General features: G+C 64.6%; 53 protein-coding genes (2 of these 53 cut by a window edge). 23 read left to right on the top strand and 30 right to left on the bottom strand.

Annotation, left to right across the window (positions count from 1 at the left end; genetic code table 11):
• The 5 genes in view from CH281_RS02470 to CH281_RS02450 are tightly spaced (at most 7 nt apart) and all read right to left on the bottom strand, a layout consistent with a single transcriptional unit that may run on beyond the window.
• On the bottom strand, positions 1-1,398 hold the 5' portion of the coding sequence (locus CH281_RS02470) for an acetyl/propionyl/methylcrotonyl-CoA carboxylase subunit alpha (RefSeq protein ID WP_094692762.1). The gene continues 579 nt to the left of window position 1, outside the view; 1,398 of the gene's 1,977 nt are visible here — the first part of the coding sequence; its start codon is at positions 1,396-1,398; the stop codon falls past the left edge of the window.
• 7 nt (positions 1,399-1,405) lie between these two features.
• On the bottom strand, positions 1,406-3,004 hold the full coding sequence (locus CH281_RS02465) for an acyl-CoA carboxylase subunit beta (RefSeq protein ID WP_032390363.1): 1,599 nt from the start codon (positions 3,002-3,004) through the stop codon (positions 1,406-1,408).
• A complete protein-coding gene (locus tag CH281_RS02460) occupies positions 3,001-4,149 on the bottom strand; it encodes an acyl-CoA dehydrogenase family protein (RefSeq protein ID WP_032381318.1) in 1,149 nt (382 codons plus the stop codon). Before CH281_RS02460 ends, CH281_RS02465 begins: the two co-directional genes overlap by 4 nt.
• A complete protein-coding gene (locus tag CH281_RS02455) occupies positions 4,146-5,873 on the bottom strand; it encodes an acyclic terpene utilization AtuA family protein (RefSeq protein ID WP_032399412.1) in 1,728 nt (575 codons plus the stop codon). Before CH281_RS02455 ends, CH281_RS02460 begins: the two co-directional genes overlap by 4 nt.
• Positions 5,870-6,682, bottom strand: a complete 813-nt coding sequence (locus tag CH281_RS02450; RefSeq protein WP_094692760.1) for a TIGR03084 family metal-binding protein — start codon at positions 6,680-6,682, stop codon at positions 5,870-5,872. Before CH281_RS02450 ends, CH281_RS02455 begins: the two co-directional genes overlap by 4 nt.
• A gap of 94 nt (positions 6,683-6,776) precedes the next feature.
• Between CH281_RS02450 and CH281_RS02445 the strand changes: the two genes are divergently transcribed.
• Entirely contained in the window at positions 6,777-7,850 is a 1,074-nt protein-coding gene (locus tag CH281_RS02445) for an endonuclease/exonuclease/phosphatase family protein (protein WP_094692758.1), read from the top strand.
• A 7-nt stretch (positions 7,851-7,857) separates the two neighbouring features.
• Positions 7,858-8,256, top strand: coding sequence for an ASCH domain-containing protein (locus CH281_RS02440; RefSeq protein ID WP_032386257.1), 399 nt, complete (start codon positions 7,858-7,860; stop codon positions 8,254-8,256).
• A 244-nt stretch (positions 8,257-8,500) separates the two neighbouring features.
• Here the strand turns inward: CH281_RS02440 and CH281_RS02435 are convergent, their stop codons facing one another.
• Both CH281_RS02435 and CH281_RS27470 read right to left on the bottom strand, forming a co-directional pair.
• Positions 8,501-9,172, bottom strand: coding sequence for a class F sortase (locus CH281_RS02435; RefSeq protein WP_256983318.1), 672 nt, complete (start codon positions 9,170-9,172; stop codon positions 8,501-8,503).
• Between the two features lie 7 nt (positions 9,173-9,179).
• The gene (locus CH281_RS27470) at positions 9,180-10,586 is read right to left on the bottom strand and encodes an ice-binding family protein (RefSeq protein ID WP_094692756.1); all 1,407 of its coding nucleotides are present in this window, start codon (positions 10,584-10,586) and stop codon (positions 9,180-9,182) included.
• 405 nt (positions 10,587-10,991) lie between these two features.
• On the opposite strand from CH281_RS27470, the gene CH281_RS02425 reads away from it, so the two are divergent.
• Positions 10,992-11,669 (top strand): TetR/AcrR family transcriptional regulator C-terminal domain-containing protein, encoded by a 678-nt coding sequence (locus CH281_RS02425; RefSeq protein ID WP_094692754.1) that lies wholly within the window; start codon positions 10,992-10,994, stop codon positions 11,667-11,669.
• Positions 11,670-11,676: 7 nt separating this feature from the next.
• On the opposite strand, the gene CH281_RS02420 is transcribed toward CH281_RS02425, so the two are convergent.
• The 3 genes from CH281_RS02420 to CH281_RS02410 form a co-directional block, all read right to left on the bottom strand.
• Complete coding sequence (locus tag CH281_RS02420) at positions 11,677-12,402, bottom strand: alpha/beta fold hydrolase (RefSeq protein WP_081701660.1); 726 nt, start codon at positions 12,400-12,402, stop codon at positions 11,677-11,679.
• A gap of 4 nt (positions 12,403-12,406) precedes the next feature.
• Positions 12,407-14,119 (bottom strand): MDR family MFS transporter, encoded by a 1,713-nt coding sequence (locus CH281_RS02415; RefSeq protein ID WP_052060710.1) that lies wholly within the window; start codon positions 14,117-14,119, stop codon positions 12,407-12,409.
• A 92-nt stretch (positions 14,120-14,211) separates the two neighbouring features.
• Entirely contained in the window at positions 14,212-15,519 is a 1,308-nt protein-coding gene (locus CH281_RS02410; RefSeq protein ID WP_373453873.1) for an MFS transporter, read from the bottom strand.
• A gap of 73 nt (positions 15,520-15,592) precedes the next feature.
• On the opposite strand from CH281_RS02410, the gene aroQ reads away from it, so the two are divergent.
• From aroQ to CH281_RS02385, 5 genes are all read left to right on the top strand, one after another.
• The gene (aroQ, locus tag CH281_RS02405; RefSeq protein ID WP_032365301.1) at positions 15,593-16,027 is read left to right on the top strand and encodes a type II 3-dehydroquinate dehydratase; all 435 of its coding nucleotides are present in this window, start codon (positions 15,593-15,595) and stop codon (positions 16,025-16,027) included.
• 79 nt (positions 16,028-16,106) lie between these two features.
• On the top strand, positions 16,107-16,877 hold the full coding sequence (locus CH281_RS02400; RefSeq protein ID WP_027498181.1) for a DsbA family protein: 771 nt from the start codon (positions 16,107-16,109) through the stop codon (positions 16,875-16,877).
• Positions 16,878-16,897: 20 nt separating this feature from the next.
• Complete coding sequence (locus CH281_RS02395; protein WP_045840695.1) at positions 16,898-17,482, top strand: vitamin K epoxide reductase family protein; 585 nt, start codon at positions 16,898-16,900, stop codon at positions 17,480-17,482.
• Between the two features lie 134 nt (positions 17,483-17,616).
• The gene (locus CH281_RS02390; RefSeq protein ID WP_094692752.1) at positions 17,617-19,140 is read left to right on the top strand and encodes a C40 family peptidase; all 1,524 of its coding nucleotides are present in this window, start codon (positions 17,617-17,619) and stop codon (positions 19,138-19,140) included.
• A 37-nt stretch (positions 19,141-19,177) separates the two neighbouring features.
• Positions 19,178-19,969 (top strand): acyl-[acyl-carrier-protein] thioesterase, encoded by a 792-nt coding sequence (locus CH281_RS02385; RefSeq protein WP_256983317.1) that lies wholly within the window; start codon positions 19,178-19,180, stop codon positions 19,967-19,969.
• Here CH281_RS02385 and CH281_RS02380 read toward each other — a convergent pair.
• The 7 genes from CH281_RS02380 to CH281_RS02350 form a co-directional block, all read right to left on the bottom strand.
• Positions 19,873-21,387 carry an AMP-binding protein gene (locus CH281_RS02380; protein ID WP_256983316.1) on the bottom strand — a complete coding sequence of 505 codons (1,515 nt, stop codon included), beginning with the start codon at positions 21,385-21,387 and terminating at the stop codon, positions 19,873-19,875. The genes CH281_RS02385 and CH281_RS02380 overlap by 97 nt on opposite strands.
• Positions 21,311-21,943 (bottom strand): energy-coupling factor transporter transmembrane component T family protein, encoded by a 633-nt coding sequence (locus CH281_RS02375; protein ID WP_094692748.1) that lies wholly within the window; start codon positions 21,941-21,943, stop codon positions 21,311-21,313. The genes CH281_RS02380 and CH281_RS02375 overlap by 77 nt, the downstream gene beginning before the upstream one ends.
• Complete coding sequence (locus tag CH281_RS02370) at positions 21,940-22,620, bottom strand: energy-coupling factor ABC transporter ATP-binding protein (RefSeq protein ID WP_027498187.1); 681 nt, start codon at positions 22,618-22,620, stop codon at positions 21,940-21,942. Before CH281_RS02370 ends, CH281_RS02375 begins: the two co-directional genes overlap by 4 nt.
• On the bottom strand, positions 22,617-23,738 hold the full coding sequence (locus CH281_RS02365; RefSeq protein ID WP_094692746.1) for a thiolase family protein: 1,122 nt from the start codon (positions 23,736-23,738) through the stop codon (positions 22,617-22,619). The genes CH281_RS02370 and CH281_RS02365 overlap by 4 nt, the downstream gene beginning before the upstream one ends.
• Positions 23,735-24,883 carry an AMP-binding protein gene (locus CH281_RS02360; protein ID WP_179274084.1) on the bottom strand — a complete coding sequence of 383 codons (1,149 nt, stop codon included), beginning with the start codon at positions 24,881-24,883 and terminating at the stop codon, positions 23,735-23,737. Before CH281_RS02360 ends, CH281_RS02365 begins: the two co-directional genes overlap by 4 nt.
• Positions 24,880-25,431, bottom strand: coding sequence for a biotin transporter BioY (locus CH281_RS02355; RefSeq protein WP_239535631.1), 552 nt, complete (start codon positions 25,429-25,431; stop codon positions 24,880-24,882). The genes CH281_RS02360 and CH281_RS02355 overlap by 4 nt, the downstream gene beginning before the upstream one ends.
• A gap of 158 nt (positions 25,432-25,589) precedes the next feature.
• Positions 25,590-27,785: an HNH endonuclease signature motif containing protein gene (locus CH281_RS02350; RefSeq protein ID WP_094692744.1), complete on the bottom strand. Its 2,196-nt coding sequence runs from the start codon at positions 27,783-27,785 to the stop codon at positions 25,590-25,592.
• Positions 27,786-27,860: 75 nt separating this feature from the next.
• On the opposite strand from CH281_RS02350, the gene CH281_RS02345 reads away from it, so the two are divergent.
• On the top strand, positions 27,861-28,373 hold the full coding sequence (locus CH281_RS02345; RefSeq protein ID WP_027498192.1) for a GNAT family N-acetyltransferase: 513 nt from the start codon (positions 27,861-27,863) through the stop codon (positions 28,371-28,373).
• On the opposite strand, the gene CH281_RS02340 is transcribed toward CH281_RS02345, so the two are convergent.
• From CH281_RS02340 to CH281_RS02330, 3 genes are all read right to left on the bottom strand, one after another.
• Positions 28,363-29,310: a CPBP family intramembrane glutamic endopeptidase gene (locus tag CH281_RS02340; RefSeq protein ID WP_051365264.1), complete on the bottom strand. Its 948-nt coding sequence runs from the start codon at positions 29,308-29,310 to the stop codon at positions 28,363-28,365. The genes CH281_RS02345 and CH281_RS02340 overlap by 11 nt on opposite strands.
• Before the next feature lie 104 nt (positions 29,311-29,414).
• The gene (locus CH281_RS02335) at positions 29,415-29,666 is read right to left on the bottom strand and encodes a hypothetical protein (RefSeq protein WP_027498194.1); all 252 of its coding nucleotides are present in this window, start codon (positions 29,664-29,666) and stop codon (positions 29,415-29,417) included.
• Positions 29,667-29,700: 34 nt separating this feature from the next.
• Complete coding sequence (locus CH281_RS02330) at positions 29,701-30,342, bottom strand: GAP family protein (RefSeq protein WP_161631823.1); 642 nt, start codon at positions 30,340-30,342, stop codon at positions 29,701-29,703.
• A gap of 66 nt (positions 30,343-30,408) precedes the next feature.
• On the opposite strand from CH281_RS02330, the gene CH281_RS02325 reads away from it, so the two are divergent.
• Positions 30,409-31,014 carry a TetR/AcrR family transcriptional regulator gene (locus tag CH281_RS02325; RefSeq protein ID WP_027498196.1) on the top strand — a complete coding sequence of 202 codons (606 nt, stop codon included), beginning with the start codon at positions 30,409-30,411 and terminating at the stop codon, positions 31,012-31,014.
• Here CH281_RS02325 and CH281_RS02320 read toward each other — a convergent pair.
• Entirely contained in the window at positions 30,993-32,171 is a 1,179-nt protein-coding gene (locus CH281_RS02320) for an MFS transporter (protein WP_179274083.1), read from the bottom strand. The genes CH281_RS02325 and CH281_RS02320 overlap by 22 nt on opposite strands.
• Before the next feature lie 89 nt (positions 32,172-32,260).
• On the opposite strand from CH281_RS02320, the gene CH281_RS02315 reads away from it, so the two are divergent.
• Entirely contained in the window at positions 32,261-32,803 is a 543-nt protein-coding gene (locus CH281_RS02315) for a GtrA family protein (RefSeq protein WP_027498197.1), read from the top strand.
• On the top strand, positions 32,790-33,323 hold the full coding sequence (locus CH281_RS02310; protein ID WP_027498198.1) for a SixA phosphatase family protein: 534 nt from the start codon (positions 32,790-32,792) through the stop codon (positions 33,321-33,323). The genes CH281_RS02315 and CH281_RS02310 overlap by 14 nt, the downstream gene beginning before the upstream one ends.
• A 6-nt stretch (positions 33,324-33,329) precedes the next feature.
• On the opposite strand, the gene CH281_RS02305 is transcribed toward CH281_RS02310, so the two are convergent.
• On the bottom strand, positions 33,330-33,530 hold the full coding sequence (locus tag CH281_RS02305; RefSeq protein WP_027498199.1) for a membrane protein: 201 nt from the start codon (positions 33,528-33,530) through the stop codon (positions 33,330-33,332).
• A 157-nt stretch (positions 33,531-33,687) separates the two neighbouring features.
• Here CH281_RS02305 and CH281_RS02300 point away from each other — a divergent pair, with 157 nt between their 5' ends.
• From CH281_RS02300 to CH281_RS02290, 3 genes are read left to right on the top strand one after another with little or no spacing between them, the layout of a single operon-like run.
• Positions 33,688-34,266, top strand: coding sequence for a hypothetical protein (locus CH281_RS02300; RefSeq protein WP_094643967.1), 579 nt, complete (start codon positions 33,688-33,690; stop codon positions 34,264-34,266).
• Positions 34,266-35,552 (top strand): sensor histidine kinase, encoded by a 1,287-nt coding sequence (locus tag CH281_RS02295; protein ID WP_080729144.1) that lies wholly within the window; start codon positions 34,266-34,268, stop codon positions 35,550-35,552. Before CH281_RS02300 ends, CH281_RS02295 begins: the two co-directional genes overlap by 1 nt.
• Positions 35,549-36,205 carry a response regulator transcription factor gene (locus CH281_RS02290; protein WP_027498200.1) on the top strand — a complete coding sequence of 219 codons (657 nt, stop codon included), beginning with the start codon at positions 35,549-35,551 and terminating at the stop codon, positions 36,203-36,205. The genes CH281_RS02295 and CH281_RS02290 overlap by 4 nt, the downstream gene beginning before the upstream one ends.
• A gap of 13 nt (positions 36,206-36,218) precedes the next feature.
• On the opposite strand, the gene CH281_RS02285 is transcribed toward CH281_RS02290, so the two are convergent.
• Positions 36,219-37,556, bottom strand: a complete 1,338-nt coding sequence (locus CH281_RS02285) for an NAD(P)/FAD-dependent oxidoreductase (RefSeq protein WP_032369892.1) — start codon at positions 37,554-37,556, stop codon at positions 36,219-36,221.
• Between the two features lie 131 nt (positions 37,557-37,687).
• On the opposite strand from CH281_RS02285, the gene CH281_RS02280 reads away from it, so the two are divergent.
• The gene (locus CH281_RS02280; protein WP_032399467.1) at positions 37,688-38,605 is read left to right on the top strand and encodes a LysR substrate-binding domain-containing protein; all 918 of its coding nucleotides are present in this window, start codon (positions 37,688-37,690) and stop codon (positions 38,603-38,605) included.
• Here CH281_RS02280 and CH281_RS02275 read toward each other — a convergent pair.
• Entirely contained in the window at positions 38,581-39,579 is a 999-nt protein-coding gene (locus tag CH281_RS02275) for an MsnO8 family LLM class oxidoreductase (protein WP_094692740.1), read from the bottom strand. The two genes, CH281_RS02280 and CH281_RS02275, sit on opposite strands and share 25 nt — an antisense overlap.
• A 64-nt stretch (positions 39,580-39,643) precedes the next feature.
• Here CH281_RS02275 and CH281_RS02270 point away from each other — a divergent pair, with 64 nt between their 5' ends.
• Complete coding sequence (locus CH281_RS02270; protein ID WP_032375389.1) at positions 39,644-40,018, top strand: VOC family protein; 375 nt, start codon at positions 39,644-39,646, stop codon at positions 40,016-40,018.
• On the opposite strand, the gene CH281_RS02265 is transcribed toward CH281_RS02270, so the two are convergent.
• On the bottom strand, positions 40,015-40,965 hold the full coding sequence (locus tag CH281_RS02265) for an endonuclease/exonuclease/phosphatase family protein (RefSeq protein ID WP_094692738.1): 951 nt from the start codon (positions 40,963-40,965) through the stop codon (positions 40,015-40,017). The genes CH281_RS02270 and CH281_RS02265 overlap by 4 nt on opposite strands.
• A gap of 136 nt (positions 40,966-41,101) precedes the next feature.
• On the opposite strand from CH281_RS02265, the gene CH281_RS02260 reads away from it, so the two are divergent.
• Positions 41,102-42,742 (top strand): GMC oxidoreductase, encoded by a 1,641-nt coding sequence (locus CH281_RS02260; protein ID WP_094692736.1) that lies wholly within the window; start codon positions 41,102-41,104, stop codon positions 42,740-42,742.
• A gap of 23 nt (positions 42,743-42,765) precedes the next feature.
• Positions 42,766-43,332 (top strand): GNAT family N-acetyltransferase, encoded by a 567-nt coding sequence (locus tag CH281_RS02255; RefSeq protein ID WP_094692734.1) that lies wholly within the window; start codon positions 42,766-42,768, stop codon positions 43,330-43,332.
• 17 nt (positions 43,333-43,349) lie between these two features.
• Here CH281_RS02255 and CH281_RS02250 read toward each other — a convergent pair whose 3' ends face one another.
• Positions 43,350-44,969 carry an alkaline phosphatase D family protein gene (locus CH281_RS02250; RefSeq protein WP_094692732.1) on the bottom strand — a complete coding sequence of 540 codons (1,620 nt, stop codon included), beginning with the start codon at positions 44,967-44,969 and terminating at the stop codon, positions 43,350-43,352.
• Between the two features lie 119 nt (positions 44,970-45,088).
• Here CH281_RS02250 and CH281_RS02245 point away from each other — a divergent pair, with 119 nt between their 5' ends.
• Complete coding sequence (locus tag CH281_RS02245; protein WP_032369714.1) at positions 45,089-45,511, top strand: VOC family protein; 423 nt, start codon at positions 45,089-45,091, stop codon at positions 45,509-45,511.
• 26 nt (positions 45,512-45,537) lie between these two features.
• On the top strand, positions 45,538-45,750 hold the full coding sequence (locus CH281_RS02240; RefSeq protein WP_143544751.1) for a hypothetical protein: 213 nt from the start codon (positions 45,538-45,540) through the stop codon (positions 45,748-45,750).
• A gap of 52 nt (positions 45,751-45,802) precedes the next feature.
• Here CH281_RS02240 and soxR read toward each other — a convergent pair whose 3' ends face one another.
• Entirely contained in the window at positions 45,803-46,240 is a 438-nt protein-coding gene (gene soxR, locus CH281_RS02235) for a redox-sensitive transcriptional activator SoxR (RefSeq protein WP_174557295.1), read from the bottom strand.
• Positions 46,241-46,307: 67 nt separating this feature from the next.
• On the opposite strand from soxR, the gene CH281_RS02230 reads away from it, so the two are divergent.
• On the top strand, positions 46,308-47,693 hold the full coding sequence (locus CH281_RS02230) for an MFS transporter (RefSeq protein WP_094692728.1): 1,386 nt from the start codon (positions 46,308-46,310) through the stop codon (positions 47,691-47,693).
• A gap of 17 nt (positions 47,694-47,710) precedes the next feature.
• On the opposite strand, the gene CH281_RS02225 is transcribed toward CH281_RS02230, so the two are convergent.
• The 3 genes from CH281_RS02225 to rpoB all read right to left on the bottom strand — a co-directional run bounded on the left by CH281_RS02225 (position 47,711) and on the right by rpoB (position 55,827).
• Positions 47,711-48,100 carry a VOC family protein gene (locus CH281_RS02225; protein ID WP_045840689.1) on the bottom strand — a complete coding sequence of 130 codons (390 nt, stop codon included), beginning with the start codon at positions 48,098-48,100 and terminating at the stop codon, positions 47,711-47,713.
• Positions 48,101-48,267: 167 nt separating this feature from the next.
• Positions 48,268-52,224 (bottom strand): DNA-directed RNA polymerase subunit beta', encoded by a 3,957-nt coding sequence (locus tag CH281_RS02220; protein WP_027498213.1) that lies wholly within the window; start codon positions 52,222-52,224, stop codon positions 48,268-48,270.
• 96 nt (positions 52,225-52,320) lie between these two features.
• Positions 52,321-55,827 carry a DNA-directed RNA polymerase subunit beta gene (gene rpoB, locus CH281_RS02215; RefSeq protein ID WP_094692902.1) on the bottom strand — a complete coding sequence of 1,169 codons (3,507 nt, stop codon included), beginning with the start codon at positions 55,825-55,827 and terminating at the stop codon, positions 52,321-52,323.
• Positions 55,828-56,727: 900 nt separating this feature from the next.
• On the opposite strand from rpoB, the gene CH281_RS02205 reads away from it, so the two are divergent.
• On the top strand, positions 56,728-57,671 hold the beginning of the coding sequence (locus tag CH281_RS02205; protein ID WP_094692724.1) for a type I polyketide synthase. It continues 5,479 nt past the right edge of the window; only the first 944 of its 6,423 coding nucleotides appear in the window; its start codon is at positions 56,728-56,730; the stop codon falls past the right edge of the window.

Genomic DNA, 57,671 nt, shown 5'->3' with positions numbered 1-57,671 from the left:
GGCAGCCGCGAGCGCCGACAGTTCCTCGGCCCGGCCCTGCGCAAACGGCTGAGCCAGGACATCGAGGCCGTGCGTGTCGAAGAAGGCTGTATCGGTGTCGCCCGCCAGGAACGCCGGATGGCGCAGAATGTTGACCAGCAGATCGCGATTGGTCTTCAGGCCGTGAATGGTGGCGTTCTGCAGTGCTTTCGCCAACAGAGTCGCCGCTCGGTCCCGCGTCGGGGCGAAGGAGATCACCTTGGCGAGCATGGGGTCGTACTGCGTTCCCACCACGCTGCCCGTATCGACGCCGGAATCGACTCTGATGTATCCAGCTTTGTCCGACACCTCGAACTGCGCACCGGGGATGTCGAATCGGTGCACGGCACCGCTCTGCGGCTGCCAGTCCTGAGCCGGATCCTCGGCGTACAGCCGAACCTCGATCGAGTGTCCCCGTGTCGTGGGCTGTTCGGCCGGTAGCCGCTCCCCCGCCGCAACCTGGATCTGCAGGGCAACGAGATCGAGACCCGTCGTGCATTCGGTGACCGGATGCTCCACCTGCAGGCGGGTGTTCATCTCGAGGAAGAAGAAGTTTCCCTTTTCGTCGGCGAGGAATTCGACGGTGCCTGCACCCTCGTAGCCGATGGCCTCGGATGCCAGTGTGGCTGCTTCGAACAGCTTCTCGCGCATGCCGTCGATGCGTTCGACGAGCGGCGACGGAGCTTCCTCGACGACCTTCTGGTGCCTGCGTTGGATCGAGCATTCACGCTCGCCCACCGTCCACACCGTGCCGAATCGATCGGCCATGACCTGAACTTCGATGTGCCGCCCGGTTTCGATGTACCGCTCGATGAACACCGTTCCATCGCCGAAGGCCGAGAGGGCTTCTCGTCCGGCTGCCTCGAGCTCCGACTGCAGTGCATCGAGACTGCGGACGATGCGCATCCCCCGACCGCCGCCGCCCGCGGAGGCCTTGATCAGTACCGGTAGCTCGTTCTCGGTGACCGACTCGGGATCGAGTCGAGTCAACACCGGCACTCCGGCGTCGGCCATCATCTTCTTGGACTCGACCTTCGAGCCCATCGATTCGATGGCCTTGACGGGCGGTCCGATCCAGGTCAACCCGGCGTCGAGAACTTGCCGGGCGAATTCGGCGTTCTCGGAGAGGAATCCGTATCCCGGATGGACCGCGTCGGCTCCGGCCTGCACCGCGGCGGCGATGATCAATTCTCCACGCAAGTAGGTCTCGGACGGGCTCTGCCCAGGCAGGCGCACAGCGGAGTCAGCCTCCCGCACATGGGGAGATGCCGCGTCGGCGTCGGAGAAGACCGCGACGGTATCGATGCCCTCCGCGCGGCAGGTGGTGAAGACGCGTCGGGCGATTTCGCCGCGGTTGGCCACGAGGACTTTGTTCAGCATGCGGGCATCACATCCGGAAGACACCGAAGTTCGCGGTGCCTTCGATCGGGGCAGAGGCGATGGCCGACAGGCACATTCCCACTACCGTGCGGGTGTCACGGGGATCGATGACGCCGTCGTCGTAGAGGCGCCCGGACAGGAACATCGGCAACGATTCGGCTTCGATCTGATTCTCGATCATCGCGCGCAGTCCGGCATCTGCCTCCGCGTCGAACGCTTGACCGCGAGCTTCTGCGGCGGCGCGTCCGACGATGGAGATGACGCCGGCCAGCTGTGCGCCACCCATGACGGCGGATTTGCTGGACGGCCAGGCGAAGAGGAAGCGAGGATCGAAGGCGCGGCCGCACATGCCGTAATGGCCGGCTCCGTAGGACGCCCCGAGCAGGATCGAGATGTGCGGCACCTTCGAGTTGGAGACGGCGTTGATCATCATCGATCCGTGCTTGATCATGCCGCCTTCCTCGTATTCCTTGCCGACCATGTAGCCGGTGGTGTTGTGCAGGAACAGCAGTGGCGTGTTCGACCGGTTGGCGAGCTGGATGAACTGCGTCGCCTTCTGCGATTCCTCGCTGAACAGCACGCCGCGTGCGTTGGCGAGGATGCCGATCGGGTAGCCGTGCAACTCTGCCCAACCGGTGACGAGCGAGCCGCCGTACAACGGCTTGAACTCGTCGAAGTCGGAACCGTCGACGATGCGGGCGATGACCTCGCGGGGATCGAATGGGATCTTCAGGTCGGTGGGGACGATGCCGAGCAGATCCTCGGGATCGGCGAGTGGCTCGATGACCTCGGTGCGTGGCTCGGGCCCCTTCTTCTTCCAGTTCAACCGGGAGACGATGCTGCGTCCGATGCGGATGGCGTCCTGCTCGTCGACGGCGAAGTAGTCTGCGAGACCGGACTTCCGAGCGTGCATCTCGGCTCCGCCGAGCGACTCGTCGTCCGAATCCTCACCGGTGGCCATCTTCACCAGGGGCGGCCCGGCCAGGAACACCTTGGATCGTTCCTTGATCATGACGACGTGATCGGACATGCCGGGAACGTAGGCACCGCCCGCAGTCGAGTTGCCGAACACCAGGGCGATGGTCGGAATACCGGCCGCCGAGAGCTGCGTCAGATCGCGGAACATGCGTCCGCCGGGGATGAACACCTCTTTCTGCGTGGGCAGGTCGGCACCGCCCGACTCGACGAGAGAGATCACCGGCAGTCGGTTCTGGGTGGCGATGTCGTTGCCGCGGAACCCCTTCTTCAGGGTCCACGGGTTGCTGGACCCGCCGCGGACCGTGGGATCGTTGGCCACGATGAGACATTCGACCCCGCACACGACACCGATTCCCATGACGGTGCTGGCACCGACGGGAAAGTCGCTGCCCCACGCCGCAAGTGGGCACAGTTCGAGGAACGCGGAATCCTCGTCGATCAACAATTCGATGCGCTCACGGGCGAGCAGCTTGCCACGCTTCTTGTGGCGATCGACGTACTTCTGACCGCCACCGAGCAGCGCCTTGTCGTGTTCGGCGTCGATCTCGGCCAGTTTGGTGTGCATGGCTTCGGTGGCACCGGTGTACTGCTCCGATGCGGTGTCGAGAGTGGACTTCAGCACGCTCATGCCTGGTACCCCAATCGTTTTGCGGCAAGGCCGGTGAGAATTTCGGTGGTTCCGCCGCCGATACCGAGGATGCGCATGTCGCGGTATTGCCGTTCGACCTCGCTCTCGCGCATGTACCCGAGTCCGCCGAAGAGTTGGACGGCTTGATTGGCCACCCACTCCCCGGACTCGACGGCGGTGTTCTTGGCGAAGCAGACCTCGGCGATGAAGTCACCGTCCTCCTGCATGGACCGCTCGACGAGGGAGCGGGTGTACACGCGAGCGATGTCGATCTTGCGCGCCATCTCGGTGACGGTGTTCTGTACGGATTGCCGTGCGATGAGCGGCTTTCCGAAGGTCTCCCGGTCTCGAACCCACTGCAGCGTCAGATCGAGGCACCGCTGCGCGCTGGCGTAGGCCTGAGCGGCGAGAGCGATACGCTCGGTGAGAAATGCCTGTGCGATCTGGACGAAGCCACTGTTCTCGGCACCGACCAGGTTGGCCACCGGAACCCGGGCGTCGACGAAGGAGAGTTCGGCGGTATCGGAGGCGCGCCACCCCATCTTGTCGAGCTTGCTGGTGACCTCGAAGCCCGGTGTGCCCCTTTCGACGACGAGGAGCGACACTCCGGCTGCACCCTCGCCTCCCGTCCGGACCGCGGTGACGACGAAGTCCGCACGGCACCCCGAGGTGATGTAGGTCTTCGACCCGTTGACGACGTAATGGTCGCCGTCTCTGACCGCCTTGGTCCGCAGATGACCCACGTCGGAGCCGCCACCCGGCTCGGTGATCGCGAGCGAGCCGATCTTCTCCCCCGCCAGCGTCGGCCGTACCCACTTGTCGATTTGCTCAGGATCTCTCGCGGCAACCAAGTGCGGCAACGCAATTCCACAGGTGAACAGAGAAGCGAACAGTCCGCCCGACGCGCCGGCCTGGTGCATCTCCTCACAGATCAGCACCGCGTCCGCGAGATCACCGCCGTCGCCGCCGACGTCCTCGGGAAACCCTGCGCCGAGCAAACCGAGAGCGGCCGCTTTCTTGTGCAGCTCGCGCGGGATCTCGCCCTCGGTCTCCCACTGATTCATGTGCGGCGCGATGTCCTGTTCGACGAAACTGCGAACGGTCTTGCGAAGCTGCTGACGCTCCGGGGTAGTCCAGATGCTCATATGAGTGCTGCTTTCTTGTCGGGTCGTTCCGCAGGCTCCACTCCTGTGAACACGAGTGTTTCGGGGATGTCGATGTGCCGCGACCGCAGCCATTCACCGAGCCCCTTGGCCTGTGGATCGAATCTGGCCTGCGATGCAACGCCCTGGCCGAGAATGCCGTCGATGACGAAGTTCACCGCCCGCAGGTTGGGAAGTACATGCCGAGTGACAGTGAGTTTTTCGGCCTCGGGCAACATCTTCTTCAGGGTCTCGACCGTCAATGCGTGGACGAGCCAGGCGAATTCGTCGTCGGTGCGCACCCACACTCCGACGTTGGCGCTCCCACCTTTGTCTCCGCTGCGGGCGGCGGCGATGGTACCGAGTGGTAGTCGGATGGTGTCCTCGGCGGCTCGCGGTGCCGGCAGCTTCGGTTCGACCAGCGATTCCAGGACTCGCGTCTGCGCCGAGGGTGCAATCCTGCGTTCGGTGCCGTCGGCCAGGTGGGCCGTATGCGGTACGTCGTGTGCGTCGACGAAACCTGCGGTGAACACCCCGTACGGGGCTCCGTTTCCGGGCGGTGCGGTGACCGAGAAGCCCGGGTAGCTGGCAAGTGCGAGTTCGACCGCCACAGCCGAGAACTGGCGTCCCACCGCGTCGGGGTTACTGTCGCGGGCGACGCAGCGCAGCAACGCGCTTGCGGTTTCCTCGGTCTCGGCGTCGGGCTTGTCGGTACGCACCAGAGTCCAGTCCAACTCGGTCGGTCGGGCGGGCAACCACGACTCGAACTGCCGTTGCGCCAGTTCGGCTTTGGCCTCGATGTCCAGGCCGGTCAAGACCATCGTGAATTCGTTGCGGAAGCCGCCGAGTGCGTTGAGCGAGACCTTGTAGGTGGGCGGCGGCGCTTCTCCGGTGACCCCGCTGATCGATACTCGGTTACTGGACTCCTGCGCCAGGACCGCCGTGTCGATGCGCGCGGTGACGTCGGGGTTCGCGTATCGGCCCCCGGTGATCTCGTACAGCAGTTGCGCGGTGACGGTACCGACGCTGACGGCACCGCCGGTGCCCTCGTGCTTGGTGATGACGGAGGATCCGTCGGCTTCGATCTCGGCGATGGGGAACCCGGGACGGGACATGTCGGCGATCTCGGTGAAGAACGAGTAGTTACCGCCGGTCGCTTGAGTACCGCACTCGATGACGTGGCCCGCGATGACCGCGCCGGCCAATGCGTCGTAATCGGTTGTCGACCAGCCGAAGTGAGCGGCAGCCGGGCCGACGATGACACTGGCGTCGGTGACGCGACCGGTCACCACGACGTCGGCACCGGAGTTCAGGCATTCCACGATTCCCCATGCACCGAGGTATGCGTTTGCCGTCAGCGGGCTGCCGAGGCCGAGTTCGCCTGCCCTGCCGAGGAGGTCGTCGCCGTCCACGTAGGCGATCTTCGCGCCGGAATCGAGCTTCTCCAACGCCTCGACCAGTCCGCGCGGATTGAGTCCGCCGGCATTGGCGACGATCTTCACGCCCTTGTCGAGTGCCAGTCCGAGGCAGTCCTCGGCCTGCCGCAGAAAGGTTTTGGCGTAGCCACGGGTCGCGTCCTTCATTCGGTCGCGTCCGAGGATGAGCATGGTCAGCTCGGCGAGGTAGTCACCGGTGAGGTAGTCGAGGTCTCCTCCTTCGAGCATCTCCCGCATCGCGGACAGTCGATCTCCGTAGAAACCGGAGCAGTTGCCTATACGTACGGTCATGCTTTCTCGCGTCCTGCCTTGTCTCGTCCCTGTCCGGGAGGGCCTGCGAAGGCTTGGGCGATGGTGAGCCAGTGTGCGGCATCGGCCCCGTCGGCTCGAACGTCCAGGTCGTCGCGGTGTGCGCGCTGAGTGACGAGAAGGCAGAAGTCGAGTGCAGATCCGGTGACACGCTGTTCTGCGTCGTCGGGACCCCACGTCCACACTTCGCCCGAGGGTGCGGTGAGCTCGAATCCGAACGGTTCCGCCGGCGGAGTCTGCTCGTTGACGGCGTAAGCGAAATCTCGTGTCCGGACGCCGATGTGTGCGACTCCGCGGATTCGGTCGGTCGGCACGCGAGTGACGCCCAGCGCATCGGCGACATCCTGTCCGTGGGCCCACGTCTCCATGAGACGGGCGGTGGCCATGGACGCGGCACTCATGGGCGGCCCGAACCACTGGATCTTGACCCCCGACGGGACCTGCTTCAGCGCGTCCGTCATGGCGTGGCGGCGGGTTCGCCAGCTGCTCAACAGTTCCGGATTGCCCGCTTCCTCCTCGGCGGCGTCGTCGACGAACCCGGTGGGGTTCTCCCAGGCCTTTTTCAGCGTGCGGGCGAACTCCTCCTCGGCCGCGGTATCACCGGACGCTGCGGATGTGGTTCGCTCCGCGACGTGATCCGTCCACGACAGGTGCGCGATCTGATGTGCGATCGTCCAGCCCGCCGCCGGAGTAGGTGCCGCCCAGCGTTCGGGTGCCAACTCGGCCACCAGCGCGTCGAGGTCGTCACCCTCGGCACGGAGATCGCCGACGAGTGAGTCGAGGTCTGCCATGGGACCAGCTTCACAAAGGCACGAGAAAAAAGCAAGCACGCTTGCTTGTTAATTCGTAACCTTACGTTCGCTTGCCGTCTCTACGGTCGGAAACGTGAAAACGTCGAGACTTGTGGCCGTCGCCGTTACCCTCGCCTTCATGACTGCCGGCTGCTCCACCACGGACCCGTCTACTGCAGACCCAACCCCCGACGAACCGTCGAGCATCCGGGTGGCGACGTTCAACGCCAGTCTCAATCGGTCCGCGGCCGGACAGTTGGTCACCGACCTGAGCGCGGAGAACGCCCAGGCTCGCGCAGTGGCCGACGTGATCTCCGCGAACTCTCCGGATGTGTTGCTGGTCAACGAGTTCGACTATTCGGGATCGGATGGCCCGACCCTCTTCAATGAGAACTACCTCGACGGGCAGTACCCGTTCTTCTTCACTGCTCGGGTGAACACCGGCGTCGACTCGGGACTCGACCTGGACGGGGACGGCGCACTCGGTGGCCCCGGTGACGCCTGGGGATTCGGACAGTTTCCCGGTCAGTACGGCATGGTGGTGTACTCGAAGTTCCCGATCGACACCGGTTCGGTACGCACGTTCCAGAACTTTCTGTGGAAGGACATGCCGAACTCGCTGTTACCGCGCGACTATTACGGAGAGAACGCGGACGCGCTTCGACTGTCCAGCAAGTCTCATTGGGACGTGCCCGTCGACGTGAACGGGAAGACGCTGCACGTGTTGGCCTCGCATCCCACTCCCCCATCCTTCGACGGACCCGAGGACCGTAACGGTAAGCGCAATCACGACGAGATCCGGTTGAGCGCCGATTACATTTCCGGTGCCGACTACCTCTACGACGACAACGGCGTGCGAGGCGGACTCGACGAGGGAGCGTCGTTCGTGATGATGGGCGACCAGAACAGCGATCCGGTCGACGGCGACTCCGTGGCCGGTGCCATCGCACAGGTTCTGGATCTTCCGCGGGTTCGAGATCCGGCACCCACGTCCGATGGACATGGAACGGACACAGCCGATTTCGCTGATCCGACGCCGGGTGACCTTCGGGTGGACTACGTGCTGCCGTCGGACGATCTGACCGTGCGCGACTCGCAGGTGTATTGGCCCGATCAGGCCGAGCACCCGTCGGACCACAGACTGGTGTGGGTAGACCTCGAAATATGATGCGTGAGTGACCGATCTGCCGATTGTCGAGTTCGCCTACCCGGGCCCACTACGGGACACGCTGGTTGCGGCCGTGCTGTCCGGCGCGAAGACCAGCACGGCAAGCCTGTTGGCTCAGTACACCGACGAGGAGCTGCCGAGGGTCGGTGAACGCGGTGCGGTGGTGAATTCGACGGGTGCCGTGGTCGGGGTCATCGAGACCACGGCTGTGGATGTCGTTGCGCTGAGCGATGTTCCGCTGCAGCATGCGCTCGACGAGGGTGAGGGTTACACCGATGTGGCGCAGTGGCGTGCCGGACACGAACGATTCTGGCAGTCCGTCGAAGTCCGCGAGGAGCTGGGCAATCCGAATTTCACGGTGAACGACGACACTCAGGTGGTGCTGGAGCGATTCGAGCTGGCATGAAGGTCTGCCTGTGCCGCTATCACCACAGCCTGAAGACCGCGGGCCTGTGGACTCCGGTCATCCTTGCTGATGGCGTCGAATTCTGGGTCTCCAATGCCGGCACCACTGCCGTCACCGTGCCTGCAACAACGCAGCTCGCAAATCGCGGGCACCTTCCGACCGTCTACCGCAGACCCCAAGGCGCGGAACGACAGGCAGATTTATCGACCTCGAACTCGAGCAGCCGGGCTAAGAAGGTAGAGCGTCAGACCCGATCCGCGTAGACGACGATGTTGTCCTCGTAACTGGCGACATCCGAATCGAATTGGCCACCGCATGTGATCAGACGCAACCCTGGGTGGTCGAGATCGCCGTACACCTTCTGGGTGGGGAAAGCATCCTTCGGATACTGCTCCACAGCGCTGACGACGAACCGGACCGTACTTCCATCCTCGGCAGTGACGGACACATCGTCTCCCTGCTCCAGTTCGCGGAGTCGGTAGAAGACACCCGGGCTACCGGCCCAATCCACGTGGCCGGCAACAATCGACGGTCCCAGCTGACCCGGGATCGGCGATCCGGTGTACCAGCCTGCGGGAAAACCGCCCGGCGGAACGTCCATTGCTCCATCGGGAAGTAACCCGAGGTCCATCACATCGGAATCGACACCGATCGCGTCGATCTCGATACGTTCGGGCGGAGATGCAACATCCTCGGCCGAACCACCGCTCTGGGCAGGGACCGAATTGGGTTGAGCGACAACTTCAGCCGATGTCGTTGCTGGGGTTCGAGTCGGAGCGGGTTCATCGGCCGGTGTCGCACACCCCGACACGAGGGCCACCGCCATCAGGCAGGCTGCTGCCGCAGCCCGCACTGCAACCCGGCGGCGGGTCACAGTGCGGGATGCTTCTGCAGCAGTATCGATCTCAGTGTTCACGTGTTACTCAGCGTCGACGACGGCTGAGCGCCAAGGCCGAAATCCCGCCTGCAGCAAGGACCGCGAGCACACTCAGCATCGATGTCATCGACGACGCACTCGGCCGCACGCTGGTGCTGCCATCGCCCGTTTCGACTCCACCGTTGGGAATCTGTGTGATCTGGCCACCGGGGTTGTATGTACCCGGCTGATCGGGAGTGCGCGGCTGATCCGGAGTGCGCGGCTGGTCCGGAGTGCGCGGCTGGTCCGGAGTGCGCGGCTGGTCCGGGGTGTTCGGCTGGTCCGGAGTCCGAGGCTGGTCCGGGGTGTTCGGCTGATCGGGAGTGCGCGGCTGGTCCGGAGTGTTCGGCTGATCCGGCGTGTTCGGGTTGTCCGGCACGTTCGGGATACCCGGAATCGGCGGAAGCGTGATGCCGGGGATCGGCGGCAGACCCGGGATCGGGGGTACTTCGATGACGATCGGCGGCGTTCCGCCACCATCACCCGGCGTACCGCCGCCGCCACCCGGGGCGGTCGTCGTTGTCGTAGGTGCCGGTGTCGTTGTCGTAGGCGCCGGCGGTGTGGTCGTCGTGACCGGAGGCGTCGTGGTCGTGACCGGAGGGTTCGTGGTCGTGACCGGCGGTTCGGTGATCCCACACTCTGCGTTGCTGATCGTGTTCGAGTCGAGGGTGACTGCGCCGGTCAAAGCCAAGAGTCGTCCCCGCACATCGGCATCCGTCGTCGCGGTGATCGACGCCTGCGCCATGACCGTGCCGACGAAATCGGTGCCGGTGCCGAGAGTGGCCGAGCTTCCCACCTGCCAGAACACGTTGCACGGGCTGGCCCCGTTGATCAGCGAGACACTGCTGTTCGACCCCGTGATGAGAGTGGATCCAGCTTGGAAGATGAAGACCGCAGCGGAATTGCCTTGCGCATCGAGCGTCAGAGGCAGAGATCCGGTCAGTCCGAGTGTGTCGCCCTTGTACAAACCGGCGTACCGAGTGGTGCCGCCCAGCTCGACCGGGACCAGTTCAGGACCCGATCTGTTGGCAGCGTCGGTATATGCAACCTGCAGAGCAGCTTTCGCATTCAGTGCTCGTTCGTTCTTGTCATCTATGACGCCGTTGGTCACTTGGCCCTGCAGCAGTCCGCTGACGCTCGAAGGGTTCCCGTCACCTGGGCTCACACCCACGGAGCCGTTGATCACAGATCCACCCGCGTCGGTCACGGTGGAGCCGGCAAGAATTGCGTACGGATCTGCGGCACCGAGACCGACGGTGGGGACGGCGACAGCAGGTGATTGAGCGTCGGCCGAAGAGGCGTTGACCAGCATGAGTGCGCTGGTGGCCAGTGCGACGGTACCGACGAGGGGAATCAACGCCGAGCCCTTGCGTCGGGATCTGGACTGCGCAGGACGATGTTGCGGAGAGTACATGGTGTGTACCGATCTGTTCGAGGGGATGCGTGCGAGGCTTGTTGCCGCACAACGCTTTAGGGATATCGATTCCCCCGACGAGATTCGATGATGTCTGCAGAAGTACCACGACGATCGACGATGGTCACTGGAACGATCCAGGGGCGCCGAGGTCTCGCGGTATCCGTACTTCGATGGCGTCGCCGGCTGGCTGTTCAACTGCGCGACATGAGTAGAGGGGGCGGAGGCTCGTGGCCCACTCCGCAACAGCGAGTTTCCCCGTATCTCTACGGTGTAGGCCTACAGCACACCATGTGTAGGGTCGAGGGTCAAGCGAATGACGTTGGTGAACAATAAAATTGTTTGTCGACCGAAAGCCGTCGGCTTACCGCTTGTCTGAATAACCGAAAATGGTGGAGCAATGTGATGACCCCCTCGGATCGCAGCAGCCACAACTCTCGGGACAGAATCGACCACGAATTCGTCGTGTCGGCCGCCCTTGGCATCATCGACGACACCGGACTCGACAGCCTGACCATCCGCAGCCTGGCCGTCTCGATCGATCGCGACCCCATGACCGTGTATCGGTACGTCGCCACCAAGGAAGCACTACTCGACGCCGTTGCCGATTCGATTCTCGGCGACCTCGTGTCGGTGGACGGATCGGACACCGACTGGCGACGTCAGCTGACGATCTTCGGTCGGCACTATCGCGAACTCGCCCTGGCACATCCGCGCGCGGCCGTTTTGCTGGCGACTCGGCCGCGAGCAACTCCGCTGGGCCTGGGCACCACCAGGTCCCTGATGTCACTCGAAAGCATATTGGGCCTGTTTGCCACCGCGGGATTCACTGTCCCCGAGTCACTCTCGGCCTACCGATTGCTGATGTCGTTGCTCCGCGGTCACGTGCTCAGTGAAACGCAGGAGACGACGGACAACCCGGACGAGACAGTCGACAGACTCAGCCTCGCGTTACGCAGACTCCCTATCGAGGACTTCCCGATCATGTCCGTCCTGCCGCCCCTCATCACCACATACGACGGTGCCCACGAACTCGATCGCGGATTGGACGCACTGTTCGACGGCCTGCGTCACAACCCGTGACCACAGATCAGGCTCGGCGAATGGGCGCGAACGTCTGCACTGCATCCCGGGTGAAGAAGTCCAGCAATATTGCATTGCACAACGCGGGCTTCTCGACCAACACGCCATGCGAGGTACCCGGGACTATTGCCAGCTCGGCGACCGGCACACTGCGGTAGAACTCGGCAGCATGCTCGATGCTCACCTCGTCGTCGTCACCGATCATCACCAGAGTGCGCACCGACAACGCGGCGAGATCGCTAGCAGTCAGTGCGGGATCTGCACTGTGCATATCGTCGAGTCGCCATACGAAATCGCTGCGGTCGGCATCGGCGAGACCGGACAACCCGCCGCCCCAACCGTCGCGATGAAAGACGCTCGCGACGCAGGCGAGACGATCCACCAGATCCGGGCGTTGCAGCGCCACCAGTAGCGCTACGACACCGCCGTCGCTGCACCCGGCCAACCGCGTCCGTCGCCCGACGACCTGCTCGATGAACGCAATGGTGTCGTCGACCATGTCCGAGAACGTCAACTCGGAGGAGAGACCAGGCCCGGAAACATCAGGGGTGCGGCCATGCCCTCGACGTTCGGGGGTGAACACCCGAAACGCCGAGGACAACCCGGCAACAGTGACATCCAGTGCTCGCGCATCAGCGCCCCCAGGATGGAGAAGGACCAGCGGTTCCCCGTCGCCCACCTCGGCGTACCAGGTGTCCACCGAGCCGAGCCGAACCCAGTTCTCCGAATTCACGCCATCAATGTAGACCCGTGCCCACGTCGTTCGCTCGCTCTTCGTCGCGCTCCTGCTGAGCTGCCGCCAGACCCGACATCGTGCGCAACGGCACCTCCTTGAGGAAGAGCACCAGGACGAATCCGAGGAGCATCAGGATCGACACGGCCAGGAACACGTAGTCCATCGCGTCGGAGAAGCCGATGCGGAACGGCTCGGCGAGCGCGGGATCGAGCTTCTGGATGAACGAACTGTCCTGCAAGGCACTACCGGCAACGGATGCATCACCCGAGGCGATGGCCTTCGCGAACCCGGACTCCAACGGATCGGCACTGGTGGCCGCGCTCTGCACGGCCTGCTGGAACGCGGGCGTCGAACCGGCGGCGACCAACGCATCGCCGGTCTTGGGCGTCAGCTGCGTGAACAACATCGAGAGGAACACCGCCACGCCGACCGTCGCACCGATCTGACGGAAGAACGTTGCCGCCGAGGTGGAGACGCCCATGTCCTTGGGCGGCATCGCATTCTGGATGGCCAACGTGAGCGGCTGCATCATCGAACCGAGACCGAGACCGAACACACCCATCACGACCATCGTCTGCCACAACGGAGTGTCGGCGTGCACGTAGTGGAACGTGAACATGGCGATCGCCATCAGCGCAGTGCCGACGATCGGAAAGATCTTGTACCGCCCCGTCTTCGAGATGATCGAACCCGACACGATGGACGCGATCATCAAAGCGCCGACGAGCGGCAAGGTCTGATAACCGGCGAGAGTCGGCGAGGAACCCTTGACCACCTGCAGGTACTGCGGCAGCAACGAGATGCCGCCGAACATGGCTGCGCCTGCGATGACACTGACGGCAATACACAACGAGAACAACGGGTTTCGGAAGAACCGCATGGGGATCAAGGCGTCGTCGCCCATCTTGGTCTCGGCGAGAACGAACGCGATGACGCCCACGATGCCGATCCCGAAGCACAGCAGTGCCCGCGGCGAACTCCATCCCCAGACGCGGCCCTGCTCGGCGATGATCAGCAGCGGCACGAGCCCGACGCTGAGAAGCACTGCGCCCCACCAGTCGACGCGGGCCTCGCGGCGGTAGACCGGCAGGTTCAGCACCCGCCAGACGACGACGAGCGCGATGATGCCGAGCGGAACGTTGATGTAGAAGACCCAGCGCCAGCCGGTGATGCCGAGAATGGACGACTGCCCGGCCAGCAGACCGCCGATGACCGGCCCGAGCACACTGGACGTACCGAACACCGCCAGGAAGTAACCCTGATACTTGGCCCTCTCCCGCGGGGGCACGATGTCGCCGATGATCGCCAACGCCATCGACATCAGGCCACCTGCACCCAAACCCTGCACGGCCCGGAAAGCTGCGAGCTCGTACATCGATGTCGCGATGCCGCACAGCATGGACCCGACGACGAAGATCGAGATGGCCGTCATGAAGAACGGCTTGCGCCCGTAGAGATCGGAGAGCTTGCCGTACAGCGGGGTCGAGACAGTGGACGTGATCAGATATGCCGTTGTCACCCAGGCGAGAACGGAGAACCCGTTCAGGTCGTCGGCGATAGTACGTACCGACGTGGACACGATGGTCTGATCGAGAGCCGCCAGGAACATACCCATCATCAGGCCCGACAGAATGGTCATGATCTCGCGGTGCGAGTACTCGCCACTCACCGCACTCGCTTCACGCTCGGCGGTCGCTTCAGGCTCGCTTACCATCTCTTTGTTTCACCTTTACGTAACGTTTGCTTGTGTCCTACAACGATATTCGGACCACCAGCATGCTCGTAGAAAGCCGACTAAGCAAAGGTTTATTTGCGGCGCATCCGGTCTCGGACCTCGCGCATCGTGTGCGGGTGGATGCCGTCGGCCGCGAGCACCTTGCGCGTCTTGCGCCGCGTCGCCAGCACCCCGATGATCGCGATGATCCACACGGGAAACTGCACCAGCATCGCGACCCGGAAACTGTCGAAGTCGTAACCGCCCATGGCGTCGAGAATCCACCCGATCGCCGCGATGACCAACAGCGATGCCAGGAAGCCGCCGATGTTGACCATCCCCTGAGCCGTCCCCAGATTGGCACTCGGATTGAACGTGCGGGCGAGGTCGAATCCGATCACCGACCCGGGCCCACCCACGGAAATCACCACGACGAGCAGAACGAGCAGCCACAGCGGCGCAGGTCCGGGCAGCGACAGCACGATGGCCCACATCGTGGCGTTGCTGACCATGATCGCCAGCACCAGCCAGGACCGACGCATCGGGTAGCGCCCGGTGAGCAAACCGAGCACGATGCCCGACGCCACCGCCGACAGCACCGACAACGTCAGCAGCGCTCCGGCCGTCGACGCCGACAATCCCTGAGCGGTGGTCATGTACGGCACACCCCACAACAGGGCAAACGTGGTGATCGAGAACTGGGTCCCCATGTGCGAGAAGAATCCGAGCCGGGTTCCCGGTCGTCGCCACACCTCGCCGATGGAGTCCAGCGTCTGCCGCAACGACGTCGGCTCCGGTTCCGGAGCAGTGTTGTCGTCGGGACGATCTCGAATCAGAGCGAGCGAGAGGACGAGTGCGAGCAAACCCAGTGCCGCCGCGCTACCGAAAGCGAACGTCCACCCCGGCCCGTTCAACAGAATCAGAAACGGCACGGCCGAGAGCACCTGCCCGAGCTGACCCAGCAGCCCGGTCAACTGGGACACGATCGGCACCCGCCGCGGCGAGAACCAACGCGGCACCAGACGCAGGACCGAGATGAACGTCAGCGCGTCGCCGATGCCCACGAATGCACGTGCCGCCACCGCGACCAGCAGCGATTCGGTGAGCGCCAACGTGATCTGCGCCGACGCCATGATCAGCGCACCGGCGGCGATCATCTTGCGCGAACCGATCCGATCCAGCAGCACTCCGGCCGGAATCTGCATCGCCGCGTACACGACCACCTGCAGCACCACGAACGAGGACAACAGAGACGGGGAGATCGAGAACCGGTCCGCGGCGCTCAGCCCGGCGACCCCGAAGGCCGTCCGATGCAGCACCCCGATGACATACGCGAAGACGCCGATGCCCCACACCACCCATACGGTTCTCCCCGTACTCACCGTCTTCCCAATGCTCACGGGGCAATTGTGTCAACCACGCTGTGGAATGATCGGACCCGGTAGTTCGTAGAGCAGGAAAGCGAGTGACGTCATGGCCAAGCAAGTGCTGGTGCTCAACGGTCCGAACCTGAACATGCTCGGCACCCGCCAGCCCGAGGTGTACGGCCGTGCCACCCTCGCCGACGTCGTCGCCCTGTGCGAGAAGACCGCCGCCACACACGGACTCGACGTGAAAGCAGAGCAGTCCAACCACGAGGGACAGTTGATCGACTGGATCCACGAGGCACGCGGGGTGGCGTCGGGCATCGTCATCAACCCCGGCGGACTGACCCACACGTCGGTGGCACTGCGTGACGCACTCGTCATCCCCGAGGTCCCGATCATCGAGGTGCACATCTCCAACGTGCACGCCCGCGAGGAGTTCCGGCACCACTCCTACGTCTCGCCGATCGCCAGCGGAGTCATCGCCGGACTCGGCATCGACGGATACCGATTCGCAATCGAACGACTCGCTGCTCTTATTTGATACTGCTCTTATCTGATACTGCACTTATTCGACACTGCTCTCATCTGACACTCAGGTTGTCCTGCATAAACTGGTCGCCGTGAACACCAGCAACAAGGCATCGAGAGACGGCAGAGCGTCCAAGGACATCCGGGCAATGCAGAACGGCGACAAGAATCGTCGAACGCTGATCCAGATCGTCGTCGCGGTCGTTCTCATCGCACTCGTTGCAGCCATTGCTCTGTTCATCGTCAACAAGGATTCGACGTCGGGTGAGGCATCTCCCGACGCCAGTTCCACATCGGGCCCGCAGCTGACGCCCACGTCGCTCACCGCGAACGGTGCCATTCGTTTCGGCAACCCCGATGCCACCACTGTCGTCAGCGTCGTCGAGGACTTCCAGTGCCCGGCCTGCAAGGCATTCGAGTCGGTCAGCGGATCGACTCTGCAGCAGCTGGCCGACGCAGGCAACGTCGCCGTCGATTACCGTCCCATCTCCATTCTCGATCGCTTCTCGAACGGCACGATGTATTCCACTCGTGCTGCGAGCGCGTCGATCTGCGTCGCCGAGAACGATCGGGACAGTTGGATGAACTGGCACAACTCGATGTTCGCCGAGCAGCCCGCCGAGAACGGCAACGGTCTGCCCGACGACAAGCTCGTCGAGATCGCCGCCGCAGCCGGTGCCGACTCCCCCGCCACCGCGTCGTGCATCACCGACGGCAGTTACACGGACTGGGTCACCACCCAGACGCAGACCGTCATCGGCGAGGGCATCAACGGAACGCCGAGCGTCCGTGTCAACGGCACCGACGTCGCCACCCCGACACCCGAGAACATCCTCGCTGCCGCCGCGGCAGCCGGAAACTGAGCAGCAACCGGTAACCGACCATGAGAACTCGCGCCGGCGCTGCAGTCTTCACACTCTTCAGCGCACTGGGGCTCCTCGCCGCACTGACCCTGACGATCGAACGATTCAAGCTCCTCGAAGACGCGTCCTATGTTCCGTCGTGCAGCCTGAATCCGGTGCTCTCGTGCGGGTCGGTGATGGTCACGAAGCAAGCCGCGCTGTTCGGATTCCCCAATCCGATCCTCGGAATCGTGGCGTTCTCCGTCGCCCTCGTCGCCGGTGTGCTGTGGCTCGGCCGCGTCGAGCTCCCGCACTGGTTCTGGCTCGGACTCAGTGCCGGTCTGCTGCTCGGCGAGGTATTCGTGCATTGGCTGATCTTCGAGAGTCTCTACGAGATCGGTGCCCTGTGCCCGTACTGCATGGTGGTGTGGGCGGTGACGATGCCACTGTTCGTACTGGCGCTGAGCCGGCTGATCAGTACCGGCTCCAGTAATCCGGACGAACGCCCGGGCACAGTCGGCCGTCTTTTCCTCGAATGGCGGTGGACGCTGCTCGCCGTGTGGTACGCAATCGTCGTCGCGCTCATCGGAATCCGGTTCTCGGACTACTGGGCCTCGTTGCTCTGAGTTTCGCTGCTCTGACAGTTTCGCAAAACTCATGAGTCGATCGGCTGCACCGTGCATGATGGTTGCAGCACCCGGGTGAGTCTGATCACAGCTCCTGGCTCGGGGAAGAACGATCGAGTAACAGGAGTCGAAGCATGGCAGGCGATCCCTTCGCAGTCATCGTTGCCGTCATCGTGTCTGCCGCAGGCGCAGTCGCCGGAACGGACGCCCCAGCTCCACTGCAGAATCAGGCGGTGAAGGATCAGGCAGCCGCGGTCGCTGCCGCTGCCGAGGACCAGGGCAAAACGATGTCCGACCAATGGGCAGACCTGATGGGCACCATGCCCGAACCCGCCGCCGACGTCGCAGACCGGACCCTGAACGACGCTGCCGAGGGACTGCACACCGCCGTCGAACCGATGCTGCCGGACATGCCCACGGTTGCCGAGATCGAGACGCCGGACGCTGCCGCAGCTGCAGGCGCTGCCGACACTGCTGCGCCCGGGGCGGTGTCCCCAGCTGCAGGGGCAGCCGTCACACAGGCTGCGATCACTGCCGGCGCCCCGCTACCCTTCAGTGTTTTTTCGTCGAACAGTGTCTTCTCGTCGAATGCGGCATCCAGCGCCGTCGCCGGGCTCGCCACCGGTGCCCTGCAGTTCGCCGGCCGGACGTATACCGCCGCCGACATCGCGACCCAGACGGCGTTCATGGCATCGGCCGAAGCCATTCGGCGAGCACTGTTCCCCGGTCTACCCATCACGTTCACCGGCATCAATGTCGGTCCTATCGGTTTGGGTGCAGTGGGAGCGATCACCGCGTTCGTTCCGTGGTTGCAGAAGGCGGGCAACATCTGCGGCGGCGTCAAGGCCACAACGATCGCCGCGCTCTATGCCGCAGAGAACGGATTTCGATACGGTCCGACAGCTCCGGTATCGAGCACCGGTGCACAGGGACCCGGCCAGTTCATGCCGGGAACCTGGGCAACCTACGGCAAGGACTACGACGGCAACGGCGTGGTCGACGTCAACAGCATCGGCGACTCGGTCATGGCGTCGGGAACGATGCTGTGCGACATCTACGGACAGGTCGACGGCTGGAAGCGCGACGGCAAGGTCTCGGGCGACACGACGGACCTGACCCTCGCCGGATACAACGCCGGAGCGGGTGCAGTGTTGCGCTCGGGCGGAATGCCCTCGGGGTCAGTTGATTACGAGACTCAGACCAAGCCCTACGTAGCGCGCATCCGGGCCACCGAGGCCCAGTTCGCGGCCATCCTCACTCCGTTCGCCGGGCTCGACCTCACCGGAATGGGCGGGCGGGCAGTGCAATTGGCGATGGATTACCTAGGCCTGCCGTACGTGTGGGGCGGCGGAAACATCAACGGACCGTCCGGCGGCGGATTCGACTGCTCGGGCCTGACGTCCTACGCACTGTTCAAGGCCTCGGGCGGAAAGGTCACCCTGCCGCGTACGTCGGAGACGCAGTGGAACGTGGGTACCGAGGTGCCGATGGCCCTCGCCCAGCCCGGCGATCTACTGTTCGGCAACTGGGGCGCGGCGGGCCCGGGACACGTGGCGATCTACATGGGCAACGGGCAGATGGTGCATGCGCCCACCACCGGTGACGTGGTGCGGGTGGCACCGGTGTTCGACGGGATGCGAGCCCGCCACATCCTCTGACGGGTATCACGTGGGTCCACCCGCGTACAGTGCGGACGTGACCAATGCACGCGTGGAACCGGCCGGCTTCGACGACGAACTGGCACCCGAGCCGCCGCCCGGTGAAGGCTTCGAGACGAGCTGGCCGGTACGTACCGGCGACATCGACCCCAACAACCGACTGCGGTTCGACGGTGTCGCGCGCTACCTCCAGGACATCGGCACCGACAATCTCGACGCCACCCCTCTGGGTAAGACCGACCCGATGTGGATCGTGCGACGCACCGTCATCGACGTGTTCGAGCCCATCCACTTTCCCGACCGCGTGCACCTGCGGCGCTGGTGTTCCTCGATGTCGACGCGGTGGTCCAACATGCGGGTGGCGGTGACGACCCCGAAGGGCGGTCGCATCGAGACCGAGGGCTTCTGGATCAACATCAGCAAGGACACCGGCATGCCGACGCGCATCAGCGACGGGGCATTGGAGATGCTGTCCAAGACCACCGATCAGCACCGCTTGCGCTGGAAGGCGTGGCTGACCGAACCGGTACCGTCGCAATCCCAGAACGATATCGAATTCCCCTTGCGCGCAACCGATATCGACCCCTTCAATCACCTCAACAACGCGGCGTACTGGCACGCGGTCGAAGAACTGCTGGTGGACTTGCCGCACCTGGCCGCAGCGCCCCACCGCGCCGTCATCGAATACCTCACGCCCGTACTGGCGAACGAACGCGTGACGCTGCGTCACCGCTACGAGGGCGGAGCGCTGACCGTCTGGTTCGTCGTCACCGGAGCCTCGGGCGAACCGACGGTCCGGACCGTCGCCAAGGTTGCACCCAGGGCCTGACGATCGAGCTTGCCGCGCGGGGTGCGCGGCAAACCGTCGACGATCGCGATGACGACGGGAAGACTCGGGTCGGGTAGCAACGAACGCAGGTGCCGCCGTATCTGCGCCACCGTCGGTGAATCATTCTGTGCTACAACCACTCCGGCGACCGGTATCTCTCCTGCTCGGTCATCGGGCAGGCCCAGAACTCCGGCATCGAGAACACCGGGGACCGACAACAGCGCCGCCTCGATCGGGGGCAACTCGACCGTGAGGCCGGCTCGAACGATCGTCTCGCTGCCGCGGCCGAGCAAGGTCAACCGGCCCTGGTCGACGCTGCCGCGATCACCGACCGTCATCCACCCGTCGACCGGTCCGTCCGTCAGGGTGGTGTGCTCACCCACCCGACTCAGATAGCCGTCGAACAGCATGTCGCTGCGCACGTGCAGCAGTTCTCCCCTGGTCTCCACCTCGACGCCGTCGAACAGCGCTCCCTCGATCCCCGCCCCCTCGAACGTTCGACGGTCGTAGGAGACGAAGCTCAATTCCGACGCGCCGTAGAAGTGGGTCATGGTCGCGTTCGGTAGCACCGTGGCAAGTGCCGCCCGACCCGACTGCGGCCATCGCGCCGCAGACGACAGCACCTCGCGGACGCTGGGGTACTGCACGTGCGACCGCGCGATGTCCCAGGCGATAGTCGGTACCGAATATAGATGTGTCGGAGCATTTTCGAGAGCGGCCGCCGCCGTGCGCAGGTCCACCGTCGCGCCGCGAGTAAGCCCGTGCAACGCACCGTAGAGAAAGTGCGTGTGATCGAGAGTTCCCGATGCAGACACTCTGTCGCCCGGACCGAGATCGAACAGAGAATCGGAACGGTCGAGCGTGGCCGCCCAGGACGCCTGATCACGAACGAACAATTTCGGTGGGCCGGTGGTTCCGGAGGTGATGCCCACGAGCAGTTCGGCGCTGCGTGCCGGCGGATCGACGCGCGCAACACGGTCGCCGGCGAGCTGCTCGGGTACCAGCACCGCGTCGGCACCCCACCTGTGCAATCGTGCGTGCTGACGCGGATGCGCCACGATGAGCGACGGTGCAGTGACCGACATCGCGTCGACGAATTCGCCGGGTAGCAGATGCCGATGCAGCAGAACGACACTCACGCCGGCATGCATCGCGGCCGCGACGACGATCAGCGACTCGATGTCCGACGTCGGCAACACCGCGATGCGACGCATCCCGGCCATCGACCCGGCCGCACGTTCCACCCGACGCCACAGATCCCGGTACGTGATCCGACCGGTCGCGTCGACGATCGCGATGTCTGCCCGATCGCGGTGCTGCGCTATCCGCGCGGTGAGAAGATCACTCGTCATCTGCACCGTCATCATCCACACCGTCGTCGTCCACACCGCGCGCCACCAGAGCGTCGCCCATCGCATCGGCAGTACGGAGCGCGCGCACCAACACCGGTGTGGCCAGGGCCGTCATCGACCACTGCAGGCCGCGGGCCTTTCGGGCCTGCGACACTTCCTGCACGATCGACGCCAACAACGGTATGCAGCGAATGGCAAGGGCCAGAAGCAAACCGATTCGATCCGGGTCGACGCCGAAGCGGCGGACGGGACCGAGGGCTCGGGTGACGGTATCGAGCATGTCGGTGACCCGGGTGGTCAGCGTGACCAACGCGGCCAACGCGACGGAGACGATCAGCACTCCGCAGACCACCACTGCGCGTTGCCAGGTGGTGATGATCACCTGGAACACGCCAATGATCAGCAGCATCCACAGCACCGGACGTAGTTGCGCCAGAGCTACTTTCGCAGGGATGCGGGCGACCGCGAACAGTACTGCGACCATCACGGCAACCACGCCGACCTCGAGCGGTGTGCGTGCGAAAATCACCGTCGCCAAAATGGCAACGATCAGCGCCAGCAGTTTCGATCCCGGACTCATCCGATGCAGCAACGAACCACCGGGGCGGTAGAGACCGATCATCCGATCAACTCGCGGTAGGCCGGTACTGCGGCAGCCGGGGTGCCGTCGAACGCGATGCGGCCGTCGTCGATGACGATGACGCGCTCGAAGCCGTCCAGCAACGCCAGCTGATGAGTCACGACGATGACCTGCTGGTCCATCGAATTCAAGGCGTCTGCGACGACGCGGCCGTTACGCAGATCGAGCAACGTCGTCGGCTCGTCCGCGACGATCACCTCCGGCCGCCGGATGAGGACGGCCCCGATGGCCAGCAACTGCTTCTGTCCACCGGACAGCAGGTGAGCAGGGTGGTCGCGGTGCCGATCGAGTCGAAACCGGACGAGCATCTCGTCGACACGCTCGGCCACCTCGGTCTTGCTGAGCCCGGACCTCCGTAGCGAGAACGCGAGATCCTCAGCGACGGTGGGCATGACGATCTGAGAGTCGGGATCGGTGAAGACGAAGCCGACCTTCTTGCGGACCTGCGCGCCCTTCTTGGCCGCGTCGATTCCGTCGACCGTGACCCGGCCGGTATCGGGCTTGATCAACCCGTTGATCATGCGGGCCAGCGTGGATTTTCCCGATCCATTGGACCCGATGATGCCGATACGGCGTTCGTCGAATTCGAGATCGATGCCGCGCAACACTTGCCGCTCGCCGAAGGCGTGAGAGATGTTCTCGAAGGCGACCGTACTCATGACACTCTCTCCACCAGCATTGCTATTCCCTGCCCGCCGCCGATAGCGCAGGCCGCCAACCCCAGCGCGGGGCCTCCGGGCTGCAGCATACGAGAGAGCAACCGCACCAACAATATTGCGCCCGACGCTCCCCACGGATGCCCCATTGCGATGGCACCACCGTCCGGGCAGATGCGGTCCTCGTCGATGCCGAGCTCGTCTGCGACGGCAAGCACGACCGACGCGAAGGCCTCGGTGATCTCGACTGTTTCGATGTCACTCAGCGCCACCCCGGTGCGGGCGAGCAGTTTGGCGATCGCGGGTACCGGTCCCAGCCCGGGAAGGGCAGGATCGGACCCGACAACAGCGCTGCCGAGAATGCGCAGCGCCGGCATGCCCGCGGCGCGGTCGAGGGTGGTGACCGCCAGAACGGCTGCGCCGTCGGAGATTCCACACGAGTTGCCGGCGGTCACGGTCCCGTCCGTGCTGAACGTGGGGCGCAGCCTGCCCAGGCGCTGCGTCGTCATGTTGGGCCGAATGCGCTCGTCGGTAGCCATGTTGTTCACAGCCACGATTTCCGCGGAGAAGTCGTACGCTGCCGCTCGGGCGAAAGACCGTGCGGCATAGGCATCCTGGCGTTCGCGACCGATCCCACGACGCCGCGCGAGATTATCCGCCGCAACACCCATGTCCGGGTCGTCGAAACCGTCGGGCGCGAACGGCGCTCGGGTGTAGCGGACCGGCTCCGCGTCGCCGACGGGCGGCCAGAACCGCCACGGGCTGGTACTCGCAGATTCGACTCCCCCGGCCAGAATCATTGTCTCCTCGCAGCTCCGGATGCGCGACGCGGCCTGGGCCAACGCGTCCAACCCGGATCCACACTGGCGATCGACGGTGACCCCGGGGACGGCGAACCCGAGCCCGGCACCCAACGCCGCCACTCGGGCGACGTCACCGCCCGGGCCGAGGCAGTTGCCGAGAATCACGTCGTCGATCGGAACACCGAGCGGATCGATCTCTGCAGCAACAGCTTTCAAAACCGGTACCGCCAAGTGAGGTGCCGTGACATCGGCGAACCCGTGCCCTGCAATGCCGATCGCGGTCCGTTTACCCGCGACAACAACGGGTGTGGGCGTCATGCCAGTGCCCCTCTAGCTAGCAGTGCCCCGCGTGCGATTTTTCCGCTGGCGGTGCGGGGCAACTGCTGTACCACCGTCCACCGCCTCGGTAGTGCCTCTTTGGTCATGATCGCTCGGGCATCGGCGCGCACCACGTCCAGATCGCGTGAACCGTCGAGTTCGATGACGGCAGAGACTGTTTCGCCTAGAACGGAGTGCGGAGTGCCGATCGCCGCGGCGGCGAGGACGCCGTCGATCGAGACCAGAATTCGCTCGACGTCCTCGGCGATCACGGTGGTGCCGCCGACGTTGATCGCCGCATCTCCGCGCCCGTGGACGGCGAGTTCCCGGCCACGCACGTCGGCCAGGTCGCCGACGGCGAACCAATCACGTGCACTCGAGGCGGCGTAGGGGGACCGCACGAACAGGTATCCGTCGTCGGTGCGTACCTCGACGTCGCGAAGCAGTACCAATGACGGCTGCTCACCCACCACCCTCGCTGCGATCAAGGACAACTCGGCGGCCCCATAATATTCGACCAGTCTCACGCTGTCCGGAACAGACCGAGCTGCAACGGAGTCCAGCATCGTTCCAGCAACGACCGCAATCCGAAGGTGCGGCATCCGCGGAGCGACGTCCCGCAACACAGCGGGGACCGCATGTACCACCGTGGCCTGCGCCTGATCGTCGGTGACACAGGCACCGAGCCACAGCGCATGCAAGGCCGCGAACAGATGCATCGTGGCGTGCAGGGGTCCGGTGATCGCTACCGAATCGGTGGGACGGATGCCGGTGATGTCGGTGAACTCGGCGAAGCTGTCGACCCACGACGCCGCGGTTCGCGCGAGCGGCTTGGGCCTGCCGGTGGAACCGGAGGTCGCAACAAGCAGGAAGGCGTCGGGATCGGGGTCGCCGCTGCGTTCGGGCCTGGCGGCCGGGTCCTCGACTCGCACCGCGCACCCCTGCCGAGCCGCCGCGACAACACAGACCGACGCGTCCGGCAGATCCAGTGCTGACGCGTCGTGTGATTGGGCGTCGTGAGATTGGGCGTGTGCCGGGAGGTGAGGCCACTGCTCGACGGCGGCGTCGAGTTCGGCGTAGGTGAGACTGCGACCGCGCCAGACGATGGCGGTGTCCTGGTCTCGACCTCCCAGCGAAAAAGTCACCTCTTGATCAGTCCCGGGTAAGCGCGGTGCACGCTCTTGGCGACGACCGTGGCGACGACGACCTTCGCGATGTCGCCGGGCAGGAACGGTCCGTTGGTGGTGATCGCGGCCCAGAGCCCGACGTCGGTGCGGAGCAGCAATCCGATGGTGCCGAAGATGTAGATGACGAGGATTCCGCCGACGGCGTTGATCAGCAGTCCGAGCACGATCGAGTACTTCGGCAGGATGCGGGCGGTGAGCCAACCGATGATCAGCGCTGCGGGAATCCAGCCGATCAGGTATCCGACGGTGGGGCCGGCCATCGCCGCGAGGCCGGTGCGTCCGCCCGCCAACAGCGGCAGGCCGATCATTGTCAGGGCGAGGAACACGAGTACTGCGGCCGTGCCCTTGCGTGGTCCCAGAACTGCGCCGGCCAGGATGATGCCGAGGGTCTGCAGGGTGATCGGGACTCCGGAGAAGCCCACCGTGATTGATCCCGGTAGTCCGAGCGCGGCAATGAGCGCCGCGAACACCGCGATCTGCGCCATGTCGCGGGCGGAGACGTTCATTCGACCGACCTTACGGCTCGGCGGGCGAGTACTGCTGTCGATACCTGACACGGTGGCTCCTCGAGGAAGGGGCGATCACCTGCCCCAGATACTTGAACGGCGTTCAAGGTAGCAGGTGCGTGGCCCTGACCACCTATCGGGCACCGCCAGTCCCGGCGTCAGAAGGGCGCGGGATCGTATCGACTCCAGTCCTGTCGTATGCGTGCGTGTACAACGCGGCAATGCTCGAGATAGGCCCGCCTCTTCTCTGCGAGCCTCTTCCTTGCCGAGTCCGTCGAGGCAGCACGGAAGTCCGCGAGCGTCGGGGGTGCAGACCCGCTGTAGTCGAGTTCCCATCGGGTGGGTTCGGACAGGGACGTCACCTTCCCTGAAGACCGCTTCCGACGTCGGCTGCGACCCGCGTGCGATCCGATCGAAAAGTCCGGCAACGTGATCGAGCGCAACCCGAGCGAGTTCGACCACAGAATTACCCCTCCGGCCACCATCGCCGCCGACCACGTTTTCGAGGTCTTCGCCTGATGATGGAACACGCACACCGGTTGAAGATTGGTCACGATGGTCCAACCTCCCCGCCGCGGATCGTCTTTGTCGAACGGCACCAGATGATCGATCTGACACCGCGCCGACGGCACGTCGCAACGGGGGAACGTGCACGTGCGATACGCCGCCCGAACGACAGCAGCGACGCGGGCACTGGGTCGATAGGTCACCGCAGCCTGAGACGGACTGCGCTCCCCGCCGTGGCCGTCGGGAAAGATGCCCCGAGCACGCTCGGGCTTCTCGGCAATCCATGCGAGCCACCGCGCGACCAGCCCATCGCGGACAGACTCCTCCCCCAGCACAGGGGCTGCGGGTGAATTCGCGCAGTCACCTGCCCCGCGTATCGACGGAAGCTCGCCGGCAGCGCGCACGCGCCCGATGACCACCACTCGACGTAGCAACGAACCGGTCGACAACCGCACGCCTGGGTCCTGACCGCTACCCGGGTGCTTACCGCTGCCCGGGTCTCGACCGCTGCACTCACCGCGCTGCGAGCCTCCAACGCCGTCCGGGCCTCTTCCGCGACGGTCGTCCCGGTCGCCGCCGTCTGGACCCGCGTCGTCGTCGGGACCGGCATCGCCGTCGGGACCGCCATCGCCGTCAGGACCGGAATCGCCGTCAGGGCCGGACTTGCCATCAGGATTCACGTCGTTCGGGTCACCGCCATCCGGCCCTCTGCCAGACGGTCCTCCACCTTTCGGGTTATCGCCCTCAGGTCCGTCGTAGCCCTCGTCGTCGTCGCCGCACTCACCGCCCTCAGGGCCGTCGTCGCCCTCGCCCTCGTCGCCCTCACCGTCGTCGCCGTCGTCGCCGTCGTCGTCGTCGTCGTCGTCGTCGTCGTCGGAACTGTTTCCCTCGGGTTTGAGCATGTCGACCAACTCGGTCAGCATGGCCTGCCATTTCGCGTCGGTGGCGACGATGCGCGCCACCTCCGGATCGATGGGCGTCCCGTCCGCCAAGGACGCGGGATCCGAGGACAGTCCCAGCAGCGTCTCCACCGCCACCACGATCTGAAGGAGATGCCCGCGCCGAGGAGGGAGATCATCGGTACCACCCGCAACCGGGCAGTCGTCGCCCAGATCGCACTGACAGGCCAGCGAATGTTCGCCGTGTAGCAACGCCATCAGTCCCGCCGCCCGCAGCATCCCCGTCGACCGCGGATCGTCCTTGCAGACAGTCCCCACAATCTCGACGATGAGCGCGTCCGCTTCGGCCGCCTCGAGATGCGTGATTTTCGCGATGAGCGACGAAATACCGCCGGGACCGGTGCGGTCGATCCGCACTCCGACTTCCTCCGACTTCGCGGTCTCGCGAGCCTGCGCAGCGCCGTCCGGATCGGCCCTCATCCACAACCGCCAGATTCGGTTCCGCAAGGCCTGCGGACGCATTCGGCCCCCTGCGGCGCAGACCTCGTATTCGATTGTCGAGATGGTCTCGTCACTGGCGCGATGCAACACCGAGGTGATGGTGACCACCGTCGACCAGTCGAAGCTGCCGGTCACGAAACGCAAGGCCGTCAACGGCATTCGATGTAAACGCTCGGCGACATCGTGCATCACCGACGCATCGCGACGCGTGCCGGTCATCGTCACGGCCAAGTCGCACAAAGCGCCGCGAACGGTCTCGCCAGGGTCCCCACCGTCGGATTCGGCAGCCTCCAACCGCATTTCGAGCACGTCGCAGTACGCCAGGACGGTCCCCGCCCGGGCAAGATTCTCCTGGACACGGCTGAGCGCGATGACATCGAGAAACCCCGCAATACAGTCATCGACCGACGGCGTCTCCACCGCTCCCCACCCCCCGGTATCGAACATGTATTCGATAGTACGAGAGGGGTCCGACAAGAAAATTCGATTCGGTCACCGAGTTCGGGCCGGTATAACGGCACCATGCGCAGCTACTCGATTCGTGACATCCGGCCCGGCGACGAGCAGCAGATCGGTACAGCACACGTTGCGATCTGGAAGGCAACGTATGCGGGAATGATCAACGGTGCGAAGTTGGATGCGATGAGGCCCGCGCACCGCATCGAACGGTGGCAGCAGATCATCGCCCATCGCGACGAGTCGTCGGCGCGTGGAGTTCGCACCCGATGTGCAGTCGACGTTGGCGACTCACGCATTGTCGGCTTCGCGACCGGAGGACCCCCGCGCGACGAAAATCCGCCTGCACACAGGGAATTGTGGTCGTTGAACGTTCTGCCCGAACACCACGGCACCGGCATTGCACTGGCGTTGATGAACGACGCACTAGGTGAGGACACTCCCGCTGCGTATCTGTGGGTGGCCGCCGCCAACGAGCGCGCGATCGCCTTCTATCGCAAGAACGGGTTCGAGCTGGACGGCGAAGCCCGCTTCGACCCGACGTGGGAATGCCACGAGGCGCGCATGGTCAGGGCTTGACGGGTGGTTCGTTTCTGGATCGGTCGGAGTTCGCGTTCTCGGGATTCAGCACGACGTCGGTCACCACAGGCGTCGTGTCGACAGCCCGATCGTTGGAACGGACAGCCACCGTGTTCGGCAGGAACGCATCGAGGGCGCGGGGCGTGATCCACCACAGCAGGGCCGCGAACAGGATCAAAATGTTGATCCACTGCAGCACCGTCGCCGAATTGTCGGACGGAATCACCCGGTCGAAGACCTGGATGTTCATCACGAATCCATGAATGAGGATCAGCACCCACAATCGCCGATATCGGTAATACACCCACACCGCCGCCGCGCCCCATATGGCTGCCCACAGGAATCCGCCGCCGCCGAAATACAGGTACAGGAAGCCCCGCAACGTTGCCGACAACCCCATGATCGCCCAGATCGGCATCCTGCCCACCAACAGCAGAACCGGCAGAGCCACCAGAATCGGCTCCTCCCTCAGACCGACAGCGAGCGCGGAAACGACTGCAAGCCAATCCGATTCGACAGAGGCAGGGATAGAGAACCCGAACCGGACGATATTCAGTCGCGACAATACGAGCACTATCGCCGACGCCGCGCCGATCGCAGCACACCAAGTCAACGCAGCCTCGCGCGCGGAGCCATGCCGCAGAGGCAGCACCGCCGGCAAAGTCCGTCGCCGCGCGAGATGCACCGCGCCGATCGCGATCGCCCCCACAACGACCTGCAGTGCGCCGACCGCGAGATCGGTCCACTGATCGTGCATCGTGAGGATCGGTGCCGGCGCATGCGGCTCACGAAAACGCCACAGCGCACCCACCAAGCCGATGAAATACACGACGACCCACCCGACCACCAGAGCCGCAACCATCACGGCGGTACCGGCAGCGGTCAGACCACGCCGAGGCGAGCGAGCACGAAGACCCGCGTCGACACCGGTCGTCACCAGACCACCACCATTCCGCTCGATACAGATCGCCGAACAGCTTGTTTATCACGCCTCGGCCGAGAAATCAGTATGGTCCCGGCGATACGAACCGGCGGTGCCACTCACGGCCGGGTGTCACGGTCGGACTCATCGCTCGAATCTTTCGTGCCGACGATGTCGTCTCGCAGTTCCGCGAGCAGCCCCTTCCTCGGGGTGCCGCGACGCGATTCCCATACGTCGACCATCGCGAGCACCACCAGAACACAGCCGATCGGGCCGCCCTGGAACCAGGAGAACTGCAGGTCCCAGAAGAACAGCGCCAGCACAGCTCCGACGACGATCACGACGATGCTGCCCGCCTCTCGTACCTTCATCGCTTCCCTTTCATCGATTCGGACCACAACCAGGTCAGACCAGATTCAGTTCGATCGCCGCATTCGCGGCCAGTAGCGCGCCCACCACGATCGACACCGTTGCCGCTACGTCGCCGGTCCAACGGTCCACGCGCCGCACCAGCGGTCGCGTGACCGACGAAATACGCTCCTGCGCAACCACTCCGACAGCCAGCAGGACGAGGGCAGGCGACAGCATCACAAGCACGTAGGCCGCCAGAATCGACACCGAGGACAACCGCCCCAGGTCCGCATCTCCCACGATGGCAACTGCCGAAAAGTAGGGCAGCATCGTCGCCACCTCCACCGCGCCCACAGCGACCGCGAGCAGAACAACCCCGCGAACACTTCCCGGGGGCCGCGTCCACCACGCACTGCTGGGGACTCGACGCCGACGGTCGCAGACCACCCCCACGAGCAGGACTACAACACCCACCGCCAACCGAATCCACGCGTCACCAGGAATCGCCACCCTCAGGCCGTCGGAGGCCGCCCAGACGGCGATACCGACCCCGAGGTACAGCAGCCCCAATACACACAGATGGAGCAGAACGACACCTGCCCGAAACGACGGCCGCAGCATCATCCACAACGGAACTGCAAGTGTCCCGACTCCGATGCTGTCCACCAGCGCAAGCCCGGCGAGCTTAAATAACACAGCTGTACCGTAACACGGTTTCAGCACAGTCGTGTCGAAAAAACGCTCTCGTGCTAGAACAGACCGATGCCGAAGATCGTCGACCACGACGCACGCCGAGCGGAGATCGTCGCCGCCGTGTGGCGCGTCATCGAACGAGCAGGAATGAACGGGGCGACGGTACGCAGCGTCGCTGCCGAAGCCGGCGTCTCCCCTGGATCACTGCGGTACTACTTCTCCGATCAAGGAGAACTTGTCCTCTTCGCGGCCGAGGCCATGACGCAACGCGTCGTACATCGGTTGGAGGAACATCCGGCCGGCGGTGACGGCCTGGTTCGCGCGATCCGAGTCCTCGAGGAATTACTGCCACTCGACGAGGACCGCCGCGCCGAGGCATCGGTGTGGCTGGAAGCGCTCGTGCGTGCCAGATTCGACGAGCGACTAGCCGCCCTCAAGACGGCCGGGTGGTTCGGCAGCCGTTACCTCTGTCGGCTCGCGTGGGCGCACCTGCACGATCTCGATCGACCGAACTCCCCCGCATTCACATTCGACAGCACCGTCGACGAATATGCCGCGGCCGAACTGCATACCTACATCGACGGACTGACATTGCAGGCGGTGACGTATCCCGAGCAACTCACGGCCGACGAGGTACGTCGGTTGTTGCGCACTTATCTGGAGCCGCAGTCCTGAACCGAGTCCACGGGAAATTTGCGGCCGTAGAGCCACCCGATCACGGCGACCACGACGCCCGCGGCAGCGATCGCGGCCAATACCGACCCGAAGCCCGATGCCTCGACGACCCGCCCGACCACCAACGGTGCCAGCAGAAATCCGGCACGCGAGATAAGCGACACGGTCGAGATCGCCGCAGCCGACGAGACGCCGGGAAGCCGTCCGGCCAGGCTGAACACGATGGGAAACAGCGGACTCGAACCCAGGCCGGCGACCGCGAATGCAGCGATGACCAGTACAGGCACGTCGACGGCGAGCACCGACAGCCCCGCGATGCCCGCAAATGCGACCGCAACCAGCGCTGCGCCACCCGTCAGTACCGACGACGGTCCGAACCGATCGACGATCCGGTCACCCACCAGGCGTCCCACCAACATGGCCACCGAGAACGCGACGAACGCCAGACCGGCAGCGCCAGGACCGGCACCCTGCTCGGCCGCCATGTACACCGCGCTCCAGGACTGCGGGAAATCCTCCATCAGGCCGGCCAGCAGAACCACCGCGCCGAGCATGGCCAGCGCCGCAATCGGCCGGCCGACGGCCGGCTGAGGAGTTGGGCCGTCGGCGGACTCATCCGGCCGCGCATCCGGACCCAACAGACCCCGGCCGACCGCCGAGAGCGCAAGAACCAGCACCACGGCGACGCAGGCGAAGTGCACTGCGACCGGAAGGCGAGCACCCGCGGCCGCAGAACCCGTCACTCCGCCCACCACAGCCCCGACGCTCCACGCGGCATGAAAGCCACTGAGCAGAGACCGACCGGCCCGCTCCTCGACGAGAACTCCCTGGGCGTTCATGGAAATGTCCATCACCGCGTCGGCCCCGCCGAGCAGGACCAGAGCTGCCAGCAGCGTCCACCACGACACCGCCACAGCGGGGAGCACGAACGCACCGCACAACAAGAGTCCCGACGCGAGAACAGCCCACCGACTGCCGAATCGGTGGACCAGCAGGGCGGCAACGGGTGCTGCGGCAAGCCCGCCGACACCGACCCCGGCGAGAGCAAGACCCAGCGTGGCTACATCGATGGACAACGAGTTCTGGATCTCGGGAATGCGGGGTGCCCAGTTGGCGAACACCGCGCCGTTGACGAAGAATACGATCAGAACGGACAAGCGAGCACTGGTTTTCGGGCGGCCCATAGTGCCGCGAGCCTATCGTTGATGGGACTACCCAACCCGTTACTCGAGGTAACGTCGATGGGATGCATGTGTCCGACCGCCTCACCGACCACGTTCCCGAGCGTTGGCTCGCGCCCCTCGTCAAGCACGCCGAGGCTCTGAAGTTCCTCATCGTCGGAGCAATCACTTTCGTCGTCACCGTCGTGCTGTTCTTCGGCTTGAAGTGGACGATCCTGCAGGACAAGCCGGTGACAGCCAATGTTCTGGCTGTGCTGATAGCGACGATCGTGTCGTACGTTCTCAACCGGGAATGGTCGTTCACTGCCCGCGGCGGACGACGTCGCCATCACGAAGCAGCGCTGTTCTTCGCCGTCGCCGGGACCGGTCTGGCCATCAACCAATTGCCGCTCTGGGTGTCGAGTTACGTGCTGGATCTGCGCGCTCCCAACGTGTCTTTCATCACCGAGAACATCGCGGACTTCGTCAGCGGATCCATCGTCGGCACCCTGCTCGCCACCGCCTTCCGGTGGTGGGCAATGCGGAAGTTCGTTTTCCCCGAGCCGGTGAACGTCGTTCCCGACGAGGTTGCCCTGACCGTTTACGGTGGACGGCATGGCGACCACTAGGACCCTCGTGCTGATGCGGCACGGAAAATCCGGCTACCCCGACGGCGTGCCCGACCACGAGCGGCCACTGGCTCCACGCGGCCAACGGGAAGCAGGACTGGCGGGAGCCTGGATCACCGAGCACGTCGGCGTCGTAGACGCCGTGTTGTGCTCGACGGCTCTGCGGACTCGCGAGACCTTGGCCGCCACCGGCCTCGGCGATGCACCCACCCGCTTCGAGCGAGACATCTACGGTGGTTCGGCCGACGAAATCATCGACGAAATCAAACTGGCGGACACCTACTTCGACGACGTGACCGTCTCGACACTGTTGGTCGTCGGGCACGAGCCCGGAATTCCGTGGACGGCACTCGAACTGGCCGTCGACGACGACACCGACGTGGCCCGCGAAGTGCGACACCGCTTCCCCACCTCGGCGATCGCTGTGCTGACCACCGAATGCAGCTGGGCCGAGCTGGCAGCGAGTACCGCCACGATCACCGAATTCTGCATCCCCCGCGCCGATTCCGACGGCGCGTAGACCCGACTAACGGTTCCGGAGATACAGGTAGCCGGCACCGCCTGCGGCGATCAGCAGAATCAGCGCGGCGGGAAATCCGAGAAGCCACCACACCACCGCGAGCACCACCAATGCAGGTGCGGCGGCAATCAATGCAATACCGGGATTCTCGCGAACCGTTTCCAGCGCGGACTGTGCATGGACTCTGTCGATCTTCTTGCCTGCCATCGTCGACTCCCTTTTCGTGTCCCGTATGCGTAATTTCCACAGTAGCGCGGCCTACTACGACTTTCGGTGGACTGCCGCGTCGTACGTCGGTAGGAATCACCAGCTACGACGCCTCGGCGGGATACCGCATCAGAGTCGACTCGCGTGAGATCGGCCCATGGACAATCCAATTCTGCTCACCATCGCCGTCTGCGAAGTCGGTTTCTGGGTACTGGTCCTCGGCGGCCTGTGCTTGCGCTACCTGGCTAGGATGCGGCGAGCCAGCACCGTCGTGCTGGCTCTGCTTCCGGTCCTCGACCTCGTCCTCGTCGCTGCCGTCGCCGTCGACTTGCATCGCGGCGGGGAGGTCGAGTTCGCTCACCGTCTCGCCGGTATCTACCTCGGTTGGACCCTCGTGTTCGCACACTCCACTGTGGCCTGGCTGGACGTGCGCTTCGCCCACAGGTTTGCGGGTGGACCGGCACCGTCCACGCCACCCAAGACCGGACCGCAGGCCTACCGCAACGAGATCCGAGGATTCGCGAAATGGCTGTGCGCTGCCGCGATAGCACTGGCTATCACCTACGTGCTGGCAGCCACCGTGGCAGACTCGGAGCAGGCAGCAGCGTTGAAAACAGTGGTGCAACCGCTCGGCGTCATCACGTTCTTCTGGTTCGTCACCGGACCGCTGTGGGTGGTGGGAACCAAGAGCCATGGGCGCTCGAAAGATACTGCAGGAGAACGGAGTCGACGCTGATGATGGGCAGGTCCCGGATACCGAACACGTTCCGCCCTTCCTGGCGGCCCCGTAATCCGGTGGTCCTGCCCGTCGAGATGCTGCTGGCCACCGTCGTCTACGCCGCATTCCAACTCTCGACGGGCATGGTCGGCGACACCAGAGACGAACTCGTCGAGAGCCCGGCCCTGATCACGGTAAGTGTCGTCGCAGTACTGGCGATGACAGCGGCGACCTGCGTCCGCCGGACCTACCCTGTCTTCTCGTACTCGGCTGTGGTCGCGATCAGCGTGGCACTCATCCTCGTATTACCCGAGCGCACTTTGGGTTTCACTCCCCTGTACTGGTTCGCCATCGCCGCGTTGGCAATTCGCGTGAGCGGCCCGCGACTCTTCGTTCCCCTCGGCGCAGGATTGATACTGGAGATCCTGGTCAGCGTCGATACACGCCTGTCCTTTCCCGACGCCGCAGCCGGACCTGGCGGCAGCGTCGGAGTGGTGGCCGAACAGATCGCCAACCTGGCCATCAACTACACGGTGCTCATCGCGCTGGGTAAATACATCGCACGTGGCCGGGCCCAGGAACTGGAGAGCGAGGCGGCACTGGGGCGGGCCGAATCGGCGCACCGGGAACGCCTGGAGACAGCTCTGGACAACGAGCGGCGCACCATGGCACGCGAATTGCACGACGTCGCAGCCCATCACCTCACCGGCATGCTCATCCAGGCCAAGGCTTCGAAGACTCTCATCACGAGCGACCCCGAGCAGGCACGCGAACTACTCACCGGCGCAATCGGACACGGTCAACGCACCCTCGACAGTCTCCGCCAAATTGTCGGCATCCTGCGCCCGACCGACAATGACGGCGGCGCACCACAGCCCATGATCTCCGATATCACCGACCTCGTCGAACAGTCTCGAATGTCGTTCGCCTCCATCGACTTCGAGGTCACCGGCGACGCAGCCCGCATGGACAGCGCGGTGCAGTTGACGTGCTTTCGCATCGTGCAGGAGTCACTGTCCAATGCTCGACGCCACGCGCCCGGTTGCGCCGCGCTGGTCCAGGTCAGCACTGGAGCCTCGAATATCGAGGTGACCGTTTCCAACACGATTGCCTCCCCCACCTCCGGTCATGACGATTCCTCGGGTCAGGGATTCGGCATTCCCGGCATGCGGGAGCGAGCAGCCCTGTTCGGCGGGACGCTGGAAGCCGGGCCGAATGAGCTCGCCGACGGCAGAGGCTGGGTGGTGCGCGCGCAACTACCGGTCGACGGCAAAATCTCGCGTCCCGACGGGGTATCGGCATGATCAGAGTACTGATCGTCGATGATCAACCCGTGGTTCGGCAGGGATTCGAGCTGTTCCTGGCCGGCAACTCCGCCATCGAGGTCGTCGGACACGCCTCGTCGGGACGTCATGCCGTTCAACAGGTCTCGACGCTGCAGCCCGACGTCGTACTGATGGACATTCGGATGCCGAACGGCGACGGACTCACCGCGACACGGGAAATCCTGGCGCGATTCGACGATGTTCGCATCATCGTCGTCACCACCTTCGATCTCGACGAGTACGTGTTCGCCGCACTCGACAGCGGTGCATCCGGATTCCTGCTCAAGGATGCCGATCCGGACGAGCTCGCCGACGCCGTGACGACCGTCGCCGCCGGCGGAGCGGCCCTGTCGCCGCGCGTCACTCCGCGGTTGATGGCGGAGTTCGCGCGACGCGGGGCACCACAGCGATCGGCGAGAAGCACTGCCCCACAACACGACCTGAGTCTCCGGGAGATGGAGGTGGTGCAATTGCTCGCGACAGGGCTGGGCAACAGCGAGATCGCCCGATCACTGCGACTCGAGCAGAGTACGGTCAAGACCCACATCGGCAACATCTGCCGCAAGCTCGAGGTCAGCACCCGAGTGCACGTGGTGATCTGGGCCTACCGCAACGGTCTGGTGAGCAGCTAGCTCTATCCGAATCCTAAGCCGCCGAACGTTCCTCGTCGTCAGATGTCTCGCTGTCCGATGTCTCGTCGGCAAGTTCCAGCATCGACCCGGATTTGTCGGTGTACTGGAAGTGCGGTCGCTTGTCGCCGATGTACGACGTCATCCACGACACCACTGCAACGTAACGATTGCGGAAGCCCACCAGGTACATCAGGTGCACCGCGAGCCACATCAACCAAGCGATCGGTCCGGACATGTCGACCTTGCCGAACAGTCGAGCCACCGCACTGAATCGGCCCACGATCGACATGCTGCCCTTGTCGACATACTTGAACGGCGTTCCCGCGTCGACCTTTCCGATGATCGTCTTGGCTACGTGGCGACCCTGCTGCATCGCGACCGGCGACTGTCCCGGCAGCTTGTGCAGCGAGGTCACGTCGCCGATCGCGTAGATGTCCTTCGCGGTACCGACGGTGAGGTCGTCGTGCACGAGCAACCGGCCGGCCCGATCGGTCTCGCACCCGGTGCGCTCGGCGATCGTCGCCGCCAGCTCACTGGCCTGAACGCCGGCCGACCAGATCACGGTCTTGGCCGGGTAGGTGCGCGAGGTCTTCGTGTCGACGTCCTGCACGGTCACGACGTCGTCGGCGATATCGGTCACCATGGCACCGGTGACGACGTCGACGCCCGACTTCTCGAGCTTGGTGCGGGCATAGGCACTGAGCTTGCCGCCGAAAGCGGGGAGTACTTCTTTCACACCGTCGACGAGGGTGACCGTGACGTCGTCGGGTCCGATATCGGGGAACGAGCCTGCGAAGTAGCGGTGCGCGAGATCCCGGATCTGGCCGGCCAGTTCGACGCCGGTCGCGCCTGCACCGACGACCACGAAGCTGAGCAGCTCCTTGCGTACGTCGAGATCGGTGGTCTGGTGCGCCTTTTCGTAGCAGCTCAGAATCTGCTCACGCAGGGCGATTGCGTCGTCGACGGTCTTGAGCGCAAAGGTGCGGTCCTTGAACTCGTCGCGGCCGAAGTAGGCCTGAGTGGCTCCGGTTGCGACGATCAGGCGACCGAAACCGATGGTGTGGCGTTCGCCGCCACCGACGTAGGTGACCTGATGGCTCTCGGGGTCGACGTCGACCACTCGGCCCAGACGCACATCGGCTGAGTCGTACTGCGCGAGAATGCGCCGGATCGGCGGGGCGATCTCGCCTGTCGAGATCATCCCGGTGGCTGCCTGGTAGAGCAGCGGCTGGAACAGGTGCTCGGTGGTGCTGGAGATCAGAGAGAACGTCACACCGGCCTTGCCCAGAGCCTTGGCCGCGGCCAACGCTCCGAATCCCGAACCCACGATGACGACGTCGTACGTTTTCACAGCACTTCCCTTTCCGAGCACACATTTCTTGTAGATCGAAGAACTACCTCCATGAAACTCCGCCGTTCCTGCGCTATCAACGCGAAAGTTGAAATAGCATCCATGAGCAGAACTCATGAATGGAGGTCGGCGTGGAGCTGCGGCAACTGAAGTACTTCCTCGCGGTCGGGGAAGAACTCAACTTCTCCCGTGCCGCCGAGCGGTGCTACGTCTCGCAATCGGCGATCAGTCTGCAGATCTCCAAGCTCGAACGCGAGATCGGTGAGCCGCTGTTCGAGCGCACCTCACGCACAGTCCGATTGACAGTCGTCGGAGCACAATTGGTGTCCATCGCCCGCCACATGGTGGAGCTCGAACAGGCAGCGTTGGCGCTCACGACCAGGCGTCGAAACCAACTCCGCCTCACCGGAAACATGACGTTCGCCGCGAACGCCATCTCCGCAATCGTCGCGGTACGCGAACGCCATCCCGACGCCGAGATCGACTTCGTTCTCAAACGATTCGCAGAACAGATCGAAGCGGTGACATCGGGCGACTGCCAGGTGGCACTGATCCGCGGCAGCGTCGAACGCTCCGGTCTGCACGTCACCGAACTGTGGACCGAGGACCTCGTCGTCGTCCTCGCAGAGGGCCATCCCCTGGCCGGGGAACCCAACCCGAGCCTGAGCCAGCTCGCCGAATACCCACTGCTGCTGCCCAAACGAAGCGAGCAGATCCTGTTGCACCGCGTCATCGAACGCGAGATGAAACGCAGTGGGCTTCCACTGACCTTCGGTCCGCCGGTGGCGTCCGATCACACCGCGAGCGCTGAACTGCTCAACCACCCGCAATGTTGGTCGATCCTCTACGCCAGCACGGCCGAGAGCACACCCAAAACCGGCCTGGTGTTTCGCACCGAGGCCGACCGTCGGCTGCGACTACCCGTCTCGGCAGTGGTCGACGCGACCGTGCCGGCCACCGACATTCAACGCGATCTGGTTGCCGCGCTGGCCGATACGGCACCGGCCCAGCCCACAGCTCCGGTTCAAGAAACAGCGGCGGAGAGCTGAGCGAAAGCGGCGTCCGCGGCGAACAGTTCGGCCCGGTCGAACGTCGACGTGGAGGCCATGACCTCGTCCGCGCCGGTGCGCTCGATCAGCTCGTCGAGCCGGGGCCGGACCTGCTCGGCCGTGCCGAGGATGGTTGCATCCAACGAGGATTCGATCCGATCTCGGGTGCGCGGCGTCCACCGCGTTTCGTCGATCGACGATGCGGGTTCGAGCGCCGGAAATTCGCCCTCGCGCCGCGATCGCGCCATCGCCCATGCCTCCGGGAGTGCGAGACGGCGCGCGTCTGCCGCGTCCGCGGCGATCGTCACATCGAGCGAGACGATCACGTACGGCTCCGACAGTTGCGAACTCGGCCGAAAGTGCTTGCGATACAGCCCCAATGGGTCGTCCCCGCGCAGTACCGGGCCACCGACGACCACCGGCAGCCCGGCGCGGGCGGCGACCTCGAGACCGGCACCGGTCGCGAGCACGAACATCGGCGGCGGCGCGGTTGCCGGCCGCGCGGTCACAGGACCGGACCCGTCGAGATACGACCGCAGTTCGGCGACGTCGGCCTCGAACGTATCCGGGGCGTCACGGTCTCGACGCAGGGCAGCGCGCACCGGCTCGGTGAACCCGAGCGACCGCCCGACGCCCAGGTCTACCCGACCCGGAAACAGCGACTCCAGCATCAGAAACTGCTCGGCCACGATCAGCGGTTGATGGTTCGGCAGCATCACCCCGCCGGATCCGACGCGAATGTGCGAGGTCTGCGACGCCACCGCCGCTGCGAGAACTGCAGGCGCGCCCGAAGCGATGCCGGGTACCGCATGATGCTCGGCCACCCAGAACCGGTGCAGCCCGAGCTTTTCGGCGTGCACGCCGCGTTCGACGGTGTGACGGAGCGCCGCGGCGTCGTCGACGCCTGCCCTCGTGCGGGATCGGTCGAGCAGTGAGAAGAACACATCAGCTGCAACCGGCGAGGCGTCGGGCATATTTCTCGGAACGACCTGCTCATCGCGGACCGAATATGTCCGCAATGGGGCTCATCATTGCTTCATGACTCTCACCATGAAGATCGAACTCATCACCGTCCCTGTCACCGACGTCGACCGCGCCAAGGAGTTCTACACCTCGATCGGGTTCGATGCCGACCACGACGCACGCCCGTGGGAAGGCATTCGGTACGTCCAACTCACCCCTCCGGGGTCGGCGTGCTCCATCGCCATCGGCGAGGGCATCACCGACGCCGAACCCGGTGCCGGCGCAGGCATTCTGATGGTCGTCGACAGTGCCCAGGAGGCTTACGACCACCTCACCGCGGTGGGCCTGACCGTCGAGCAGCCGAAGGACGAGGGCTGGGGAACATTCGTGTACTTCGCGGACCCCGACGGCAACAAGTGGTCGCTGCAGCAGTTGCCGGCCCAGCCCTAGTTCGGAAAGCCCTGGTTCGGTAAGAAAGCCAATCGCGCCAGGATGCCGCGGTGGTCGGAGCCGGGGACGGTCACGGCCTCGACCGAACGAACTCCCATGTCTGCCACCAGAACATGGTCGATGGCAATGACCGGCGGGTGCCAGGTGTGCGCCGGATACGTCCTGAGCATGCCGGCTCCCGTGGCCACCGCGGCGTCGACGAATCGGCCGTCCTGCAGATCGCGGTAGCGCCGGTGGTCCTGCGTTGCATTGAAGTCCCCGGCCACCACGACAGGTCCGTCGTCGGCCGGGATCTTGGCCAACAGCTGCCGAAGCAGCCCGAGCTCACGTACCCATTCGGACGGCTCCCGCGGCCACGGCGGAACAGGATGCACCGCGAACACCAGCGGCCGACCCGGCATCTGCACCCGAGCCGACAGCAGTTCGGTCACGAAGCCGTCGTGCCGCTGCTCGTCGGCGAGAGGAAATCGGCTGTAGATGCCGGTTCCGTTGCCTCCGGGTCCGGCGCTGACGTGGGCGTGCGGTAACAGCTCGGACAGCCTGGGTCGAAGACTCGCATCGGCCTCGGGCGTCAGCTCGACGAGAGTGAGCACATCCGGCCGATGGTGCTCGACGAGCGCGATCAACGCATCCGGATCAGCCTGGCCCAGCCAGATGTTGGCGTGCAACACCGTCAGGTCCGAGTCGCTCGGCCTTGAGGCGACCCGGCGGTAGCGGAGCCGGAACTGGGTCGCGACCGCCGCGGCAGAGACCGCCGATCCTGCCGCCAGCCCCCACCCACCGAAGGCCACACCTGCCAACACGGTTCCGGGCACAGCCGCGAGCATGAGGACATGTGCCAAAGCCGCAGCGACCGCCATCGGCTGCCCACGTCCGTCGAACAGGTGCGCGACGACCCCCGTGACCGCCACGACGAGCAGTAATACAGCCACCGATGCCGACACCATGAGCGGAGTCTGGCAGGCAAACCTGAGGCCGAGCTGGGAGCCGTCCCGAAATACGACCGGACCGTTGGCTTTCTTGTCGCAAACACGACAGAATCGGGGGCGCTGTCCGCGAGGTGTCCGAGGGGGAAGTACTGCCGTGAATAGAAGGCAACTGTTGCGGTTGGCCGCTGCCGGAATGCTCGGCGCCGCTGCAGCCCCGGTCCTGAGTTCGACCGGACTGCCCGGATCCCCCGTCGCCGGCGCTCTGCCGATCGGAGCAGACCGCATCCGGTCGCTGGTACCCGAACTGTTCGCCGACCCTCCCCGGCCACCGGACCACTCGCCCGTCATCGTCATCGGTTCCGGCTTCGGAGCCAGCGCCGCCGCCCTACGCATGGCCCAGGCCGGCACCGCGGTGACCGTTCTCGAGCGCGGACTGCGCTGGCCGCGCGACCCCTGGCGCGAAATCTTCACGGCGGACATGACGGCCGACGGCCGCGGACTGTGGCAGCAGAACTCGTTCACCAACATCACCGGTCTCCCCGTCGGACCGGTCGATCTCTTCGGTGGCGTCCTCGACACCACCCGCTACGAGAACCTCTCGGTCTGGCGCGGCGCGGCCGTCGGCGGCGGCTCCGTTGTGTACACCGGCGTCACCATCGCACCGAACAAGAAATTCTTCGACCTCTCGTTCGGCGGACGCCTGAACTACGACGAGATGGCAGCCACCTGGTATCCCAAGGCCCGTTCCATGCTCCGGCCGTCGGCGATGCCCGAGGACGTCTACAACAGCCCCAACTTCGCTCACTCACGAACCTGGGACGATCACGCCCGCCGTGCAGGCTTCCGCCCCGAAGCAGTCGACGGCAACTGGAACTGGAACGTCGTGCGCGACGAGATCGCCGGCCGCTCCCGGCCGTCCGCGACCGTCGGGGAAAGCACTTTCGGTAACTCCAACGGTGCCAAGCACGACCTGACCCAGAATTACATCCCCCAAGCCGAAGCCACCGGTAACGCGACGGTGTGCCACAGCCACCGCGTCGCAGCGATCGGCAGCGAATCCGGCGGCCGCTACCGCGTCGACATCGAACGCCTCGACCCGTTCGGCAACATCGTCGAGACCCGGACACTCACGTGCGACACCCTCGTCCTCGGGGCCGGATCCATCGGTACCACCGAACTGTTGATGCGCGCACGCACCACCGGCGCATTGTCGAACCTCAACGAATTCGTCGGCACCGGCTGGGGCACCAACGGCGACGCCTCGATGACCAGGTCCCTCGGACCGATGTCTGCCGGACCACAGGCTGCACCCTGCGCATCCCGCATCATCGACGACTCCGGACTGCCCCTGACCGTCGAGAACTGGTACACCCCAGGCGTTCCCGTGAACATGGGCTTCCTCGGCTCACTCGGCATGACCATCGACCCGTTGCGGGGAAACTTCGGATTCGATTCCGCCGCAAACAGATTGACCCTCAACTGGCCCAGGGGTGGCAGCCGAGACACCGTCGAAGCCCTACGCGCAGTGCAGAATCGAATGGCGCAGGCCGGCGGCACCATCGTCGCCGCCGAACCGTTCACCCGCGATGTCGACGACACCTTCACCGCGCACCCCCTGGGCGGCGCAGTACTCGGCGACGCCACCGACGATTACGGTCGCGTCAAGGGCCACCCCGGGCTCTACGTCGTCGACGGTGCCCTGATCCCGGGCAGCACCGGTGCCGCCAACCCGTCACTGACCATCACCGCACTCGCCGAACGCAACGTCGCACAGATCATCGCCGACGGGCGCTGAGCCGTCTTTCCAGAGGTTTACCCATGCACCATCCCGCCACCCGACTTGCCGAAAATCACGATCTGCTGCCTGCGGCCGACACACTGCGCGACGCATTTGCCGACTACCCATGGACGCGATGGGTGATCCCGGCCGAGGACTACCTGGCCACGCTGCGGGAACTCCAGCAGCTGTACCTACGACACGCGCATCGACACGGAATCGTATTGCTCACCGCCGACTACGCCGGGGTCGCTGCACTACTGCCCGCAGATGCCCCTCCGCCCGATGACGAATCCATCGCGCGGATCATCGAGCTACACGGAGATCGGATCGACCGACTGTCCTCCAGCGACGCAGCACCGGGGTCATGGACACTGGAAACGCTCGGCGTGCAACCGCATCGGCAAGGGCACGGGATCGGCGGACTACTGCTCAAGAAGGCCGTCGAGGAAGCACAGCAACGTGGTGCCTCCGGGTTGGCCTTGGACACATCGGATCTGCGCAACGTGCGCCTGTACGAGCGGGCCGGGTTCCGTGTTTCGAGCCACGCCACACCGAGTGAGGGGCCCGAGGTGTGGTCCATGATCCGAACATTCGGCACGGGATGAGCCTGCGGCACCAGGCGCTACCCCAGCTGGATCTCCGGCCGCCCCTCGGGAACGGTGACCGTCATGGCCGTGCGAACCGGCTTACCCGGCGTCGACACGGCATCGAGAACCCTTACCTCCGAACGCCATTCGGTGGGTGTCAAGGTGCTGCGCAGGTAGCCGCGACGGGCATTTCCGTACTTGACGTGGGGTGAACCGTCGGCGATCGCAGCACCGGTCTTGTCGATGTCGGCACCGTCCTTGCCCGACGCGATGGACGTGGTGGCGATCTCGACTCCCTGCAACGGCGAGACCTGATCCTGGTAGTCGCGTCGCAACTCCGAGACGATCGTCCGGTGGATGTCGCCGACGATCGACGCCACGTTCTTCGTGCCACGATCCCTGGCTCCGTCGAGAATTCGATGCCGGGACGCTTCGTAGCCGCTCCACGGATCCATGCCGACCTTGCGGTCGTTGCCCTGCCCCTGCGCGAGATCGGACATGACGGTCTGGTGCGCCAGGAAGTTCCACCTCGACGGCGACGCGAATCCGTCGAGGATCCATTGTTCCTGTGCCGCACCGGTAATGGTGCGCGCCGGATCCGCCGTCTCGGCGTCCTGCGCGTGCTCACCGTCTCCATGAGCCTGATCGCTGCGGTACTGCCGGGTGTCGAGCACCGAGAAGTCCACCAGATCACCGAACGAGAACCGGCGATAAACCTTCATGTCCGGGCCGACGGGCCGCAGGTTCGCGCGCACCGGAGTGTTCTCCCACCACGCCTTGAACGCATCGGCCCTGCGTAGCAGGAACTCTCGTGGATCGTCGTTGTCCTGGCTGATCTGCGAGGCCCAGTTGTTGTCCACCTCGTGGTCGTCGAACGTCGAGACGAACGGTGCCGACGCATGTGCCGCCGCCAGATTCTCGTCTGCCTTGTACAGGGCGTACCTATCGCGATAATCGGCCAGCACCATGGTTTCTCGGGCCGCCGACTCGGTGCGCGGCTCGCCCGCCCGCGCACCCTCGGTCTTGATCGCGTACTCGTAGATGTAGTCGCCCAGAAAGAACACCACATCGAGATTCGAGGCCGCCAGGTCCTGGTACGCACCGAAGTAGCCGTCCTCCCATTTCTGGTACGAGGCCCAGGCGAAATCGAGGGTGCTCAGCGGCTGCCCAAGTGCGGGTGCAGTTTTGGTGCGACCGACGGGACTCGCATGTGGGCCGACCATGAAACGGTAGAAATATTCGCGCGCCGGCTCGAGCCCCCGCACATCGACGTGAACGGACCAACCGTCGAATTCGGTTGCCAGCTCGACACCCTGCGCTGCGATACGACCGAACTTTTCATCGGCAGCGATCTGCCACTGGACCGGCACCACGCCGGGCGTCATGCCGCCCAGCGGGGCGAACGGATCGGTGGCGAGTCTGGTCCACAGCACCACCGAATCGGGCAACGGATCGCCGGAAGCAACACCGAGACGGAAGGGATAGTCGGGGGTGATCACGGACTGCGCACCTGCAGTCGCGGATGTCCCCGCGAGCTCGGGCGTGAAGGCCAGCGCCCCCACCAACGCACTCCACGTCAGAAACTGTCGACGAGTGGCTCCGGCCCGCAGAGAAACGTCGCGACCGATCCTGACGTCGTTACCTCGGTTCACCATTGCCCGAGACTCTCGTGCCCGGGCAAACTACATCCGTCATCGATTCGACGCAGAAATGAACACGGTAGATCCATTCGATTCAGGACGTAACCGTCCGCGATCTCGGGAATCGTCAGGGCATGACGAACATCGACCGCACAGGATCCCAGATCGACCACCTCAATATCGGCGTCGCCGATCTCGCCGCCAGTGCCGAGTTCTACGGTGCCGCTCTGGCACCGCTCGGCATCACCGAGATCATGCGCGTGCCGCACACACCCGAAGCGAACCAGCTCGCCATGGTCGCATTCGGTTGGGCGCAGGTGAAGCCCTTCTTCTGGATCGTCGACGCGCCGGGGTCGGCGATCGGCCCCCACACCCATCTCGCGTTCAGCGCACCGGACCGCACCACAGTCGACGCATTCCACGCGGCAGCACTGTCGGCGGGCGCGACCGAACTCCGGCCTCCAGGACTACAGCCGGAATACCACGCGACCTACTACGGATCCTTCGTGCGGGACCTCAACGGCATCGACCTCGAGGCCGTGTGTCACCACGGATGAACGCCCGGTCGTCATCCGAGATTAGAGTGTCGGTCATCGAGGCGATTCGAGCGCTGGTCGAGCCCTCCGAGCGTCTGACGTTCGCCGTCACCACCGAGCCCACCGCCCTGGGTGACGTTGCCCGAATCTCCTGGGCACTGTCGCCGCCCGACGCCCCCGCCGTAGTCTCGGGCCAGGACTTCGTCGTCGTGAAGGACAACCTGATCACCGAGCTGTACACGTTCATCGACCAGGCATAACCGACCAGACATAGACGGCTACCCGAAGGGCTCGCCACGGCCGACGTACGCGTCAGATGAGCCGCGCCCCGGGGCCCGCCTTGCCCAGCTCGTCGCCTGGATTGAGCAGACTGCATTTGTTCAGGGAGAGACATCCGCAGCCGATGCAGCCGGTGAGTTGCTCCTGCATCCGCGCAATCGACTGCTTCCGATCCTCCAACCGCTGGTTCCATGCAACCGAAATCTTGGCCCAGTCGCGCTTGTTCGGGGTGCGCCCCGACGGTAGGGACGCAAAGACCTCAGCCACCTCGGCAAGCGGTATTCCGAACCGCACCGCCACCTGAATCAGCGAGATCCGCCGAATCGCGTGACGGGGAAACTTTCGGACGTTGCCCGCCGTCCGCTCGGCGGGCACGAGCCCGAGAGTCTCGTAGTACCGGACCGCAGACACTGCGGCACCGGTTCTGGCCGCGACCTCCCCGATAGACAACAGTTCGTCACTGATACGGATCATGCTGCCTCCCAGCCGACACGACGAGTTGATCTCAAGTGCACTCGAGATCCTAGCCTTAAACACCATGCACTCCCCCACCCAATCCACGACCGGAACCTGGCGACAGCTGCTCGGCGCTCGCTACCTCGGCACCGCTACCGTTCTCGCCGGCGGCGTCGCGCTGTACGCCACGAACGTCTACCTGACGACCAGCCTGCTTCCCACGGCCATCGACGAGATCGGCGGCCAACGCTACTACGCTTGGACTGCAACGGTTTTCCTCGTTGCGTCCGTCATCTCCTCGATGTTGGTCAGCAAAGTTCTGGCCGCCCGCGGACCTCGCGGTGCCTACCTGATCGGCCTGACGGTCTTCGCTCTCGGCACCGTCGTGTGTGCCGTCAGCCCCACTATGGAACTCTTACTGGTGGGCCGCACAATTCAGGGCGCAGGAGGTGGCCTACTGGCCGGACTCGGCTACGCCGTCATCAATGCCGCACTGCCGCAACATCTCTGGACGCGAGGTGCGGCTCTGGTCTCGGCCATGTGGGGTGTGGGAACGTTCGCCGGACCGGCCGTCGGCGGCATATTCGCGCAATTCGGAGCCTGGCGAATGGCCTTCGGTGTGCTCGTTCTCGCAGCTCTGGCCATGGCCGCCCTCGTCCCGCGAGCACTGCCCGCCCACACCGCTGATGCCACCGAACCCAGCCCCGTACCGACACTGTCGCTGACCCTGCTCACCACAGCTGCCCTGCTGGTGAGCATCGCCGGCGTGGTCTCCAACCTCGCGATCACCGCCGCAATGGTCCTAGGAGGAGTACTCCTGCTGATCGCCTTCGTGGCCGCCGACCGTCGCGCACCGCACGGCGTGCTCCCCCCGTCGACCTTCGGCGCGTCCGCACTGAAATGGATATACCTGGCCATCGTCGTCCTCGCCGTCGCGTCCACGGTGGAGACCTTCATCCCACTGTTCGGCCAACGTCTCGCTGGATTGGCACCGCTGGCCGCCGGATTCCTCGGAGCCGCACTGGCGCTCGGGTGGACCCTCGGCGAGATACCGAGCGCGTCGGCCACCGCTCCACGCGTCGTGCGACGCATCGTCATCGCCGGCCCGATCCTCGTCGCCGCCGGATTGTGCATCGTGGCAGCGTTTCTCACCGACCAGGCAGGTCCCGGTTCGATCACCACGTGGGTAGTGGGTCTGCTCGTCGCGGGCGTCGGAATCGGGATCGCGTGGCCACACTTGGCCGTCGGTGCCATGACATCGGTCGCCGAACCGGGCGAAGGCGCACGAGCCTCGGCCGCCATCAACACTGTTCAGCTGATCGCCAACGCCTTCGGAGCAGCTCTGGCGGGTGTCCTGGTGAACCTCGGAGAACCGTCGACGCTGCGATCGGCGCAGTTGCTGCTGTTCACCTTTGCGGCGCTGGCATTCATCGGTGTTGCAGCGGCGGCGCGATCGCAGCGCGCGTAGGTCGTCGGCTGCCCGGATCAGGTCTGGACGACCCAGATCGAATTGCCGTCGGGATCTCGCAAGGCGAACATCGGCGGCACGCCGTCCACCTCTTCCATGAAGTCGTCGAGATCGACGCCGCCGAGAGCGCTGAGCCGCTTGTGCTCGGCCGCGACGTCAGCTGTCTCGACACCGATGGACCCGCCACCGGGCGTACCTCCCATCGGCGGGTTGAGGGCGAGCCGCGCCGTCGAACCCGGCGGGGCCACTTCCAACCACCGGTATTCACTCTCGGGACCGAAGCGCAGATCACCGCGAATCTCGAACCCGAGAACGCGGGAGTAGAAATCGAGGGCTGCGTCCTGATCGGCGACGGTGAACATGGCCACGCCGATGTTCACGATTGTGCTGGGTGTTTGTTCGGTCATACCGGTACCGACCCGAGTGCCGCGGGAAACTCACCGCGCCCCCTCCACATAGAACAAAGCCCCGCACCGACCGAAGTCGATGCGGGGCTTTGTTGGTCACGCCCTGTCGTCGTGAGTGGAAACTCGTAGTGGGCTACGAAGTTCCGTGCACGTGCGACGGAGTCGCTCTAGCGGTATTCGTTGGAGAAACCGTAGTCGTCGAGCGGCACTGCAGCACCGGTTCCCTGGCCGAAGCCGTCCGGGCTGTAGTACTGATCGTCGTACGACGGCACCGCGTATGCCGCGGCACGTGCCTCTTCGGTCGGCTGCACCGTGATGTTCCGGTACCGGTTGATGCCGGTACCAGCCGGGATGAGCTTACCGATGATGACGTTCTCCTTGAGACCTATGAGCTTGTCGCTACGGCAGTTGATCGCCGCGTCGGTGAGCACACGAGTGGTCTCCTGGAAGGACGCTGCCGACAGCCACGAATCGGTGGCCAGCGACGCCTTGGTGATACCCATCAGGACCGGACGTCCGGCTGCGGGCTCGCCACCCTCGGAGACCACGCGACGGTTGCTCGACTCGAATTCGCTGCGCTCGGTGAGTGAACCGGGCAGGAATTCGGTGGAGCCGCTGTCGATGATCGTCACGCGACGGAGCATCTGGCGCACGATGGTCTCGATGTGCTTGTCGTGAATCGACACACCCTGCGACCTGTACACCTCCTGGACCTCGTTGACCAAGTGGATCTGAACCTGGCGAGGACCCATCACGCGCAGCACCTCGTGCGGATCGGCAGCACCTTCCATGAGCTGCTGGCCGACCTCGACGTGGTCACCGTCCGCCAGAAGGCGCTCGGTGCCGTCGTCGTGCTTGAAGACGCGCAGACGCTGACGCTTGGAGAGCTTGTCGTAGACAACCTCTTCGCCGCCGTCGTCCGGGACGATGGTGATCTTGTAGAAACGATCGCCGTCCTCGAGCTGGATGCGTCCCGACACGTCCGCGATCGGAGCCTTGCCCTTCGGCACACGTGCCTCGAACAGCTCCTGCACGCGAGGCAGACCACCGGTGATGTCATCTCCGGCGACACCACCCTGGTGGAAGGTACGCATGGTCAGCTGGGTACCGGGCTCACCGATGGACTGTGCGGCAACGATACCGACGGCCTCACCGATGTCGACCAGCTTGCCGGTGGCCATCGAGCGGCCGTAGCAGGTGGCGCAGACGCCGGTTCCCGTGGTGCAGGTCAGCACCGAGCGAACCTTGACCGACGTGATGCCCGCAGCGAGCAGCGCGTCGATGGCCGGGTCACCGAGATCGTGTCCACGAGCGACGATGACCGTGCCGTTCTCGTCGACAGCGTCGTTCGCCAAGGTGCGGGCGTACGTGCTGGTCTCGACGTGAGCGTCGCGGATCATCTTGCCGTCGGCCGTCTTTTCGGCGATCGTCGTGACGATGCCGCGCTCGGTGCCACAGTCGGTTTCCCGAACGATGACATCCTGCGAGACGTCGACCAGACGACGCGTCAGGTAGCCCGAGTCGGCGGTACGAAGCGCCGTGTCGGCCAGACCCTTACGAGCACCGTGCGTGTTGATGAAGTACTCGAGGACCGTCAGGCCTTCCTTGAAGGAAGACTTGATCGGACGCGGGATGAACTCACCCTTCGGGTTCGTCACCAAGCCCTTCATGCCGGCGAGCGAGCGAACCTGAGTCATGTTTCCGGCTGCGCCGGACTTCACGATCATCGGGATCGGGTTGTCGTCGGGGAAGTGGGCCTCCATGGCCTTACCGACCTGCTCGGTCGCGTCCTGCCAGATCTTGACCAGTGCGGAGTTGCGCTCGACCTTGTCGAGTGCGCCACGCTGGTACTTCTTCTCGATCTGATCGGCCTGAGCCTCGAAGGTCTCCATGATCTGCGGCTTCTCCGGCGGCACGAGAACGTCGGAGATCGAGATGGTGACACCCGAACGCGTGGCCCAGTAGAAGCCTGCGTCCTTGAGCTTGTCGACGGTCTGTGCGACGACGATCATCGGGTAACGCTCGGCGAGATCGTTGATGATGGTCGACTGACGCTTCTTCGGCATCTGCTCGTTGACGAACGGGTAGTCCGCCGGAAGCAGCTCGTTGAAGAGCACGCGTCCCAGAGTGGTCTCGGCGGTCCATGCGTCACCGCGGTTCCAGCCCTCGGGGAACAGCTCGTTCTCGATGTCACGCGGCGGGCGCTGCGTGGTGAGACGAACCCGAATCTGCGACTGCACGGTCAGCGATCCACGATCGACGGCCATCTGAGCCTCGGCCGGGGAGGAGTACGCCCCGAACTCGGCCTGATCGGTCGATGCGTCGACGCGCTCGCCGACAGCACCGGCATCGAGACGCGTCAGGTGGTACAGACCCGTCACCATGTCCAGACGCGGCATGGCGAGCGGACGGCCCGATGCCGGCGAGAGGATGTTGTTCGACGACAGCATCAGCACGCGTGCCTCGGCCTGAGCCTCGGCGGACAGCGGGAGGTGGACAGCCATCTGGTCACCGTCGAAGTCGGCGTTGAACGCCTCACACACGAGCGGGTGCAGCTGGATGGCCTTGCCCTCGACGAGCTGCGGCTCGAACGCCTGGATGCCCAACCGGTGCAGGGTGGGTGCACGGTTCAGCAGCACGGGGTGCTCGGCGATGACCTCTTCGAGAACGTCCCACACCTGCGGACGCTGACGCTCGACCATGCGCTTGGCCGACTTGATGTTCTGCGCGTGGTTCAGATCCACCAGACGCTTCATCACGAACGGCTTGAACAGCTCGAGTGCCATCAGCTTCGGCAGACCACACTGGTGCAGCTTGAGCTGCGGGCCGACGACGATGACCGAACGGCCCGAGTAGTCGACGCGCTTGCCGAGGAGGTTCTGACGGAATCGTCCCTGCTTGCCCTTGAGCAAGTCGGAGAGCGACTTCAGCGGACGGTTACCCGGTCCGGTGACCGGACGTCCACGACGGCCGTTGTCGAACAGGGCGTCGACCGACTCCTGCAGCATCCGCTTCTCGTTGTTGACGATGATCTCGGGAGCACCGAGATCGATCAGACGCTTGAGGCGGTTGTTGCGGTTGATGACGCGGCGGTACAGGTCGTTGAGGTCGGACGTCGCGAAACGGCCACCGTCGAGCTGCACCATCGGACGAAGCTCCGGCGGGATGACCGGGACAGCGTCGAGAACCATGCCCATCGGCGAGTTACGGCCGGCCTGGAACGCAGCGACGACCTTCAGACGCTTGAGCGCGCGCAGCTTCTTCTGACCCTTGCCACTGCGGATGGTCTCGCGAAGAGACTCCGCCTCGGCGTCGATGTCGAAGGTCTGCATGAGCTTCTGGATCGACTCGGCACCCATGGCACCGGTGAAGTACTCGCCGTACCGGTCGATGAGCTCGCGGTAGATGAGCTCGTCGACGATGAGCTGCTTGGGAGCAAGCTTGGTGAACGTGGTCCAGATCTCTTCGAGACGATCGAGCTCACGCTGCGCGCGGTCACGGAGCTGACGCATCTCGCGCTCGCCGCCGTCCTTGACCTTGCGGCGCACGTCGGACTTGGCACCCTCGGCTTCGAGCTCGGCGATATCGGCTTCGAGCTTCTGCGCACGAGCCTCGAGATCGGCGTCGCGCTGATCTGCGACGGCCTTCTTCTCGACCTCCATCTCGGCCTCGAGCGTCGAGAGCTCGTTGTGACGGAGCTCGTCGTCGACCGTGGTGATGACGTAGGCAGCGAAGTAGATGATCTTCTCGAGATCCTTCGGAGCCAGGTCGAGCAGGTAGCCCAGACGCGACGGCACACCCTTGAAGTACCAGATGTGCGTGACCGGAGCGGCCAGTTCGATGTGGCCCATGCGCTCACGACGCACCTTGGCGCGAGTGACCTCGACGCCACAACGCTCACAGATGATGCCCTTGAAGCGGACGCGCTTGTACTTGCCGCAGTAGCACTCCCAGTCCCGGGTGGGGCCGAAGATCTTCTCGCAGAAGAGGCCGTCCTTCTCGGGCTTGAGCGTGCGGTAGTTGATGGTCTCCGGCTTCTTGACCTCGCCGTAGGACCACTGACGGATGTCGTCCGCAGTGGCAAGGCCAATGCGAAGTTCATCGAAGAAGTTGACGTCGAGCACGTAACTTCCTTTCCCCGTTATGGGTGTTGTGCTGGAAGAGCAAATGAGAGAAACGCCTGCCGGATCCGCACTGCGCGGATCCGGCAGACCACAGAACTACTGAGCGAGGTCGTCGACCGTGGCAGCTTCGTTGCGGGAGAGGTTGATTCCCAGGTTGGCTGCGGCACGCTCGAGGTCTTCGTCGTCACCGTCGGCCATCGTGATGGCAGCGCCGTCCGAGGACAGCACCTCCACGTTGAGGCACAGCGACTGGAGCTCCTTGAGGAGCACCTTGAAGGACTCGGGGATACCGGGCTCGGGAATGTTCTCGCCCTTGACGATCGCCTCGTACACCTTCACGCGGCCGACAACGTCGTCCGACTTGATGGTGAGAAGCTCCTGCAGCGTGTACGCGGCACCGTAGGCCTGCATGGCCCAGCACTCCATCTCACCGAAGCGCTGTCCACCGAACTGAGCCTTACCACCGAGGGGCTGCTGCGTGATCATCGAGTACGGCCCGGTCGAACGAGCGTGGATCTTGTCGTCGACCAAGTGGTGCAGCTTGATGATGTACATGTAGCCCACCGACACCGGGTACGGGAACGGCTCGCCGGAGCGGCCGTCGAACAACGTGGCCTTTCCGTCGGATCCGACCATCTGCTCGCCGTCGCGGTTGGGGATCGTGCTCTCCAGCAGGCCGGCGAGCTGATTCTCCTTGGCACCGTCGAACACCGGGGTGGCGATGTTGCTGTCGGCCGGAGCCGCCAGCATCTCCTCGGGCAGGCGTTCGGCCCAATCGGGCTTGCTGCCGTCCGCGGCGATCTGCACGTTCCAACCGGTCTTGCCGATCCAACCCAGGTGGGTTTCGAGGACCTGACCGATGTTCATACGACGCGGAACACCGTGGGTGTTGAGGATGATGTCGATCGGGGTGCCGTCGGGCAGGAACGGCATGTCCTCCTGCGGGAGGATCTTGCCGATGACGCCCTTGTTGCCGTGACGGCCGGCGAGCTTGTCGCCGTCCTGGATCTTGCGCTTCTGAGCCACGTAGACGCGGACCAGCTCGTTCACGCCGGGAGGCAGATCGTCGTCGTCGTCGCGCGAGAAGACGCGGATGCCGATGACCTTTCCGTTCTCGCCGTGCGGAACCTTGAGCGAGGTGTCGCGAACTTCGCGAGCCTTCTCACCGAAGATGGCGCGCAGCAGGCGCTCTTCGGGGGTCAGCTCGGTCTCGCCCTTCGGCGTGACCTTTCCGACCAGCACGTCGCCGTCACGAACCTCGGCACCGATACGGATGATGCCGCGCTCGTCGAGGTCTGCGAGGACCTCGTCGGAGACGTTCGGGATGTCGCGAGTGATCTCTTCGGCACCGAGCTTGGTGTCGCGAGCATCGATCTCGTGCTCCTCGATGTGGATCGAGGTGAGAACATCCTCTTCCACGAGGCGCTGCGACAGAATGATCGCGTCCTCGTAGTTGTGGCCCTCCCACGGCATGATCGCCAGCAGCAGGTTCTTGCCGAGAGCCATCTCACCGTTCTCGGTGCAGGGGCCGTCGGCGAGGACCTGGCCGGACTCGACGCGCTGTCCCTCGTCCACGATCGGACGCTGGTTGGCGCAGGTGCCCTGGTTGGAACGCGCGAACTTGCGCATCCGGTAGGTCTTGCGCGATCCGTCGTCGGCCATGACCGTGACGTAATCGGCGGAGACCTCTTCGACGACACCGGTCTTCTCGGTGATGACGACGTCACCGGCGTCGACAGCGGCACGCAGCTCCATGCCGGTACCGACGATCGGAGCCTCGCTGCGGACCAGCGGGACAGCCTGACGCTGCATGTTCGCGCCCATCAGGGCACGGTTGGCATCGTCGTGCTCGAGGAACGGAATCATCGCGGTAGCGACGGACACCATCTGACGAGGCGAGACGTCCATGTAATCGATGTCGTCGGACGAGACGAACTCGACCTCTCCACCCTTACGACGGACGAGAATCTTGTCCTCGATGAAGTGACCCGAATCGTCGACCGGGGAGTTCGCCTGCGCGAGCGTGTGGCGATCCTCCTCGTCGGCGGTCAGGTAATCGACCTCGTCGGTGACCTTGCCGTCGACGACCTTGCGGTACGGGGTCTCGATGAAGCCGAACGGGTTGACGCGTGCGTACACCGAGAGCGAACCGATCAGGCCGATGTTCGGGCCTTCCGGGGTCTCGATGGGGCACATGCGGCCGTAGTGCGAGGGGTGCACGTCGCGGACCTCGAGGCCGGCGCGCTCACGAGAGAGACCGCCGGGTCCCAGTGCCGACAGGCGACGCTTGTGCGTCAGACCCGACAGCGGGTTGTTCTGGTCCATGAACTGCGAGAGCTGGGAGGTTCCGAAGAACTCCTTGATCGCAGCGACGACGGGACGGATGTTGATCAGGGTCTGCGGCGTGATCGCCTCGACGTCCTGAGTCGTCATACGTTCGCGCACGACGCGCTCCATGCGGGACAGGCCCACGCGGATCTGGTTCTGGATGAGCTCGCCCACGGTGCGCAGACGACGGTTGCCAAAGTGGTCGATGTCGTCGACCTCGACCGGAACCTCGACGCCGTCGGGTGCGGTCATCGAGGTCTCACCTGCGTGCAGACGCACGAGGTACTCGATGGTCGCGACGATGTCTTCCTCGGTGAGGGTCGACGCCACGATGGGCTGACCCGAGTTGAGGCCGAGCTTCTTGTTGATCTTGTAGCGACCCACGCGAGCGAGGTCGTAGCGCTTGTCCTTGAAGAACAGGTTCTCCAGCAGGGTCTGCGCCGACTCCTTGGTCGGCGGCTCGCCCGGACGCAGCTTGCGGTAGATGTCGAGGAGAGCCTCGTCGGTACCGGCGGTGTTGTCCTTCTCCAGCGTGGCCATGAGGATCTCGGAGAAGCCGAAGCGCTCCGTGATCTGGTCGGTGGACCAGCCGAGAGCCTTCAGCAGCACCGTGACGGGCTGACGACGCTTGCGGTCGATACGGACACCGACGGTGTCGCGCTTGTCGACGTCGAACTCGAGCCAAGCACCGCGGCCGGGGATGACCTTGACGCTGTGCAGGTCCTTCTCGGTGGTCTTGTCGATCGAGTGATCGAAGTAGACGCCCGGAGAACGCACCAGCTGCGAGACGACGACGCGCTCGGTGCCGTTGATGATGAAGGTGCCCTTGTCGGTCATCATCGGGAAATCACCCATGAAGACCGTCTGGCTCTTGATCTCGCCGGTGTTGTTGTTGATGAACTCGGCGGTGACGAACAGCGGAGCCGCGTACGTCATGTCCTTGTCCTTGCACTCATCGGTCGAGGCCTTGACCTCGTCGAATCGTGGGTCGGAGAAGGAGAGCGACATCGAGCCCGAGAAGTCCTCGATCGGAGAGAGCTCGGTCAGGATGTCCTCGAGTCCGCCGGAGACACCGCTGTCTCCACGGGCGGCGGCACGGTCGCGCCAACTCTGCGCACCTACCAGCCACTCGAACGAGTCCGTCTGTACATCGAGGAGACCGGGTACCTCCAACGGCTCGCGAATGTTCGCGAACGAAACCCTCCTCGGGGCTCCCGGTGTTCCGACAACTGCCTTGGTCTGGCTAGAGACTGCCAAGATGCGTCCTTCCAGCACCTCACGCGGGTCGCGCCGTTCTGTCAACCGAAACGACATGGCGACCGCCGCTGTATCTGTTTGCTATATGTGGGGCGAATTTCGGCTGGTCGCAACCAGACCGAATCCCCATCACAGCGGCCCGAAAACGTGCTTTCGGGTAACAGCGATCGAGAGGTGGACAGGAGGCAGCCAGCGCAACGTCCAAAGGTACCCCAAATGTGCGCGCAGCGCAACGGGGGCATCAAAAGTAACACCCGAGGTCCGTTCTCGCACCGAGTCGAGGAAAGCGTGTCGCCACGCCGCCTCGAACAGGTGTGCGCCCGATACCGCAAGGGGGTGCTCCTGACGACAAGAGTGAACCTTGCGCCTCCCTTCGTCAAGAGGTCCGCGGGAAACCGACGCATCGACCCGGCCCGAGGCGACCGTTGTGACGACTGGCACAGACGCGAGTCTGCCGGTCCTCCCGACCGACACGGAAGCTGATTACCCCTGCAGTTCACTCCAGCTGTTCGCCTCAGCCGTTCATCCCGCCGATCGCGGCGACCCGGACGAATCGCTACCGAGGGATCTGCTGATCGACATTCGTTGGATCGGGGCTCCGGCGACTGCGACCCGAGCCCAGTTGCGGACCGCGATTCCCGCGTGAGCTGTCAGATCCTTCGCGACAATCACGAAAGATATTGGTGGAAAACGCATTTCATTTGCAACGACAACGGTCGAGTCGTGATCGACCATGCAGACCGACCCCATCGACGCAACCCCTCGGTTGCTATGGAAATCCGGCCCCCGGTCTGATTGTATTCACTTTGTCGCAACGGGGGTCGTCGGCGAGGGGGTTCGATTCGTCGACGCGCGTCTTTTCTTTTGCGCAACAAACGCATTCGCACAACACAACTCTTTGTCTCTCGGGGGGACAGCATGGTCGCGGTGGCAGTGGTCGGAATCGGATGCAGATTCCCAGGCGGGGTACACGATGGCCCCAGCTTCTGGAAGTTCATGCTCGACAAGGGCGACGGCATCGTCGACATACCCGCGGATCGGTGGAACGCCGATCGCTTCTACGACCCCAATCCCGACGCGCCGGGACGCGCCTACACCCGACGCGGCGGATTCCTGACCCAGTCGCTGTGGGACTTCGACCCCGAATTCTTCGGAATGTCGCCTCGCGAGGCCTCGGTGACCGACCCTCAGCAACGTCTCCTACTCGAAGTCGCCTGGGAAGCGCTCGACGACGCCGGGCACGCAGGCCGGGTCAGCGGGCAACCGATCGGAGTGTTCGTCGGCGGATTCACCAACGATTCGGCCGGGCTGCGCGCATCCAGTTCCGCACGCGCCCAAATCAATTCGCACAGCGCCACCAGTTCCTCGCATACGTTGCTCTCCAATCGCATCTCGTTCGCGCTCGATCTCGTCGGACCGTCCATGACGATCGACACCGCATGCTCGTCGTCCCTCGTCGCCGTTCACCAGGCCGTCCGCGCACTCGAGCGCGGCGAATGCACCATGGCCCTGGTCGGCGGAGCCAATGCGATGTTCCGCCCCGAGACGTTCGTCTCGATGTGCAAGGGCAGGTTTCTCTCGTTCGACGGCCGATCGAAGTCCTTCGACGCCGCCGCCGACGGATACGGCCGCGGCGAAGGCGCGGGCATGGTGCTGCTCCGCCCCCTGGCGGATGCGATCGCGGACGGGGACCGGATCTATTCGGTGATTCGAGGTTCCGGCGTGAACCAGGACGGGCGCACCATCGCCATTCCCGTCCCCAATCCCGTCTCGCAACACGCACTCGCCACCCGAGTGTGCGCGGAAGCAGGTATCGAACCAGGAAGGGTCGGCTACGTCGAAGCGCACGGCACGGGAACCGC

The organism is Rhodococcus sp. 06-221-2 (genome assembly GCF_002258365.1).
Lineage (GTDB): Bacteria > Actinomycetota > Actinomycetes > Mycobacteriales > Mycobacteriaceae > Rhodococcoides > Rhodococcoides fascians.
The sequence above is the reverse complement of the archived record's forward strand: the minus strand, read 5'-3'. Positions and strand labels throughout refer to the sequence as shown.

Bases quoted from the DNA above. Each gene is read 5' to 3' on its own strand.
- CH281_RS02465 (WP_032390363.1), bottom strand. From the start codon at position 3,004: ATGAGCGTGCTGAAGTCCACTCTCGACACCGCATCGGAGCAGTACACC.
- CH281_RS02460 (WP_032381318.1), bottom strand. From the start codon at position 4,149: ATGAGCATCTGGACTACCCCGGAGCGTCAGCAGCTTCGCAAGACCGTT.
- CH281_RS02455 (WP_032399412.1), bottom strand. From the start codon at position 5,873: ATGACCGTACGTATAGGCAACTGCTCCGGTTTCTACGGAGATCGACTG.
- CH281_RS02450 (WP_094692760.1), bottom strand. From the start codon at position 6,682: ATGGCAGACCTCGACTCACTCGTCGGCGATCTCCGTGCCGAGGGTGAC.
- CH281_RS27470 (WP_094692756.1), bottom strand. From the start codon at position 10,586: ATGTACTCTCCGCAACATCGTCCTGCGCAGTCCAGATCCCGACGCAAG.
- CH281_RS02425 (WP_094692754.1), top strand. From the start codon at position 10,992: ATGACCCCCTCGGATCGCAGCAGCCACAACTCTCGGGACAGAATCGAC.
- CH281_RS02415 (WP_052060710.1), bottom strand. From the start codon at position 14,119: ATGGTAAGCGAGCCTGAAGCGACCGCCGAGCGTGAAGCGAGTGCGGTG.
- aroQ (WP_032365301.1), top strand. From the start codon at position 15,593: ATGGCCAAGCAAGTGCTGGTGCTCAACGGTCCGAACCTGAACATGCTC.
- CH281_RS02395 (WP_045840695.1), top strand. From the start codon at position 16,898: ATGAGAACTCGCGCCGGCGCTGCAGTCTTCACACTCTTCAGCGCACTG.
- CH281_RS02390 (WP_094692752.1), top strand. From the start codon at position 17,617: ATGGCAGGCGATCCCTTCGCAGTCATCGTTGCCGTCATCGTGTCTGCC.
- CH281_RS02380 (WP_256983316.1), bottom strand. From the start codon at position 21,387: ATGCGATGGGCGACGCTCTGGTGGCGCGCGGTGTGGACGACGACGGTG.
- CH281_RS02375 (WP_094692748.1), bottom strand. From the start codon at position 21,943: ATGATCGGTCTCTACCGCCCCGGTGGTTCGTTGCTGCATCGGATGAGT.
- CH281_RS02370 (WP_027498187.1), bottom strand. From the start codon at position 22,620: ATGAGTACGGTCGCCTTCGAGAACATCTCTCACGCCTTCGGCGAGCGG.
- CH281_RS02365 (WP_094692746.1), bottom strand. From the start codon at position 23,738: ATGACGCCCACACCCGTTGTTGTCGCGGGTAAACGGACCGCGATCGGC.
- CH281_RS02355 (WP_239535631.1), bottom strand. From the start codon at position 25,431: ATGAACGTCTCCGCCCGCGACATGGCGCAGATCGCGGTGTTCGCGGCG.
- CH281_RS02350 (WP_094692744.1), bottom strand. From the start codon at position 27,785: ATGTTCGATACCGGGGGGTGGGGAGCGGTGGAGACGCCGTCGGTCGAT.
- CH281_RS02345 (WP_027498192.1), top strand. From the start codon at position 27,861: ATGCGCAGCTACTCGATTCGTGACATCCGGCCCGGCGACGAGCAGCAG.
- CH281_RS02335 (WP_027498194.1), bottom strand. From the start codon at position 29,666: ATGAAGGTACGAGAGGCGGGCAGCATCGTCGTGATCGTCGTCGGAGCT.
- CH281_RS02325 (WP_027498196.1), top strand. From the start codon at position 30,409: ATGCCGAAGATCGTCGACCACGACGCACGCCGAGCGGAGATCGTCGCC.
- CH281_RS02315 (WP_027498197.1), top strand. From the start codon at position 32,261: ATGCATGTGTCCGACCGCCTCACCGACCACGTTCCCGAGCGTTGGCTC.
- CH281_RS02310 (WP_027498198.1), top strand. From the start codon at position 32,790: ATGGCGACCACTAGGACCCTCGTGCTGATGCGGCACGGAAAATCCGGC.
- CH281_RS02305 (WP_027498199.1), bottom strand. From the start codon at position 33,530: ATGGCAGGCAAGAAGATCGACAGAGTCCATGCACAGTCCGCGCTGGAA.
- CH281_RS02300 (WP_094643967.1), top strand. From the start codon at position 33,688: ATGGACAATCCAATTCTGCTCACCATCGCCGTCTGCGAAGTCGGTTTC.
- CH281_RS02295 (WP_080729144.1), top strand. From the start codon at position 34,266: ATGATGGGCAGGTCCCGGATACCGAACACGTTCCGCCCTTCCTGGCGG.
- CH281_RS02290 (WP_027498200.1), top strand. From the start codon at position 35,549: ATGATCAGAGTACTGATCGTCGATGATCAACCCGTGGTTCGGCAGGGA.
- CH281_RS02275 (WP_094692740.1), bottom strand. From the start codon at position 39,579: ATGCCCGACGCCTCGCCGGTTGCAGCTGATGTGTTCTTCTCACTGCTC.
- CH281_RS02270 (WP_032375389.1), top strand. From the start codon at position 39,644: ATGACTCTCACCATGAAGATCGAACTCATCACCGTCCCTGTCACCGAC.
- CH281_RS02265 (WP_094692738.1), bottom strand. From the start codon at position 40,965: ATGGTGTCGGCATCGGTGGCTGTATTACTGCTCGTCGTGGCGGTCACG.
- CH281_RS02255 (WP_094692734.1), top strand. From the start codon at position 42,766: ATGCACCATCCCGCCACCCGACTTGCCGAAAATCACGATCTGCTGCCT.
- CH281_RS02250 (WP_094692732.1), bottom strand. From the start codon at position 44,969: ATGGTGAACCGAGGTAACGACGTCAGGATCGGTCGCGACGTTTCTCTG.
- CH281_RS02245 (WP_032369714.1), top strand. From the start codon at position 45,089: ATGACGAACATCGACCGCACAGGATCCCAGATCGACCACCTCAATATC.
- CH281_RS02230 (WP_094692728.1), top strand. From the start codon at position 46,308: ATGCACTCCCCCACCCAATCCACGACCGGAACCTGGCGACAGCTGCTC.
- CH281_RS02225 (WP_045840689.1), bottom strand. From the start codon at position 48,100: ATGACCGAACAAACACCCAGCACAATCGTGAACATCGGCGTGGCCATG.